Source organism: Achromobacter sp. Root170, from assembly GCF_001428165.1.
GTDB classification, from domain to species: domain Bacteria; phylum Pseudomonadota; class Gammaproteobacteria; order Burkholderiales; family Burkholderiaceae_B; genus Achromobacter; species Achromobacter mucicolens.
This window is the reverse complement of sequence record NZ_LMHN01000012.1, coordinates 854,745-901,846: the sequence shown is the minus strand read 5'-3', so window position 1 is coordinate 901,846 and position 47,102 is coordinate 854,745. Positions and strand designations below refer to the sequence as shown.

Genomic DNA, 47,102 nt, shown 5'->3' with positions numbered 1-47,102 from the left:
TGACCCGTCCTGCCATAGGTTGACACCTACGGCACGGTATCCGTAGCAGGCTACGGACTGAACACCCGGTGAACTTCATCGGGTGTTTTGCATTGTAGGGACAGGTGCGGACGCTCGGTGTTGTAGATTTCGACGGACTGCTTGACCATGAGCCGGGCTTGGGCCAGATCGGCGGGCTTGTGGAGCAATAGCTCTCCCTTCAGGATGCCGTTGACCCGCTCAGCCAAGGCATTCTGGTAGCAGTCGTAGCCGTCAGTCATCGAGCAACGGATGCCGTGCCGCGCGTGCAGGCGCTGGTAGTACGTTGAGCAGTACTGGATGCCTCGATCCGAGTGGTGCACCAGCGGTTGGCTCGAGCGCCGCGAGCGCAACGCCATCTCCAGTGCGCGGCGCACCCCTTCGGTCTGCAGATTCTCTGCCACGTGGTAGCCCACGATCTTGCGCGAGTAGGCGTCGGTCACCAGGCTTAAGTAGGTGCACCGTTGGGCGGTCGGCAGGTAGGTGATATCGGCTACCCAGACCTGCTCGGGCCCCGTCGGCACCACTTGGCCTTCGCCTTCCTTGAGCAGGTTCGGGTGGCGTCGGAAGCGGTGATGGCTGTCGGTGGTCTTGTGATACGCCCGGCGTGGCCGCACCAGCATCCGGGCGCTGCGCAGAATGTCGAACAGCGCATCGCGCCCGGCCTTGATCCCCGCCTCGCGCAGCGGCTGGCCCAGCACGTGATGCAGCTTGCGCGTACCCAACTTCGGTTGGCGTACCCGCAGCGCGGTGACCATGGATACCACTTGGTATGCCTGCTGCTGGCGCTCGTGCTCTTTATGCCTGCTCTTGTAATACGCCTGGCGGCTATGGCCCATGTAACGGCAAGCCCTTGCCACGCTCAACCCTTGGACGAGCTTTTGCGTGAGGACTTGCCCAAAGGCTTTTTTACGACACGCACCCCGTAATCCTTCTCCAACACGTTGACCACCGCCTCGAACAACTGTGCCTTCTCGCGGGCCTCCTTGAGCTGCACCTCCAGCTCCTTGATCCGCTGCTCGGGTGTGACCTCCTTGCCCTGACGATCCATATCCACTCCTCTGACCGTCGGCAGGCTCCAGCCGCTCCAGCCCGGGCGGCCATGTTTGCGCAGCCACACCAGCACTGTCGACCGGCCTTGGATTCCATAGCGGCGCTGAGCCTCTTTGTACGTCAGCTCGCCTTTTTCCACCTGCTCGACCACCGACAGTTTAAAAGCCAGACTGTAGTCCCGCTGGGTTCGCTTGATCCTTGATTCCAATTGACTCTCCTTTTTTCTCTCAAAAAGGTGTCAACCAATTCCAGGACGGGTCACTATCCATAAAAAAACCCCCACGTTTGTCGCGTGGGGGCTTTTTTTGCGCGGACGCTCAGTAGCCAGACTGTAGTCCCGCTGGGTTCGCTTGATCCTTGATTCCAATTGACTCTCCTTTTTTCTCTCAAAAAGGTGTCAACCAATTCCAGGACGGGTCACCCCCATGAAAAAAGCCCCTTGACGGGGCTTTTTGCTTTTTGCTTGATGGGCGGCGGGCCGGCACGGCCGGCCCGGCACCTTACTTCTTCTTGCGGTACGCGTCGTGGCAGGCCTTGCAGCTGGCGCCCACGTCGCCGAAAGCGGCGCGCAGCTTGTCCAGATCGCCTGCGTCGGCAGCCGCCGACAACTTCACGATGTTGTCCTGAAACGCCTGCTGCTTCTGCTTGAAGCCCGCGGCGTCGCTCCAGATTTCCGGACGGGCGTCGCCGCCTTCCGTACCCGGACCGAAGCCTGCCCAAGGCAATGCCGACAGCGTCTTCAGCACATCGACGTTGGCCTTGATCTGCGCGGCGTCGTAGGGCGCCTGGCCCTTGACCACCGGCGCCATGCGGCCAAAGTGCGAGCCGATCAGCGAGAGCGCCGACTGGCGGTACTTGACCGCATCTTCGGGCTTGGCGAATTGCGCGGAGGCGGACGTCGCCAGCAGCGGACCCACCGTCATACAGGCCAGCGCTGCGAGCGTGGACAACTTCTTCATTGCGATCTCCCGTAGGTACAACGTGAAAGCCGCGCGCATGACGCGCGCGGCACGGCGACTATACCGCCCGGGCCAGCTCGGCCGCCAGGCCGATGTAGGAGCGCGGGGTCATCGCCAGCAGGCGGGCCTTGGGCTCTTCAGGCAGCGCCAGGCCCTGGATGAATTCTCGCAGGGCCTCTTCGGTAATGCCCTTGCCGCGCGTCAAGGCCTTGAGCTGTTCGTAGGGCTGCGGCAGACCGTAGCGGCGCATGACGGTCTGCACCGGCTCGGCCAGCACTTCCCAGCACGCGTCGATATCGGCGTCGATGGCGGCCGTGTTGACTTCCAGCTTGCCCAGGCCGCGCATGCAGGCATCCCATGCCACCAGGCAGTAGCCCAGGCCCACGCCCAGGTTGCGCAGGACGGTGGAATCGGTCAGGTCGCGCTGCCAACGGGAGATGGGCAGCTTGTCGGCCAGATGGCGCAGTACGGCGTTGGCCAGGCCCAGGTTGCCTTCGGAGTTTTCGAAGTCGATCGGGTTGACCTTGTGCGGCATGGTCGACGAACCGACCTCGCCTTCCTTCAGGCGCTGCTTGAAGTAGCCCAGCGCCACATAACCCCAGATGTCGCGATCCAGGTCCAGGATGATGATGTTGGCGCGGGTGATCGCATCGAACAGCGCGGACATCCAGTCATGCGGTTCGATCTGGATGGTGTGACGGTTCTGCGTCAGGCCCAGCCCGGACAGCACGCGCTTGCTGAATTCGGGCCAGTTGATTTCCGGATAGGCGGACAAGTGGGCGTTGTAGTTGCCCGTGGCGCCGTTCAGCTTGGCCAGGGGCTCGACGGCCTCCACGGCGGCGATGGCGCGGTTCAGGCGCGCGGCCACGTTGGCGAATTCCTTGCCCAGCGTGGTCGGGCTGGCGGGCTGGCCATGCGTGCGCGACAGCAGCGGCTGGTCGGCGTTGGCGATGGCCATTTCATTCAGCTTGGCGGCCACTTCGCGCAGGCGCGGCACCACGACCTGGTCGCGGGCGCGCGACAGCATCAGCGCGTGCGAGGTGTTGTTGATGTCTTCGGACGTGCACGCGAAGTGGATGAACTCGGCCGCGCGGGCCAGTTCGGCGTCATCGGCGACCTTTTCCTTCAACCAGTATTCAACGGCCTTCACGTCGTGGTTCGTGACGCGCTCGATCTCCTTGATGCGGCCGGCGTCGGCTTCGGAGAAATTGGCGACCAGCTGGGCCAGACGCGTGCGGGCGCCCTCGGAGAAGGCCGGCAGCTCGGGCAGGCCGGCGTCCGACAGCGCGATCAGCCAGGCGACCTCGACTTCGACGCGGTGCGCCATGAAACCGGCTTCGGACAGCAGACCGCGCAGCGCGTCGCCCCGGGAAGCGTAGCGGCCATCCAGTGGCGAAAGGGCATTAAGTTGGCTCAGCTGATCGGCGATTTGCATGGTCTGGTAGAGAAAAAACGACGGATGGGAAAACCCGGCGATTTTATCATCCGGGGCGGCCCGACATTGTGGCAAACTGACGAAGATTCCGCCCTGCGGACAATTCCGGCCGTCATACAGCCTGCTATACTTCGGCCGCTTTCCGACTCCGCTTGTGACTCCATGAAACTGATCGGCTCGCTTACCAGTCCCTACGTGCGCAAAGTGCGTATCGTCATGGCCGAGAAAAAGCTGGACTACCGGCTTGAACTCGAAAACGTCTGGTCCGCCGACACGCAGATCCAAACGTACAACCCGCTGGGCAAAGTTCCTTGCCTGGTCATGGAAGATGGCGGCGCCCTGTTCGACTCGCGCGTCATCGTCGAATACCTGGACACACTGTCTCCTGTCGCCCGGCTGATTCCGCAGCCCGGACGCGACCGCGCAGCCGTCAAGTGCTGGGAAGCCATCGCCGATGGCCTCCTGGACGCGTGCGTGACCATCGTCAAGGAAAACCAGCGCCCCGAAGCCCAGCGCAGCCCCGAATGGATCGAGCGCCAGTACGGCAAGATCCACGCCAGCCTGGACGCCATGAACAAAAGCCTGGGCGACAACGCGCATTGCATGGGCATCAACTACAGCCTTGCGGACATCGCCGTGGGCTGTGCCCTGGGGTATCTGGACCTGCGGTTCCCCTCGCTGGACTGGCGCACTGGCCAGCCCAACCTGGCCCGCCTGTACGACAAGCTGTCCCAACGCCAGTCGTTCATCGACACGGTGCCCAAGACGGCCTGACGCCCCAACAAAAACGCCCGGCATGGCCGGGCGCTCGCTTTTACCGGCCGCTTTCCGCGGCCGGTTTTCATTTCCGCGATCAAACCGTCCAGGTCTGCCAGGCCTTGAACAGCATGTAGGCCGCCAGCGCAAACAGCAGTGCCGCGAACACGCGCTTGAGCGTCTGCACCGGCAGGCGATGCGCCATGCGCGCCCCCAGCGGCGCGGTCAGGACACTGGTGCAGACCAGCGCCAGCAGCGCCGGCCAATAGATGAAGCCGAGCATCCCCGGATAGGTCTGGGCCTCGTTCAGGCCCGAGACGACATAGCCCACGCTGTTGGCCAGGGCAATCGGAAAGCCCAGCGCCGCCGACGTCGACACCGCGTTGTGCAGGGCCACGTTGCACCAGACCATGAACGGGACCGACAGGAACCCGCCCCCGGCGCCGACCAGGCCCGACAGAAAACCGATGCCCGCGCCGGCCGCGCTGGTGCCGACAACGCCCGGCATCTGCCGCGTGGGCTTGGGCTTCTTGTTGCGCAGCATGCTCCAGCCGGAATACCCCACGAACAGGGCGAAGAACAGCGACAGCCACAACGTGCTCAGCGCCGCGAACACCGCGCCGCCGGAGAGCAGACCGCCGACGATGATGCCCGGCGCCATCGCGGCGACTATCCGCCACTTGATGGTGCCTCGCTGCTGGTGGGCCCGGACGCTGGAGATGGACGTAAAGAGGATCGACGTCATGGACGTGGCGATCGCCGCATGCACGACCAGATCGGCCGGCATTTTCTGCCAGGTGAACAGCATCGTCAGGAACGGCACCAGCAGCATCCCGCCGCCAATGCCAAGCAGGCCCGCCGCAAAGCCCACCACGCCGCCCAGGACCAACAGGCAGATCACCATCGTCACATCCACAACCCTCTCCTCGCTTTTATTGTCATGAACAAGGCCCCACGGATATTGCACCCGGGGGCCTTGGTTACGTGCGGCAGGGCATTCCTAAAGAATGATCCCGCCGCCCAGGCAAACCTCGCCATCGTATAGCACGGCCGACTGGCCGGGCGTCACCGCCCACTGGGGGTCGGTAAATTCCAGAGAAAAAGTCTCTTGCGCCGCATCGGCCAGGCGGCACGCCGCATCGGCCTGCCGGTAACGCGTCTTGGCGCCGTAGACGCCCGCGGCCGGCGGGTGGCCCGCCACCCAGCTCGCGCCCTGCGCCTTCAGGTTGCCGGACAGCAGCCAGGGATGGTCGTGCCCCTGCACGACGTACAGCACGTTGCGCTCCAAATCCTTGCGGGCCACATACCAGGCCTCGGCCGTGCCGTCCTCCCGTTGCCGGCCCTTCACGCCGCCCACGCCCAGCCCCTTGCGCTGGCCCAGCGTGTAAAACGACAAGCCTTCGTGGCGGCCCACTTTCTGCCCTTCGGGCGTCAGGATGGGGCCCGGCTCAGTCGGCAGGTAGCGGTTCAAAAATTCCCGGAACGGGCGCTCGCCAATGAAGCAGATGCCGGTGGAATCCTTCTTGGCGGCATTGTGCAGGCCGATCTCGTGCGCGATGCGGCGCACTTCGGTCTTGTGAATCTCGCCCAGCGGAAACAGCGTGCGCGACAACTGCGCCTGGTTCAGCCGATGCAGGAAGTAGCTTTGGTCCTTGGAAGCGTCCAGCGCCTTGAGCAGCTGGAACTGCGTGCCGCCGCCCTCGGCAGGCACTTCGCGCACGCGCGCGTAGTGGCCGGTCGCGATGTGCTCGGCGCCCAGCGCCATGGCGTGGTCCAGGAATGCCTTGAACTTGATTTCGGCATTGCACAGCACGTCGGGATTGGGCGTGCGGCCCGCGGAGTACTCGCGCAGGAACTCCGCGAACACGCGGTCCTTGTATTCGGCGGCAAAGTTGACGAATTCGAATTCCACGCCGACCAGATCGGCCACGCTGGCGGCGTCCAGCAGATCCTGGCGGGTGGAGCAGTATTCGGAATCGTCGTCGTCTTCCCAGTTCTTCATGAACAGGCCGACGACCTCGTAGCCTTGCTGCTTGAGTAGCCACGCGGTGACCGAAGAATCGACCCCGCCGGACATGCCGACGACAACGCGGCCTTTCTTGGTGGATGTTTGACTCATGATGCGGCTATTTTAGATCGGACACGGCGTCTTCCCTCGGCTGGGGCTCGGCGGCGCGGGACACTTCCATCAGCCAGGCCCGGAAGGCCTGCAACGTGGGCAGATTGGCCTTTTGCTCGGGATAGCACAGGTAGTAGCCCATGCGCGCCCGGATCGGCAGCTGGATGGCGATAGCCAGCTTGCCGTCGCGCAGTTCGTCCTCGATCAGGCAGCGCGGGATCAGCGCCACGCCAAAGCCCGCGGCTGCTGCCTGCGACAACAACGCGTACTGGTCGAAACGCGCGCCTTCCAGGCTGCGGCGCGTGTCGCAGCCGGCCTGCTCGAACCAGTCGCGCCAGCCCTCCAGGGCCGACGTATGGTGCAGCAGCGGATAGGCCAGGAGCGCTTCGGGCGACGTGCACCCGCCCGGGATCAGGCGGGGACTGCAGACGGGAAGAATCTCGCGGCCGACGATGTAATCGGCCCCGCTGCCGGGCCACAGGCCCTCGCCGAAGCGCACGGCGGCGTCCAGCTCCGGCGTGGAGAAGTCGTAGCCCTGGCGGTGCGGCAGGAATTCCACATGGATGTCGGGACGCAAGCGCATGAAGGCGGTCAGGCGCGGAATCAGCCAGCGCGCGCCGAACGTGGGCATGCAGGTCAGGTTCAGTGTGCCGCCCCGCCCCTGATGCGCGATCAGTTCGACGGTGGCCGCTTCGATCTGGCCGAGACCGGCCTGGATCTTGGCCAGGTAACTGCGGCCCGCTTCGGTCAATACCAGGCCTTGCCTGATTCGCAGGAATAGTTCGACGCCAACGAACTCCTCCAGATGTTTCACCTGTTTACTCACCGCGCCCTGCGTCACGCACAATTCCTGCGCGGCGCGCGTGAAACTGCTGTGTCTGGCGGCGACTTCAAAGGCCTGAAGATCGGTTAAAGAGGGACAGAAACGCCTCATTTGCAGCCCCCACCCGTCGTGGGGCTCCCTTGCCCTCGAGGGCGTGACGTCGGCACAGGATGCACGGCGAATGTTACAAAAAAGTAACCGTGGCGAAGCTCTGCCGAGAAAGAGGTATGAAAAAAAGTCATAGCTTACGGAGAATCTTTCGTTTGCGCAAACCCGCGCGCCGGGAAAGAATCGTCGGGTTTGCGACTGCTTTCATGCAGCTGCTTTCCATTCATTAGTAGGGGAATTCATGCAACGCCGTAATGTAGTTCTGGGCCTGTGTGTCGCCGCCGCGACCCTGGCCACGCCGCTGACCTCGGGTATCGCGCACGCTGAAGACGCGTATCCCAGCAAGCCCATCCGCCTGATCGTTCCGTTCCCGCCCGGCGGCACCACCGACATCGTCGGCCGCCTGTTCGCCGACAAGCTCGGCAAGGAACTGGGCCAGACCGTCGTCGTGGAAAACCGCGGCGGCGCCGGCGGCTCGATCGGCAGCGCATTCGTCGCCAGCAGCGCGCCGGACGGCTATGTCCTGGGCATTGCCACCGTCAGCACGCACGGCATCAACCCGGCCATCTACCCGAACCTGCCGTTCGATGGCGAGAAGGACTTCACGCCCGTCTCGAACCTGGCCGCCGTGCCGAACATCATGACCATCAACCCGAAGGTCCAGGCCAAGAACATCGCCGAGTTCATCACGCTGGCCAAGAGCCAGCCGGGCAAGCTGACGTACGCGTCGGCCGGCAACGGCTCGGTCTCGCACATGATGGGCGAACTGTTCAAGATGGCGTCGGGCACCGACCTGATGCACGTGCCTTACCGTGGCGTTGGCCCCGCGCTGAACGACGCGCTGGCCGGCCAGGTCGACGTCATGTACGACAACCTGCCCTCCACCCTGCCGCACGTGCAGTCCGGCCGCCTGATCGCCATGGCTGTCGCCGCCCCGCAGCGCGTTGCCGCGCTGCCTGACGTGCCCACGTTCGCCGAAGCCGGCCTGCCCGCCGTGAACGACGCGTCGTGGTTCGGCCTGGTCGCCCCGGCCAAGCTGCCCGCCCCCGTGCTGGCCAAGCTGAACGCCGCTGTCCAGAAGGTCAGCGCCGAAGAGGACGTCAAGAGCCGCCTCGCTGCCCTGGGCGCTTCGCCCGCGGCCAACACCTCGGCCGAATTCGGCGCGCAGATCTCGGCTGAAATCGCCAAGAACAAGCGCATCGCCAAAGAAGCCAACGTGAAGATCGACTAACCGGTCTTCGGTCCTCGCGCGCCGCCGGCACGCGAGGACCTCCGATTCACGAACGCAGTACCCCCCTATGCGAATTACCCAACCCCTGTCCTACCGCCTCGACCTTCCGCAGCAATACCCCGATTCGGATATTTCGGCCCCCCTCGTGCTGGATTCCCCGCACAGCGGCACCGCCTACCCCCCCGATTTCGCTGCCGCGGTGGACTTTGGCGCATTGCGCACCGCCGAGGACACCTGGGTTGACGATCTGTGGGGCGACGCCATCGAGATGGGCGTGCCGATGATTGCCGCGGCCTTCCCGCGCGCCTACATCGACGCCAACCGCGCCCGCGACGAAATCGACGAACTGCTGCTGGACCAGGCCTGGCCTGACGCGCTGAATCCTTCGCCCAAGGTCAAGCTTGGCAAGGGCCTGATCTGGCGCATGCTCGATGACGGCACGCCGCTGTACGACCGCAAGCTGACGGTCGAGGAAGTGCGCCACCGCATCGACGCCTGCTGGGAGCCCTATCACGCCGCGCTTGGCCAGGTGCTGGACAACGCGCATCGCAAGTTCGGCAAGGTCTGGCACATCAACTGCCATTCCATGCCCAGCGTCGCCGGCGAATTCGCCACCGACCGCCCCGGCCTCGTCCACCCCGATTTCGTGCTGGGCGATCGCGACGGCAGCACCAGCGACCCCGCCTTCCGCGAATTCATCGCAGCCTGGCTGCGCGAGCGCGGCTACGACGTCACCGTGAACGATCCCTACAAGGGCGTGGAACTGGTGCGCGCGTTCGGCCGCCCGCAAGAAGGCCGCCATAGCCTGCAGATCGAAATCAACCGCAAGCTCTACATGGACGAAGTGTCGCTTCGTCCCACCGAAAACTATGGCCGCCTGAAGGCCGATCTGCGCGACCTCACCCGCGCGCTGATCAACTGGACGCGCGCGCAGACGGCTTGACGCCGGACGTCTGTTCGCCGGCGCCGGCCAGCGACGTGTTCATACCGGCCGGCGCATTCGGGTTGCAAGACCCCTGCCCCATGGTTCGCCATGGGGTTTTTTTTGCCCGCGCGAGATGCGGACAAACGGGGGAAGCGTCAGAGCGCACATTCCGTGTATAACTACGGCGAACCTTCTGAGGAGAGGCGTCGATGCACATCGGGATACCAAAAGAAACCCGAGACGGGGAAACCCGTGTCGCAGCAACACCGGAGACCGTCAAGAAGTACGTGGGCGGCAAGCACACCGTCGTCGTGGAGCGTGGTGCGGGCGCCGCGGCCCGCTATCCCGACGATGCCTACGTTGCCGCGGGCGCCACGCTAGGTTCCGCTCAGGATGCCCTGGGCGCCGATCTGGTCATGAAGGTTCGCGCGCCCTCCCCCGAAGAATTGCCGCACATGAAACCGGGCACGGTGGTCATCGGCATGCTCGATCCCTTCGACGCCGAAGGCCTGGCGCAACTGGCCGCTGCCGGCCTGACCGGCTTTGCACTGGAAGCCGCGCCGCGCATCACCCGCGCCCAGAGCCTGGACGTGCTGTCCTCGCAGGCCAACCTGGCCGGCTACAAGGCCGTGCTCCTCGCCGCCCATCACTACGGACGGCTGATTCCCATGATGATGACGGCCGCCGGCACGCTGAAGGCCGCGCGCGCGGTCATCCTGGGCACTGGCGTCGCAGGCCTGCAGGCCATCGCCACGGCCAAGCGGCTGGGCGCCGTGGTCGAGGCATCCGACGTGCGCCCCGCCGCCCGCGAACAGGTCGAATCGCTGGGCGCCAAGTTCATCGACGTGCCCTTCGAAACCGACGAAGAACGCGAGATCGCACAGGGCAAGGGCGGCTACGCGCGCCCCATGCCCCCGGCCTGGATGGCCCGCCAGGCGGCGCTGGTGTCCGAACGCTGCAAGCAGGCCGACATCGTGATCACCACGGCGCTGATTCCCGGCCGGCCCGCCCCCATGCTGGTTTCTGCGGAAACGGTGGCGGCCATGAAGCCCGGCTCGGTGCTGGTGGACCTTGCCGTCGAACGCGGCGGCAACTGCCCGCTTTCGGAGAAAGGCCGCATCGTCGAAAAGCACGATGTCACGATCATCGGGCTGACCAACCTGCCCGGCCTGGTCGCCACCGACGCCTCGGCGCTCTATGCGCGCAACATCCTGGATTTCCTGAAGCTCATCATCAATGCGGACGGCGCGCTGGCGATCCAGCGCGACGATGAAATCGTGGCGGCCTGCCTGGTGTGCGAAGGCGGCAATGTGACGCGGAGGACGTAACCATGGAAGCGATCAATCCCACCCTGATGAACCTCATCATCTTCGTGCTGGCCATCTACGTCGGCTACCACGTCGTCTGGAACGTCACCCCCGCCCTGCATACGCCGCTCATGGCGGTCACCAATGCCATTTCCGCCATCATCATCGTCGGCGCGATGCTGGCCGCCGCGCTGACCGAAGGCGGACTGGCGCGCGGCATGGGCGTCTTTGCCGTGGCGCTGGCCGCCGTGAACGTCTTTGGCGGATTTCTCGTGACGCGGCGCATGCTTGAGATGTTCAAGAAAAAGGACCGCAAGCCGGGCAAGGAGGAAGCGAAATGATCTCGCTGAACCTCGTCACGCTGCTTTACCTGATTGCCTCGGTCTGCTTCATCCAGGCGCTCAAGGGTCTGTCCCATCCCACCACCTCCCGCCTGGGCAACGCCTTCGGCATGGCCGGCATGGCGATTGCCGTGGTGACCACCGCGGCGCTCATCGTGGGCCTGGCGCGCAGCGGCACAGCCACGATCGGGCTGGGCTGGGTCGTGCTGGGGCTGCTGGTCGGCGGCTCCATCGGCACGCTGATGGCCAAGCGCGTCGAGATGACCAAGATGCCCGAACTGGTCGCCTTCATGCACAGCATGATCGGCCTGGCGGCGGTGGCGATCGCGGTGGCCGTCGTGGCCGAGCCGCACGCCTTCGGCATCGCGCCGCCCGGCATGGCCATCCCCACCGGTAACCGCTTTGAACTGTTCATCGGCACGTTCGTGGGCGCCATCACGTTCTCAGGCTCCGTCATCGCCTTCGGCAAGCTGTCCGGCAAGTACAAGTTCCGGCTGTTCCAGGGCGCGCCGGTGGTGTTCGCCGGCCAGCACATGCTGAACCTGGCGCTGGCGCTGGCGATGCTGGGCTGCGGCGTCTGGTTCATGCTCACGCAGGAATGGACGCCGTTCATCATCATGACGCTCATCGCCTTCGTGCTGGGCGTGCTGATCATCATCCCGATCGGCGGGGCGGACATGCCCGTGGTGGTGTCGATGCTGAACAGCTATTCCGGCTGGGCGGCGGCGGGCATCGGCTTCTCGCTGAACAACCCCATGCTGATCATCGCCGGATCGCTGGTGGGCTCGTCGGGCGCCATCCTGTCCTACATCATGTGCAAGGCGATGAACCGCTCGTTCTTCAACGTGATCCTGGGCGGCTTCGGCGGCCAGGCGGGCGGCGCCGCGGCCGCTGGCGACACGCCGCAACGCAGCGTCAAGTCGGGCAGCCCGGATGACGCGGCGTTCCTGATGACCAACGCCGAAAGCGTGACCATCGTGCCGGGCTACGGCCTGGCCGTGGCGCGCGCGCAGCACGCGCTCAAGGAGCTTGCCGAAAAGCTCACCGAGCGCGGCGTGACCGTCAAGTACGCGATCCACCCGGTTGCGGGCCGCATGCCCGGCCACATGAACGTGCTGCTGGCCGAGGCCGAAGTGCCGTACGACCAGGTCTTCGAAATGGAAGACATCAACAGCGAGTTCGGCCAGACCGACGTGGTGCTGGTGCTGGGCGCGAACGACGTCGTCAATCCCGCGGCGAAGAACGATCCAAAGTCGCCCATCGCCGGCATGCCCATCCTGGAGGCCTACAAGGCGCGCACGGTCATCGTGAACAAGCGCTCCATGGCCTCGGGCTATGCCGGCCTGGACAACGAGCTCTTCTACATGGACCGCACGATGATGGTCTTTGGAGACGCCAAGAAGGTGCTCGAGGACATGGTCAAGGCCGTCGAATAGGCGGCGCGCCAACCGCCGCGCGGGCCTAGCCCTGCGCGGCGCGGCGCAACTGCTCGTCCACCACCTCGACCCAATGCCGCACCGGCGTGTCGGTGCCGCTTTGCAGATGGCCGATGCAGCCGATGTTGGCCGACAGGATCACATCGGGACTTGCCGCCGCAATGGCGCCCAGCTTGCGGTCTCGCAGCTCAAGCGCGATGTCCGGATTCAATACCGAATACGCGCCGGCCGACCCGCAGCACAGGTGCTTGTCGGCAAACGGCTGCAGTTCAAAACCCAGGTCGGCCAGCAACTGCTCGGACAACGGCCGCAAGCCCTGCCAGTGCTGCAAGGTGCATGGCGGATGAAAGGCCGCCCGCATGCCCGCCGGCAGCCGCGCGCGCAGCAGCCCGACATGCGGCGCAACGATTTCGGCCACGTCCTTGACCAGCGCCACGATGTCCGCGGCCTTTTGCGCATAGGCCGCATCGTGCCGCAGATGGTGCGCGTATTCCTTGACCATGGCGCCGCAGCCCGACGCGTTCATCACGATGGCCTCGACCTTGCCGTCCTGCACCAGCGGCCACCACGCGTCGACGTTGGCGCGCATCTGCGCCACGGCTTCGTCCTGCGCATCCAGATGGAAACTGACCGCGCCGCAGCAGCCGGCGCCCGGCGCAATGCGCGCGCCGATGCCGACGGCATCCAGCACGCGGATGGTGGCGGCGTCGATGGTGGGCATCATGGCCGGCTGCACGCAGCCGGCCAGCATCAGCACCTGCCGTGCGTGCTGCCCCACCTGGGGCAGCGGGCCTGCGTCGCGGCGTTCCGGCACCTTGCGCCGGAGCGCCTGCGGCAGCAGCCCGCGCAGGCTCTGGCCCAGCCGCATGGCGGGCGCGAACATCGGCGACAGCATCGCCTTGCGCAGCAAGGTGCGCCGGGTTCTATCGCCCCATGACCGCTCCACGCGCTCGTCCACGATCTTGCGGCCAATATCGACAAGATGGCCGTATTCGACCCCCGACGGGCAGGTGGTCTCGCAGTTGCGGCAGGTCAGGCAGCGGTCCAGATGCTGCTGCGTGGACTGCGTCGGTTCCTTGCCTTCAAGGACCTGCTTGATGAGATAGATGCGGCCGCGCGGGCTGTCCAGCTCGTCGCCCAGGACCTGGTAGGTCGGACAGGTTGCCGTGCAGAATCCGCAATGCACGCAGCGGCGCAGGATGGCGTCCGCCTCGTTGCCCAGATCGGTGCCGCTCGCCCAGGATGCCAGATTGGTTTGCATGATGTCCTACAGCTCCAGGACCAGGCGGCCGGGGTTGAACAGGCCGGCGGGATCAAGTTCCTGCTTCAGCCGGCGGGTGATCGCGCCAATGCCCGGCGCAAGCGGGTGAAACACGCCATCGGCCGGCGGCGCGGTGTCCGCAGGCCGGAACAGCGTGGCATGGCCGCCATGCTGGGCTACCACGTCGCGCAGTTGGGCCGCATCGTGCGGGCCGCTCAGCCATCGCTGCCCGCCGCCCCACTCGATCAGCGTCGGCCCCAGTTCGAGGTCGGCCGTGGTGGGCGGCAAGGCAAGACGCCACAAGGGCTGCCCGGGCGAAAAGAATGCGTGGGTCTGCTCACGCAGCGACTGCCACCACGCCGCCGCGGCCTCGGGCGCCATCAGGTCGCCGCCGATCAGCCCTCGGGCGCTGGCGAGCGCGGGCGGCGCGCCCGACAGGCGCACCATCGTCATGCCGTCGGCCCCACCGCTTTCGCTTGTCCAGCTCGATGCGGAGATCGGCAACGGCTTGCCGCGCCAGAAGGCAAAGTTCGCCAGCGCCTGCGCCTGCGTGGCGGGCAGCGTCAGCGTCATCTCTTCCATCGGCTTGGGCACAACCTTGAGCGACACCTCCAGGATGGCGCCAAAGATGCCATGCGAGCCGGCCAGGAGGCGCGACACGTCATAACCCGCCACGTTCTTCATGACCTCGCCGCCGAAGGACAGGATGCGCCCTTCCGAATCCAGCAGTTGCGCCCCCAACACAAAATCCTTCAAGGCGCCGGCGCTCATGCGGCGCGGCCCGGACAGGCCGGCGGCCACGCAGCCGCCCACGGTCGCGGTGGGCGCGAAGTGCGGCGGCTCGAAGGCCAGCATCTGGCCGTGCTCGGCAAGCGCGGCTTCCAGTTCGGCCAGCGGCGTGCCGGCGCGCACGGTCACCACGAGTTCGGACGGGTGATAGCTGACGATGCCGCGGTAAGGCGCCATGTCCAGCAGGCAATGGCCATCCTGCGGCCTGACCGGACGATAGTTGCCGTAGAACCGCTTGCTGCCGCCGCCCATCACGAACAGGGGTTTGTGACCGGCACGCGCCGTCATGACCTGGTCGCACAATTCCGACAGGACAAAATCCATAAGGGATACGTCCTAGAAACGGGCGAGATCGGGGAAGCGCAATTCTCCCGCATGGACGTGCATCTTGCCGTATTCGGCGCAGCGAGCCAGCGTGGGGATGACCTTTTCAGGATTGAGCAGGCACGGCGGATCGAAGGCCCGCTTGACTGCCATAAACGCGTCGAGTTCTTCGCGAGAGAATTGCACGCACATTTGATTTATTTTCTCCATTCCCACACCGTGCTCTCCAGTCACGGTTCCTCCCACCTGCACGCACAGCTCAAGAATGGCCGCACCGAATTTTTCGGCGCGTTCCACCTCGTCCGGCTTATTCGAATCGAACAGGATCAGCGGATGCAGATTGCCGTCCCCGGCATGAAAGACGTTGGCGCATCGCAGGCCGAATTCGTCTTCCATCTGTTCGATGGCGCCCAGCACGCGCGCCAGATGACGACGCGGAATCGTGCCGTCCATGCAGTAGTAATCGGGCGACACGCGCCCGGCGGCGGGAAACGCGTTCTTGCGTCCCGCCCAGAATTTCAACCGTTCGGCCTCGGACGCCGACACCTGGCAGCGCGTGGCGCCGGCCTGCCGGAACACCGCCTCCATCCGCGCGATCTCGTGCGCCACCTCTTCGGGCGTGCCGTCCGATTCGCATAGCAGGATGGCCTGCGCGTCCATGTCGTAGCCCGCGCGGACAAACGGTTCCACCATGTGCGTCGCGCGGCGGTCCATCATTTCCAGGCCAGCGGGAATCATGCCCGCCGCGATCACCTGCGTGACCGCATTGCCCGCGGCCTCGACGCTGGAAAAACTGGCCATGACCACCTGCTGGCACGCCGGCTTGGGGATGAGCTTGACGGTCACCTCGGTGACCACGCCCAGCATGCCCTCGGATCCGATGAACACCGACAACAGGTCCAGCCCCGGCGCATCGGGCGCGTGCGATCCCAGCTCGACTACGTCGCCGTCTATCGTGACCACGCGCACGCGCAGCACGTTGTGCACCGTGAGGCCGTACTTCAGGCAATGCACGCCGCCGGAGTTTTCCGCCACGTTGCCGCCGATGGAGCACGCAATCTGGCTGGACGGATCCGGCGCGTAGTACAGCCCGTAGGGCGACACCGCTTCGGAGATGGCAAGGTTGCGCACGCCGGGTTCGACGATGGCGGTCGCGCTGGCCAGGTCGATATGCTTGATGCGGTTGAACTTGGACAACCCGAGCAGCACGCCCCGGCTGTGCGGCATGGCGCCGCCCGACAAACCGGTTCCGGCGCCCCGCGCCACGATCGGCGCATTCAGACGCTTGCACACGCGCATGATGGCCTGCACCTGCGCTTCGGTTTCGGGCAGGGCAACCACCGCGGGTATGGAGCGGTAAAGGGATAGGCCGTCGCACTCGTAAGGACGGGTGTCCTCTTCGCGATACAGCACACAGTGCGCGGGCAGCACGGCCGACAACGCCTCGATGAGCTGTTGCTGCGAATAAGGCGCCTGCACTTGTGCCAGGCCAGTTTCGACCAGTGAATTCATGAGCGCAACAATAGCGCGAGTGCCCCGGTTAATCAGGCCGGGATTTACCCGCACCTGACGTATTTACGGGGCTTTGCGGCCGATTCATACGTAACCGACCGTAAACCGGACAGGCGCCTGTCGCTTAAATGCCGCAGGCGTGGGCCCAAGCGAGGCGGCGCCTGCCGCCCCGCTCGCCGTTTACCAGGAAACGATCTTGCCCGGATTCAGGATGTTGTTCGGGTCGAAGGCGTGCTTGAGGCTGCGCATCAGGTCGAGCGCGTCGTCGCCATGCTCTTCGGCCATGAACTGCATCTTGTGCAGGCCCACGCCGTGTTCGCCCGTGCAAGTGCCGTCGGCAGCGATGGCCCGACGCACGAGGTTGTGGTTGATGGCTTCCGATTCCTGCCACTCCTGCGGGCTATCGGCATCCAGCAGCATCAGCACGTGGAAGTTGCCGTCGCCCACGTGGCCGACGATCGTGTACGGAAAGCTTGCGCGATCCAGTTCCTCGACGGTGTCGCGCACGCAATCGGCCAGGCGCGAGATCGGCACGCAGACGTCGGTGGTGCTGGCGCGGCAGCCGGGACGCAATTGCAGGCCCGCGAAGTACGCGTTGTGGCGCGCGGTCCAGAGACGGCTGCGGTCTTCGGGACGCTCGGCCCATTCGAAGTCCATGCCGCCGTGCTCGGCCGTGATGGCCTGCACGGTTTCGGCCTGCTCTTGCACGCCGGCCGGACTGCCATGGAATTCAAACACCAGCAGCGGCGTCTCGCGCAGGGTCAGCTTGCTGTGCAGGTTGACGGCGCGAACGCTCGCGGCGTCCATGAACTCGACACGCGCGATCGGCACGCCCATCTGGATGATTTCGATCACGCTTTGCACCGCGGCGTCCAGCGTCGGGAAATTGCAGACCGCGGCGGACACGGCTTCGGGTTGCGGATACAGGCGCACCGTGACTTCCGTGATGATGCCCAGCGTGCCTTCGCTGCCCACGAAAATGCGCGTGAGATCGTAGCCTGCCGACGACTTGCGGGCGCGGCCCGCCGTACGGATGATTCGGCCGTCCGCGGTGACGACGGTCAGCGACATGACGTTCTCGCGCATCGTGCCGTAGCGCACGGCGTTGGTGCCCGAGGCGCGGGTAGCAGCCATGCCGCCCAGGCTGGCGTCTGCGCCCGGATCGATCGGGAAGAACAAGCCCGTGCTGCGGATTTCTTCGTTGAGCTGCTTGCGCAGCACGCCGGCCTGCACCGTGGCGGTCAGGTCTTCGGCGTTGATGGCCAGGACCTTGTTCATCTGCGACAGGTCCAGGCTGATGCCGCCCTGGATGGCAAGAATGTGGCCTTCCAGCGAAGACCCGGCGCCGTACGGAATCAGGGGAACGCGATGCTCGTTGCACACCTTGGCGACGAACGCCACGTCTTCGGTGGACTGCGCAAACACCACGGCGTCAGGCAGCATGGCCGGATAAGGCGATTCGTCGCGGCCGTGATGCTCGCGAACGGCGGCCGATTCCGACAGGCGGTCGCCAAAGTGCGCGCGCAGCGCATCCAGGCAGGCGGCCGGCACCGCGCGGCGCAACGATTCGGCGTGCAAGGGAGCGTTCATGATCTCGTGGTTTCCCGGGTTCGATAATCCGAATATTCTACGCCGCCCCGCGTGCTGCGCCGCACACCCCGCCAGGCGCGGGGCGCGCGGCGCGCATCCCCTTCATTTGCCGGAGGTCAGCGCGACGCGGCGGCGTTCACGCACGGCCTGCGCCAGGCGCTCCAGCACGGCCACCGAGGCGTCCCAGTCGATGCAGCCGTCGGTGATGCTTTGGCCATACACCAGGGGCTGGCCCGGCACCATGTCCTGGCGGCCGCCCAAGAGGTGGCTTTCGACCATGACACCGACCAGGCGGGCATCGCCGGCTTCCATCTGGCGCGCGACGTCTTCGACGACGAGCGGCTGATTCTCGGGGTTCTTGCTGCTGTTGGCGTGGCTGGCATCGACCATGATGCGCTGCGCGAGACCAGCCTTGGACACGTCCTGGCAGGCGGCGTCAACGCTGGCGGCGTCGTAGTTCGGGGTCTTGCCGCCACGCAGGATCACGTGGCAGTCCTCGTTGCCGGCGGTGGACACGATGGCCGAATGGCCGCCCTTGGTCACCGACAGGAAATGGTGCGGCTGCGAGGCCGCCTTGATGGCATCGACGGCGATCTTCACGTTGCCGTCCGTGCCGTTCTTGAATCCCACCGGACACGACAGGCCGGACGCCAGCTCGCGATGCACCTGGCTCTCTGTCGTGCGCGCGCCGATCGCCCCCCAGGAGACCAGATCCGCGATGTACTGCGGCGTAATCATGTCCAGGAACTCGCATCCCGCCGGCAGCCCCATGCTGTTGATGTCCAGCAGCAATTGACGGGCCACGCGCACCCCCTTGTTGATGTCGAAGCTGCCATCGAGGTCGGGATCGTTGATAAGCCCCTTCCAGCCCACCGTCGTGCGCGGCTTCTCGAAATAGACGCGCATCACGATTTCCAGGTCCGCGCTCAGGCGGTCGCGCACGGGCTTCAGGCGCTTGGCGTATTCGATGGCGGCACGCGTGTCGTGAATCGAGCACGGACCGATCACGACGATCATGCGGTCGTCCATGCCGTGCAGGATGCGGTGCATGCCTTGCCGCGCGGCGAAGACGGTCTCGGACGCCTCCTTGGTGCAGGCGAACTCGCGCATCACGTGCGAGGGCGGATTCAGTTCCTTGATTTCTCGAATACGAAGGTCATCGGTGTTGTGCGACACGGTACTGCTCCTGGGTTGCCCGCCATGGCGGCATAAAAAAAGCCGCCAGATTCGCTGGCGGCTTTTTTGGGGGGATTCTTTCCAAACTTCAGATTGAGCGCGTCCCTTCCTCCGCCAGCGGCTTCAGAAAACCAAAAAAATAAAAATAAAAGGCGGGGGACGCGAATTTCATGGGGAATGACTCTAGCACAGTTTTTTGAGAGCGTCACGCCAGATTTTTTTGGCGTGACGCCCCCATTTAACGCATCAAGCCGTGCCGCCGACCGTCAGGCCTTCCATGCGGACCGTCGGCATGCCCACCCCGACCGGCACGCTCTGGCCGTCCTTGCCGCAGGTGCCGACGCCGGAATCCAGCTGCAGATCGTTGCCGATCATGGTCACGCGGTTCATGGCGTCGGGGCCGTTGCCGATGAGGGTTGCGCCCTTGACCGGGTAGGTCACCTTGCCGTCCTCGATCATGTAGGCCTCGGACGCCGAGAACACGAACTTGCCGTTGGTGATGTCGACCTGGCCGCCGCCGAAATTGACGGCATACAGGCCCCGCTTGACCGAGGCCACGATTTCGTCGGCAGGCTTGTCGCCGGCCAGCATGTACGTGTTGGTCATGCGCGGCATGGGCAGGTGCGCGAACGACTCGCGGCGGCCGTTGCCGGTTGCGGCGGTTTTCATCAGGCGGGCATTGAGCGTGTCCTGCATGTAGCCGCGCAGGATGCCGTCTTCGATCAGCACATTGCGCTGGGTGGCATTGCCCTCGTCGTCGATGTTGAGCGATCCGCGGCGATCCGGAATGGTGCCGTCGTCGACCACGGTGACGCCCTTGGACGCCACGCGCTCGCCGATGCGTCCGGAAAACACGCTGGACCCCTTGCGGTTGAAGTCGCCTTCCAGGCCGTGACCGACGGCTTCGTGCAGCAGGATGCCCGGCCAGCCCGACCCCAGGACCACCGTCATTTCGCCGGCCGGCGCCGGACGCGCTTCCAGGTTGACCAGCGCCTCATGCACCGCGCGCTCGACATAGCCCTGCAGCATCTCGTCGGTGAAGTAAGCCAGACCCAGGCGGCCGCCGCCGCCGGCGTGGCCCATTTCACGGCGGCCATTGCGTTCGGCAATCACGGTCAGCGACAGGCGCACCAGCGGGCGCACGTCGGCGGCCAGTCGGCCATCGCTGCCCGCAACCAGCACCACGTCATATTCCGCGCCCAGGCCCGCCATGACCTGGATCACATGAGGATCGCGCGCCCGCGCCATGCGTTCGACGCGTTCGAGCAGCGCGACCTTTTCGGGCGCGCTGAGGCTGGCGACGGGATCGATGTCTGCATAGAGGCTGCGGCCAATCTCGGCCTCGACCTGGGCGGCGACCTTGACCTTGCCTGCGCCGCGGCGGGCAATGCCGCGCACGGCATGCGCCGACGACAGCAGCGCCTCGGGCGACAGCGAATCCGAATACGCGAACGCGGTCTTTTCACCGCTGACCGCGCGCACGCCCACGCCTTGGCTGATCGAGAAACTGCCCGTCTTCACGATCCCTTCTTCCAGGCTCCAGCCTTCACTGCGCGTGTACTGGAAGTACAGGTCGGCGTAATCGACCTTGTGGGTGAAGATTTCACCCAGTGCCCGCGCCATGTCCGCTTCGGTCAGACCCCAGGGGTCGAGCAGAAGGGATTTGGCGGTGGCCAGGGAAGCAATGGCGGGATCGATGATTTTCATAGGCTCAGTTCAGGAACGGCACCGTGGCCGTGCATGCGCGTCGTGGCGCTCAAGACCGTATCGTACCGCCGACACGGGCCCGGCGTCCCGGCAAACGCCAAAAGTCGCGGCTTACCGCAGCGGCAATTGCGGGACAAAATGGTCTCGCATTATCTTGCCGCCATAGATGGAGACGGCATACTCGGTATCAAGTTAAGTACCCAATTACCTATCAAGTTAAGCAATTGTGCTCAGACCGAATCGCAAGACTGGCACTTTTCGTGTTGTCGTATGACCTGACGGCTAAATGAAAACTCGGGGACGGAACACCATGGCGCCCGGGTATATCACCGCAGGTGGGATGCAACGCCATAATGTATGGCACCTGCTTTCGCGACGATTTTCCGCCTGAAGAAAATTGCGGGCATTTGACGCGCATTGCACGCGCAATCGTCCAGGATGATCGGGCATGCAAGCCGGCCGATCGCACGCCAGGCGCGGCTTTGCAAGGTTGTCCGACAATTGGCGGCCCGTATCGCCCGCCCGTAAACCAAGCAAGCGCATGTTTCAGTTTGTCCCAAATTTAAGATTTTCCTTCCTAACTGATGGAAATTGCGGCCAGCCGCAAAGCGGAGAGCCGGTGGCGCTTTTGATACAAAGTAATTAGTCCGACAATTGAGATACCACCTCGTAAATTCTGTATTATGCGAGGCACAACAATTAAACATAACTTCGCCGGCGATTAAAGCAGTTCCATAATCAGGAATAAACATGGCCCGAGAAACCTACGCAGCTCTGCAAGCAAAGATCGAAAAGGAAATCAACAAGCTCCAGAAGAAGGCGGAAATCCTTCAGACGAAGCGCCGCAAGCCGGTCATCACCTCCATCATCACGTCGATGCGCGAGTACGACATTACGCCTGACGAGATCATCGCCGCCTACGGCGCAGGCAAGCCCGCGCGCGCCGCCACGAGTGGCCGCCGCAAGGCCAGCGGCCCCGCCCGCGCAGCCGGCGCCGCCAAGCGCGCCGTGGCACCCAAGTACCGCCATCCGCAAACCGGAGAAACCTGGAGCGGCCGCGGCAAGGCGCCGCGCTGGCTCGCCGCTGAAGAAGCCGGCGGCGCCACCCGCGAGAGTTTTCTTATCAAGGAATAAAACCTATTCTTCAGTAAGAAAAAAAGCGGCGCACCATGATGGTGCGCCGCTTTTTTTATTTTAAGCAGGGGCCGCGAGGCGCCTGCTTTCGTCAACGTGCGGGGAATTGAATCTCGCGCTCAGCGCCATTATTGCCTGGGAAATTGTCGAATATGGCACGCACCAGATAGGGCATGGTGCGAATCAAATCGTCACGCTCGCTCAATATGAACGCCGTCGAGCGGTAAACTTCCGCGCCGCCGTTCTGGGTATCACGAATGAAGAGCGAGAGGGAATTGCGCTGGACGACCATGGGCACGTCCACCCAGTCAGGCCCCCAGAATCCCGCGCCCATGCCCCATGGTCCGGGCCCATAGAAGCCGCCGTAGCCGCCGTAGAAATACGGGTCGTACGGACGGCGCACCATCACTTGCGTCTGGCTCGTGCCATAGCGGAACGACACCTCGAACCGACCCTTCACGCCAGGGCGCGCCTCGACCAGTCCCGTGGCCCCGATCCCCGCGCGCACCATATCCTGAAATGACTGATATTCCAGATTATTGATTTGGGATGGGTCGGCTGGAACAAACTGGTAGGTCTGGCCCTCGACACCGGTTGGCCATTGCTGAAACGACGTCACGCGGGCGGAGACGGTGGGCGCGGCGCAGCCCGTCAGCATCATGGCTGCCAGCACCGAAAAAATACCGGCCCATCGGCCCAGACTGCTGATCCAAGACATCCTGGACATTTGAGACTCCTGTTCGCGCGACGGCGCCATCATAACGAGCTTTGACATAAGCGCTTGCCAAAAGTTTTCAGGCTAGCCCGTACGCCCAAGGTACCGCTCAACCGCCAGCCACTACAATAGCCTTCTTGTTCATACAGGACTGCAAATCCCCATGCGCACCGACACGCCCGTTACCGTATACCGCAAGGATTACCAGCCCTACCCCTACGAAATTCCTGAAGTCGCCCTCGCCTTCGATCTCGCGCCCGACGCGACCGAAGTGCGTTGCACGATGCACGTGCAGCGCAGGCAAGACGCCAGCGCTGACGCCGCCCTGATCCTGGATGGAGAAGAGCTGGAACTCGTGTCGGTAGGCGTGAATGGCGAGCCGCTGCCCGCGGCCAGCTACCAGTTGACCGAACACACGCTAACGCTGCGCGGCCTGCCTGCCGATGCGACCGTTGAAATCGTCAGCCGCTGCAAGCCTTCCGCCAATTCCACGCTGATGGGCCTGTATGTGTCAGGCGGAAATTTCTTCACGCAATGCGAGGCCGAGGGCTTCCGGCGCATTACCTGGTTTGCCGATCGTCCCGACGTCATGTCGCGCTACCGCGTGACGCTGCGTGCGCAGCCCGAGTATCCCGTGCTGCTGTCCAACGGCAACCTGATCGCCTCGCGCCAATTGCCCGACGGCCGCAATGAAGTCGAGTGGGAAGATCCGTTCCCCAAGCCCTGCTACTTGTTCGCCCTGGTCGCGGGCAACCTGACGCATCGCGAAACCACGGTCAAGACGGTCAGCGGCCGGGACGTGCTGCTGCAGGTCTACAGCGACCCCGGCTCCGAAACCAAAACCGAATGGGCACTGGATTCCCTGGTGCGTTCCTTGCGCTGGGACGAGAGCCGCTTTGGTCTCGAACTGGATCTGGACCGCTTCATGATCGTGGCCGTCCATGACTTCAATATGGGAGCCATGGAAAACAAAGGCCTGAATATCTTCAATGCGGCCTACGTGCTGGCCGACGCCGAAACTGCCACCGACGCCAACTACGAAGGCATCGAGTCGGTCATCGGGCATGAATACTTCCACAATTGGACCGGCAACCGCGTCACCTGCCGCGACTGGTTCCAGCTGAGCCTGAAGGAAGGTCTCACGGTCTTTCGCGATCAGGAATTCAGCGCCGACATGATGGCCCGCGACATGGACGCGGCCGCCGCGGCCAGCGCCCGCGCCGTCAAGCGCATCGACGACGTCGTGGCGTTGCGCGCCGCGCAGTTCCCGGAAGACGCCGGCCCCATGGCACATCCGATCCGCCCCGAGAGCTATCAGGAGATCGGCAACTTCTACACGGCCACCGTGTACGAGAAAGGCGCCGAGGTCATCCGCATGCAGCACACGCTGCTGGGCGAGGCCGGTTTCCGCGAAGGCATGGACGAATACTTCCGCCGCCACGACGGCCAGGCCGTCACGTGCGACGACTTCGTCGCCGCCATGGAATCCGTCTACGTCAAGCAGCACCCGGGACGCGACCTGTCCGTGTTCCGCCGCTGGTACCGGCAGGCCGGCACGCCGCGCGTCACGGTCAGGCTCGACCACGACGCGGCCACCCGCCGCTGCACGGTGACGCTTACCCAGGCCTGCCCGCCGGTCGGCGTCGAAAAGAAGGCCGGCCCCGACTACGTGAAGGCGCCCTTCCACATTCCGTTTGCGATCGGCTTGCTGGACCGTGAGGGCAACGCGCTGCCGCTGCGTCAGGACGGCGCGGTCGTGGACACCGCCCTGCTGGAACTGACCACGCAAAGCCAGCAATGGGTATTCGAAGATATCGCCGACCGCCCCGTGCCATCGCTGCTGCGCGACTTCTCGGCGCCGGTCATCGTGGACTACGACTGGTCCAACGAGGAATTGGCGCTGCTGTCCGCGCACGATGGCAATCCGTTCGCACGCTGGGAAGCAGGCCAGGAACTGGCCACCCGCCAGATTCTTGCATTGGCCGACGCCAGCCAGGCGGGCCGCCCGCTGCAGGCCGACGCCGCCTTCCTTGAAGCCTGGCGCGCGTTGCTGACCGATCCCGCCCTGGACGCCGCGTACCGTGCGCGCGCATTGGCGCTGCCTTCGGAAAAGACGCTGGCCGAGCGCATGCAGCGGGTCGATCCGCCTGCCCTGGCCGTGGCGCGCGATTTCCTTCGCGCCGAACTCGGCCGTCAGCTCCATGCCGAATTCCGCCGCGCCTTCGACCAGAACCAGACGCCGGGCGAATATAGCCCCGCGCCAATTCCCGCCGGCATGCGCGCATTGAAGAACCTGGCGCTCAGCCACCTGATGGCCGCTGGCGAACCCGAAGCCCAGCGCCTTGCCGAAGCGCAGTACGCCACCGCCGGCAACATGACCGACAGCATGGCCGCGCTGGCCGCCTTGATCAACTTCGGGCAAGGCGACTACCCGAAAGAGGCGCTGGCCGCTTTCTACACCAAATGGAGCGCCAATCCGCTGGTGGTGGACAAGTGGTTCGCGCTGCAGGCCACCGCCCGCTCGACCACGGTGCAGACCGCCCGTGAGCTGATGAAGCATCCGGCATTCACGCTGCGCAACCCGAACCGCGCGCGCGCGCTGATCTTCCAGTTCTGCCTCAACAATGCCCGCGGCATGCACCAGCCGGACGGCTCGGGCTACACGTTCTGGGCGGAGCAGGTGCTGGCATTGGACGCGCTCAATCCGGAGATCGCCGCGCGGCTGGCGCGTGCGCTCGACAACTGGTCTCGCTTCGTCCCGGCGCTGCGCGCCCCCATGCAGGCCGCGCTTGAAAAGGTGCGCCAGCACGACGGCCTGTCGCGCAACGTCCAGGAAATCGTATCCAAGGCTTTAGAATTCGCTGCATAGGGAGATCCTTTTGAAACGTAAAACACTCACTCAATACCTGGTGGAGCAGCAACGCTCCGCCCAAGCCCTGGCGCCGGAAGTGCGCCTGCTCATCGAAGTCGTGGCGCGCGCCTGCAAGGCCATCAGCCACGCGGTCAGCAAGGGCGCGCTGGGCGGCGTTCTGGGCAGCCTGGAAAGCGAGAATGTCCAGGGCGAAGTCCAGAAGAAGCTCGACGTGCTGTCCAACGAGATCCTGCTGGAAGCCAATGAATGGGGCGGCCATCTGGCGGCCATGGCGTCGGAAGAGATGGAAACCATCCATCTGATCCCGAACCGCTACCCCAAGGGCGAATACCTGCTGCTGTTCGATCCGCTCGATGGCTCGTCGAACATCGACGTGAACGTCTCCATCGGCACCATCTTCTCGGTGCTGCACGCGCCGCACGACGTGTCGGGCGCGCCCGTCTGCGAAGCCGACTTCCTGCAACCGGGCAACAAGCAGGTGGTGGCCGGTTACGCGGTGTACGGCCCGCAGACGATGCTCGTGCTGACCATCGGCAACGGCGTCGTGGGTTTCACGCTGGATCGCGAAATGGGCTCGTGGGTGCTCACGCACGAGAACATCCGCGTGCCGGAAGACACCAAGGAATTCGCCATCAACATGTCGAACAAGCGCCACTGGGCTGCCCCGGTCAAGCGCTACATCGACGACTGCCTGGCCGGCTCGACCGGCCCGCTCGGCAAGGACTTCAACATGCGCTGGATCGCCTCGATGGTGGCCGACGTGCATCGCATCCTGACCCGCGGCGGCATCTTCATGTACCCGTGGGATGCGCGCGAGCCGGGCAAGGCCGGCAAGCTGCGCCTGATGTACGAAGCCAATCCCATGAGCTTCCTGATCGAACAGGCCGGTGGCGCGGCCATCAACGGCGTCGAGCGCATCATGGACATCCAGCCCGACACGCTGCACCAGCGCGTCAGCGTCATCCTGGGCTCGAAGAACGAAGTCGAACGCGTGGGCCGCTATCACGCCGAAGACGCGGGCAAGTAAGACACCCGCCGCGCTTTCGGCGCGCCAATGCAAAAGCCCCCGGCCGTCATGGCCGGGGGCTTTTTTTCAAGGGTACAGGCAAGCAGGGGTTGCGTTACTTGACCTCTTCGATGGACTTCACGTCGTCCTTGTTGATCTGCATTTTCTTGCCGTTCTGTTCGTACTCATACATGCCCGACTTCTTGTCGTAATCGGGCTCGTCGGGCGCTACGGTCGAAGATCCGTCGCGTTGGTGAATAACCGAGGGCGACGAGCATCCGGCCAGCACACCAACGCCGGTCATCACCAGGGCCAACGTCATGGTCTTCAGCTTCATGGTTGTGTTCTCCGAGTGTTGAATAGGTGATTTCACTCTATCCGAATCGCTCCCCGAAATCGTGTCGGGTTGTCGGCAAAATGCATAAGAACGTAATCGTCCCCGACCCCAATAATGAAAAACCCCTCGCAGGACTTGCCTGGGAGGGGTTGCAACCGTACACAAGCCGCAATCGTGCTTACACCTTGGCGTGTGTCTCGATGAAACGGCGTACGGCGGCCTCGCTGCAGTCCATGACTTCGACGCGTTGCGGCAGCGATTCCAGGTCAGCAAGGTTGCCCGGCGGCGTGGCCGGACGGCCAAGCGCTTCCTCGATAGTCTCGGAGAACTTGGCCGGCAGCGCGGTTTCCAGCACGAGCATGGGAACGCCCGGCTCGACGAATTCGCGCGCGACCTTCACGCCGTCGGCGGTATGCGGGTCGACCAGCACGCCGGTGGTGTCGTAGACGGACCGGATCGTGGCCAGGCGATCCGTATGCGAGCTGGCGCCCGACACGAAGCCATAACGCGACTCGAACTGGTCCTTCATGTCGGACAGGTCGAATGCGCCATCGCGCGCCATCGTCGTCCACAATTCCTTCACGCGGTCGGTATCGCGGCCCGTCAAGTCGAACACGAAGCGCTCGAAGTTCGACGCGCGCGAAATGTCCATCGAGGGGCTGGACGTGGCATACGTCTGCGCGGCCGCGCGCGGACGGTACACGCCCGTGCGGAAGAACTCCTCCAGCACGTTGTTCTCGTTCGTTGCAAGCACGAGGCGGCGGATGGGCAGGCCCATGCTGCGGGCAATGTGGCCCGACAGGATGTTGCCGAAATTGCCCGACGGCACGGCGAACGACACTTCTTGTCCCGCGCGCTCGGTGGCGCGCAGCCAGCCATGGAAGTAGTAGACAACCTGGGCGGCGATACGGGCCCAGTTGATCGAATTGACGGCGCCTAGACGGTACTTCGTCTTGAAGGCCAGATCGCCGGCCAGCGCCTTGACGATGTCCTGGGCTTCGTCGAAGACCCCGCGCACGGCGATGTTGTGGATATTCTCGTCTTGCAGCGAGTACATCTGCGCGCGCTGGAAGGCGCTCATGCGGCCGTGGGGCGACAGCATGAACACCGCCACGCCCTTCTTGCCGCGCAGCGCGTATTCAGCGGCCGAGCCCGTGTCGCCGGAGGTGGCGCCCACGATGTTCAGCGTCGTGCCACGCTTGGAGAGCACGTACTCAAAGACCTGGCCCAGGAACTGCATGGCCATGTCCTTGAAAGCCAGCGTCGGACCTTCGGACAGGCCCAGCAGCGACAGCCCGCCATCTAGCGGACGCAGCGGAACGATGTCCTCGCTGTTGAAGATCTGCGGCGTGTAGGCGGCACGGGTCAGACGGCGCAGGTCGTCCGAAGGGATGTCCGTGGCAAACAACGACAGCACTTCGAAGGCCAGATCGGCATACGACAGGCCGCGCCACGATTCCAGCGTCTCCGCGGAAACCTGCGGCAGCGTCTGCGGCACCGCCAGCCCGCCGTCGGGCGCCAGGCCTTCGAGCAGGATGTCGGAGAATTCGAGCGGGGCCATGCCGCCGCGCGTAGAGATGTATTTCATGTCAATTGCTCCACGATGCACCGGGCGCCCCCGATCACGTCAGGTTCTCCACGCGCAGGCGCGTCACCTTGGACCGCACGAACGGCAGCGACTCGATGCGCTCGATGGCCTGATTGACGTTGCCTTCGACGGCTTCGTGCGTGAGGAAGATGATGTCGGCGCCGCCGATGTGCGACGGCTGCTGGATCATCGAACCGATGGAAATGCCGCGGTCGGCCAGGATGCGGGCGATGTCCGCCAGCACGCCGGGCTGATCGTCCACGCGCAGACGCAGGTAGTACGACGTGCTGACCTGTTCGATCGGCAGGATCGGGGTGTCCGACATGGCGTCCGGCTGAAAGGCCAGGTGCGGCACGCGGTTGCCCGGATCGGCGGTGTGCAGGCGCGTCACGTCGACCAGGTCGGCCACGACGGCCGAGGCGGTGGGCTCTTCGCCCGCGCCCTGCCCGTAGTACAGCGTCGGGCCGACGGCGTCGCCCTTGACCAGCACCGCGTTCATCGCGCCTTCGACATTGGCCAGCAGGCGCTCGGACGGCACCAGCGCCGGATGCACACGCAGCTCGATGCCGTCGGGGCGGCGCTTGGTGATGCCCAGCAGCTTGATGCGATAGCCCAGGCGCTCGGCGTGTTCGATGTCTTCGGCGGCCAGTTGCGAAATGCCTTCGATGTGGGCGCGGTCGAATTGCACCGGCACCCCGAATGCCAGCGAGGCCAGCAGCGTCAGCTTGTGGGCCGCGTCCACGCCTTCCACGTCGAACGTGGGGTCGGCTTCGGCGTAGCCCAGGCGCTGCGCTTCCGCCAGCACGTCGGCAAACGGCAGCCCGCGCGAGCGCATTTCGGACAGGATGAAATTGGTGGTGCCGTTGATGATGCCGGCCACCCACTGGATGCGGTTGGCGGTCAGGCCTTCGCGGATCGCCTTGATGATGGGGATGCCGCCCGCGACGGCGGCCTCGAAGTTCACCATCACGCCGCGTTCGGACGCGGCGGCGAAGATCTCGTTGCCATGCTTGGCCAGCAAGGCCTTGTTGGCCGTGACCACATGCTTGCCGTTGGCGATGGCTTCGAGCACCAGCTCGCGCGCCAGCGTGTCGCCGCCGATCAGTTCCACGACGATGTCGATGTCGGGATCGCGCACCAGCGCGTGCACATCGGTGTCGACCAGGATGGAGTCGCCCACGCGGGCGCGCGCCTTTTCCACGTCGCGCACGGCGGCGCGGGTGACTTCAATGCGGCGGCCAGCGCGGCGGGCGATTTCCTCGGCGTTGCGGGACAGCACGGTCCACGTGCCGCCGCCAACCACGCCAAGACCAAGCAGACCCACCTTCATGGGTTTCATCGCGCCGCCCTCTGCGGGCGGGCGTTGAGGGGAATTCATTTCACTTCTCCATAATCCTGTGCATGAAGCTGTTGCCACCCGATCGCGATGCCGCGGATCCGGCTCCGCCGGTCCGCAGGCATGCCCCCTCAGAGGGGGAAGCGCGCAGCGCTGCGGGGGTGGGCGTCCATCACTTCAGCAATCCGTCCTTGCGGAACATATCTTTGATGCCGCGCACCGCTTGACGCGTGCGCTGCTCGTTTTCGATAAGTGCGAAGCGCACGTATTCGTCGCCATACTCGCCGAAGCCGATCCCGGGGGACACGGCCACTTTCGCATCCGACAGGACACGCTTGGCAAATTCCAAAGAGCCCATCGCCCGGTAGGGTTCGGGGATCTGCGCCCAGATGTACATGGACGCCTTGGGAATCTCCACATTCCAACCTGCTTCATGCAGGCCGCGCACGAGCACGTCGCGGCGGCTCTGGTATTGCGCCACGATTTCGCTCACGCAGTCCTGCGGGCCGTCCAGCGCGGCGATGGACGCCACCTGGATCGGCGTAAACGTGCCGTAGTCGTGATAGCTCTTGATGCGAGCCAGCGCGTTGACCAGCTCGCGGTTGCCGACCATGTAGCCGATGCGCCAGCCGGCCATGTTGTAGCTCTTGCTCATCGTGAAGAACTCGACGGCGACGTCGCGCGCGCCGGGCACCTGCATGATGGACGGCGCCACATAACCGTCGAACGTGATGTCGGCATACGCCAGGTCATGCACGACGAGAATGTCGTGTTCCTTGGCAAGCGCCACCACGCGCTCGAAGAACGACAGGTCCACGCACTGCGCGGTCGGGTTGCTGGGAAAGCCCAGCACCATCATCTTGGGTTTCGGGATGGATTCGCGCACGGCGCGTTCCAGTTCCTCGAAGAAGTCGACGCCCGGCGTCATGCGCACGGAACGGATGTTGGCGCCCGCGATGACGGCGCCGTAGATGTGGATCGGGTAGCTGGGATTGGGCACCAGCACGGTGTCGCCGCGGTCCAGCGTGGCCAGCATCAGGTGCGCCAGGCCTTCCTTGGAGCCGATGGTGACGATGGCCTCGGAGTCCGGATCGAACTCGACCGCATAGCGGCGCTGGTACCAGTCGCAGATCGCCTTGCGCAGGCGCGGGATGCCCTTGGACACCGAATAGCCGTGGGTGGTGGGACGCGTGGTCGCCTCCACCATCTTGTCGACGATGTGCTTGGGCGTCGCCCCATCCGGATTGCCCATCGACATGTCGATGATGTCTTCGCCACGCCGACGCGCCGCCATCTTGAGCTCGCCGGTAATGTTGAAAACGTACGGGGGCAAACGCTCGATGCGAGAGAACTTCCTCATGATGGGAATCCTTAGGGGCGAAAAGGCAAAAAGACCAGGGCGCGGTCGCGCGAAGGGGAAAGGGGCTCTGAGCCGCGCCAGTTCACGATTGCAGCGCAGCAAAACCCTGTAATCTAGCGCAACGACGCCTTGGCGGCAAATGGGGCAAAAAAGCCCCTTTTTCCCCGTGGATACGTTGCAACATGCGGCGTGTCCGATGCGCTATTATCAAGCACGTAAAGCCGGAGTTTTTATTGAAGCTGCATACCGATCCTGCGACGGCCGCTCTAAACACTGTCACCGCCTACGGCGATGGCTACATCGAGGTCAACCAGGTACGTTTTTCCTCTTCGGTCGCTTTCGGCCCCGAAGGCGAAGTGACCATCTGGCCTGTTGAGTCGACGGCCGACATTACCTCCTCCCTCTTGCTCCAGGCAGCCGGATTGTCCGAGCCCGCCCGCAATCCCCTGGATTTTCTGGATGCCCCGGAAGCCGCGCCCAGCCGCCCGGCCAACGCCCCCGAAGTCCTGCTGGTGGGCACCGGCGGCAAGCAACAGTTCCTGCGTCCCGACGTGCTGCGTCCCCTTTTGGCGATCGGCATCGGCGTTGAAACCATGGACACCCACGCTGCCTCGCGCACCTACAACATCCTGATGGCTGAAGGCCGGCGCGTGGTCGTCGCCCTCATCCCTCCCCACGGAGCCACGAATTAATGACGCCGAGCATAGGCAAACCCGCCCCGTTGTTCACCGCCGAAAGCACGATCGGCCCCATCAGCCTCGAGCAATGCCAGGGGCGGGCCGTGATCCTGTATTTCTATCCCAAGGACAACACGCCCGGCTGCACCACCGAAAGCCAGGATTTCCGCGATCTGCACGCCGGCTTCCTGTCGGCCAGCGCAATCGTGATCGGCATCTCGCGCGACTCGCTGAAGTCGCACGAGAATTTCAAGGCCAAGTACGAGCTTCCTTTCCCTCTCATCTCCGACGCCGACGAAACCGTCTGCAATCTGTTCGGCGTCATCAAGCAGAAGAACATGTATGGAAAGCAGGTGCGCGGCATCGAACGCAGCACCTTCTTGATCGACGCCTATGGCGTGCTGGTGCAGGAGTGGCGCGGGGTGAAGGTCCCGGGCCACGCCAAGGAAGTCCTGCAAGCCGCCAAAAGCATCGGTTAGCCGCACAGGAAACCCGTCAGGCGCTATAGCCGGCCCAAACAGGAGAGTGACGCATATGCCGCTTCCGAAGTTGCCTACCCGCCCCGCAGCCATCCTGACCTTCCCCTCGGGCGAATCCGCCCGGGCGCAGGCCCGCACCACCAAGACTGCCGCTGCGCGGTCCAACACCCAGGCAGCCCTCGCCGAAGACGAGGACGAACTGCTGGTACAGCCAGAACTTGAAGGCCTGGCGGCGCCGGCACGCAAGGCCCACACGCCGTCGCCCGCTCACCAGGCGCCGCCCCCCGCAGCGCCGGCCGCTCGCGCCCCGGCGCGCCAGCAGGCCAAGGCCGCGCCCGCCCCCGCCAAGCGCGGCAAGGCGCGCGCCCAGAATGAACCTCGCAAGCTGTTCGTGCTGGACACGAACGTGCTGCTGCATGATCCCAGTTCGCTCTTCCGCTTCGAAGAGCACGACATCTTCCTGCCGATGATGACGCTGGAAGAACTGGACCACCAGAAAAAGGGCATGTCGGAAGTCGCGCGCAACGCGCGCCAGGTCAGCCGGTCGCTCGATTCGCTGGTGCAGGACGCCACGCACCTGGACGAAGGCCTTGAGCTGGCCAAGCTGGGCAACAAGGATGCCACGGGCCGCCTGATGTTCCAGACCACGGCCATCCACAGCACCCTGCCCTCGGACTTGCCGATGGGCAAGGCCGACAACCAGATCCTGGGTGTGGTGCGCGCCCTGCAGGAAAAATACCCGCAGCGCGAGGTCGTGCTGGTGTCCAAGGACATCAACATGCGCCTGAAGGCGCGCGCGCTGGGCATGGCCGCCGAAGACTACTTCAACGACCATGTCCTCGAAGACTCCGACCTGATGTACTCGGGCGTGATGCAGTTGCCCGAAGACTTCTGGAACAAGCACGGCAAGGACGTCGAATCCTGGCAACAGGGCGGCACCACCTTCTACCGCATCCACGGCCCGCTGTGCTCGCAATTCGTGGTCAATCAGTTCGTCTACTTCGAAGGCCAGATGCCGCTGTACGCGCAAGTGCGCGAAGTCAGCGGCAAGATGGCGGTGCTGGCCACGCTGCGCGACTATACCCACGGCAAGAACAATGTCTGGGGCATCACGGCGCGCAATCGCGAGCAGAATTTCGCCATGAACCTGCTGATGAACCCGGAATGCGATTTCGTGTCGCTGCTGGGCCAGGCCGGCACGGGCAAGACGCTGCTGGCGCTGGCGGCGGGCATCACGCAGGTGCTGGAGACCAAGCGCTACACCGAGATCATCATGACGCGCGTCACGGTGCCCGTCGGTGAAGACATTGGTTTCCTGCCCGGCACCGAAGAGGAAAAGATGCTGCCCTGGATGGGCGCGCTTGAAGACAACCTCGACGTGCTGAACATGGGCGAAGGCGAAGGCAACGGGGACTGGGGCCGCGCGGCCACCATGGACCTCATCCGCTCGCGCATCAAGGTCAAATCCCTGAACTTCATGCGTGGCCGCACCTTCCTGAACAAGTACCTCATCATCGACGAGGCGCAAAACCTGACGCCCAAGCAGATGAAGACGCTGGTGACCCGTGCTGGCCCTGGCACCAAGGTGATCTGCCTGGGCAACATCGCGCAGATCGACACGCCCTACCTGACGGAAGGCAGTTCGGGCCTGACCTTTGTGGTCGACCGCTTCAAGGGCTGGCCGCACTCGGGCCACGTCACGCTGCAGCGTGGCGAGCGCTCCCGCCTGGCCGACTACGCGGGCGACGTGCTCTAGGCTTGTTCTCGCACCGGCAAACAAAAAGCCCCTTGATCGCTCAAGGGGCTTTTTTTCACTACCGCGCGCCGATTATTTGTCGGCTGCGTTGGTGATGGCATTGCCTGCCCGGGACATGTCCTTACCCATGCCGGCGACGGTATTGCAACCGGCCAGCACGAAACCGAACACGACAAAGGCAGTCAGCACAATCTTGCCGCGCATGCTGTGACTCCAAAATGAAAAAATGAAAGCGCCTGCGCTCAGGCGATCTGCACGCGCAGTTCGCCCAGGCCTTCGACGCCGCCAGTGATCACGTCACCTTGGCGCACGGCGCCCACGCCCTCGGGCGTGCCGGTGAAGATGATGTCGCCGGGCTGCAGTTCAAACAGGCCCGACAGATACGAAATGCCTTCCGGAATATTCCACAGCATCTGCGAAATGTCGCTGGATTGCTTGCGCTCGCCGTTGACGTCCAGCCAGATGGCGCCCTTGTCGAGCGTGCCGACCACGCTGCGCGGATGGATGGGGCCCAGCGGCGCCGACTGATCGAAGGCCTTGCCGATTTCCCAGGGGCGGCCCTGCTTCTTCATTTCGCCTTGCAGGTCGCGGCGGGTCATGTCCAGACCCAGCGCATAGCCCCACACGCATTCGTTGGCCTGGTCGACGGGAATGTCGCGGCCGCCCTTGCCCAGCACCACAACCAGCTCCATCTCGTAGTGCAGATTGGAAGTCTTGGGCGGATAAGGCATCTTGCCGGTTTCGCCGTCGGCCACGAACAGCACCGCGTCAGCGGGCTTGCAGAAGAAGAACGGATCTTCACGGCCCGTAAAACCCATTTCCTTGGCATGTTCGGCGTAATTGCGGCCGACGCAATAGACGCGGCGCACGGGGAACAGCGCGGCGCTGCCGGCAACGGGGACCGCGACGGGCGGCTGGGGAGGCAAAACGTAGTCCATGAGCTATCAACCTATGACAAATACGTGACCGGAATATCCGGGAAAAATGTTACCCCGACGCCGCGCGCGCTTGGCATGCCCTGTGCCCCCGCGATGGGGCGTTGTTGTTGTTGGGCGGCCGGGCGTTTGAAAAAGCACTCGCGAGTGTAGCCCTTTCTACGGCCAATGCGAGGACCGCACGGAACGGGCGCCTGCAAGACAACGGCGCGGCGGCGACAGGCCACGGGCCGTCGCGGCCGCGCCGCCGGTAGGCGCCGGCCGGCAAGATGCCGGCTGGCGTGTAGCCCGATCAGCCCTTGGTGTAACGCTCGGCGCTGCGCACGATTTCTTCGTGAGCGGCGTCCACGCCCTTCCAGCCCTTGACCTTGACCCACTTGCCCTTTTCCAGGTCCTTGTAGTGCTCGAAGAAATGCTGGATGCGGGAGATGTCTTCCGCGGGCAGATCCTCGTAGGACTTGATGTTGCGGTACGGGGGGTACAGCTTTTCGATCGGCACGGCCAGCAGCTTGGCGTCGCCGCCCGACTCGTCGTCCATTTCCAGCACGCCGATGGCGCGGCAGCGCACGACGGCGCCGATCTGGATGGGGAACGGGGTCAGGACCAGGACGTCGGCGGGGTCGCCGTCTTCGGACAGGGTCTGGGGGATGTAGCCGTAGTTGCACGGATAGTGCATGGCCGTCAGCATGAAGCGGTCAACGAAGATTGCACCGGAATCCTTGTCGACCTCGTACTTCACCGGGTCGGCGTTCATGGGGATTTCGATGATGACGTTGAAGTCTTCCGGCAGCTTCTTGCCAGGGGAGACGCGATCAAGACTCATGGTTCAACCTTGTTTGTCTGAAAGGATATTCAAATCGAGCCGTCGTCCTTGAACGGCGGCTTGGTGGTGGGCACGGGCGCCGCGGGCGGCGCAGGCTTGGGGGCCGGCGCGGCAGGGGCCGGCGCATACGTGGGCACGGGCTCGTCGAACGCCGCAGCAGGAATGGGCGCGCTGTCGAAGTATTCGTCGATGTCGGACGTTCCGCGAGCCAGCGGCGCGTCTTCGGGCGCCAGGGCGCGGTCTTGCTGCGCCTTGCTGGCGCGGGCATCCGGATCCAGTACGTAGTCCGACGCCGATGCGGCAGCCGGCGGCAAGGCCGGGTAATCGCCACGGGTGTCCGCATCGCTGTCCGTGTCCGACAGGCCGACGGCATAGCCGCCTTCGGCATCCACGCGATACGGGTCCGAGCCGGTGTCCGCGGCGGGAAGCGCCGCATCCGAGGCCAGCACCGGCAACGCCATGCTGGCGGCCGTGGCCAGGCGCCAGTGGCGCACGGCATCGACCGGCCGGTCCAGACGATCGTACAGACTGCCCAACAGCGCGTGCGTCTGCGCATCGCTGCGGCGGGCCAGGCTGCGCAAGAGGTAGCGTTCGGCCTGCCCCCAGAGCTGGCCATTCAGGCACAGCATGCCCAGGGCGGTCAGAAGGTCGGGATCGGTCGGGCGTTGATGCAGCCAGGTCTCGGCCTTGGCCAGGCGCCGCGACACCTGGTCGGCTTCGCAGCGGGCGTAGGCCGCCACCAGGGCGGGATTGAACTTGACCGCGATGGCCGATTCCAGGACGCGCGCCGCTTCGTTGGGCTCGCCGGCGGCTTCGAATGCCGCGGCACCCGCCAGGGCGATTTCCGGGAGCAGGCGCTCTTCGGCCTTGAGGTCTTTCCAGATGGGACGCCAGGCATCGTTGGCCGCGGCGGCACGCAAGCGCGCGGCGCCCGCGGCATCGATCAGGACGTCGGCTTCGGGTCGGCCCAGCGCATTGCGGCGCGACAGTCCGCGCGCCAGCGTGAAAACCTGTTCCTGATGATTCAGAGCCGTGTGCGCCCGCAGCAGCAGGCGCATGGTGTGCAAATGACGGGCGCCGCCGTCGGCCAGCGGGCCCAGCACGGTCAGTGCGCGTTCAGCGCGGCCCTGATCGAGCAGCATGTCGGCCGAGACGGTGGCGGTGGCTTCAATGAGGCCGGGCTCGGTGCCGGCCTGCTCTTGCGCGTTGGCCAGCAGACGGTCGCGCCGGTCGAATTCGCCCAGGCCATGCGCGGCACGTGCAGCCGACAGGGCTGCCAGCACGCGCCGCGTGCGGACCTTGGTCTGGTCCAGAAGCTTGGTCAGGTCTTTTTCGGCGTGGGCGTAGCGGCCTTCAAGCAGGCCGATCCAGCCGCGTTCGAGCAATTCGTGGTCGCGCGCCTGCGCGCGCTTGCCGCGCCAGGCCCGGACGCGATCGGGAATGGCGAGCAGCCAGGCCAGAAGCCGCAGGCCCACGTACAGGATGATGAAGGTGGCGACGATGAGCAGGACGGCAAGCGTCAGCGACATCTCGATGCGCCACGGCCACACCAGAAGCAGCACGTTGCCCGCGTGCGAGCGCAGGACCACCGCCAGGGCGACGGCGACGACGGCGAGCAGCAGGGTCCAGAACCAGGTACGCATGGGTTCAGTCCTGGTCGCTGGTCTTGAAGCCGGCGGCGCGCAGGGCCGCCACGGCGTTCAGGCTGTCCGCCACATCCGGCATGCGCACGGCGATGTCGGTCTGGGCCAGTTCGCGCGCAAGCGTCTGCGCGGCGACGGTGTCAGGCGAGCGGCCATCGAAGTACTTGGAAAGCGTGGTGCCGACATTGTCGAGCTCGCTCTTCCAGACCGAGGGCTGGCGCATCAGCATCGCGAGCTGCGCGGTCAACAGGCGCTGGCGCAGCGTGCCGCGCACCTGATCGGCCTGTTCGGGCGACAACAGCAGCGCGGCCGGTTCGTCCACGCGCTGGATGGTGATGAGACCGCCAAGTTCGTGAGCCAGCGCGGAGCCCGCGCGGCCAGGCCACGAGGCCACTTCGGCGCGCCAGCGCTGCCACCAGGGCGCATCGGCGGGCAGGCCGGCCTGCGGATCGATCGTGGGGGCCGGCGCGGGTGGTTGGGCTTGACCGACCGGCGACACGCCCGGCGACACGGTGTCCGGCACCAGCAGCGGCGCCTTGCCGATCAGCGCGACCAGGCGTTCGATACGGCCCGATTGCGCGGGGATGTCGACGGTGGACACGGCACGCAGGCGGTCCAGGTCGCCATTGATGGATTGCTGCAGGCTGGAGAACCGCGGGCGGTCGGCACGCGCCAGGCGCGATTGCGCGGTTTCCAGGGCGACGATGGCGTTGGAGACGTTGCCGGCCAGGCGCAATTGCTGATTGGCGATGGTCAGCAGGCGTTCGACGTCATTGGCCAACAGTTCGTCGCTGGCGCTGTCGTTGAAGTTCTGCCAAGCCTGTTGCAAGGCGTTGTATTGGCTTTGCGTTTCGCGCAGCGTGTCTTCGAGTTCGGCGACGCGGCCGGTCTGCGCCTGCGCGAGGGCAAGCGCTTCGCGGGTGTCCTTGCGGGCTTGCGCCACATCGGCGCTGAGCGTATCCAGGCGCGTTGCCACTTCGCGGCCCGCGGAGACGAACTGGGTGCGTTGCTTCCACAACGCATATCCCAGGCCCACGGCCAACAGGATGACGATTATCAGCGCGGTGGCCAAAGGACCACTGCCGCGCTTGGCCGGACGGGCCTTGACGGAGTCGGCCGGGGCCGATGCGGACGCGCTTGCGTCCGGGGCGGCCGGATGAACGGCCGAATCGGTAGCGGGAGTCTTATCTGTCATGACGCGATTGTATTCGGTGTCAGTCCGAACCAACGAATCAAGCAGCAACAAAAGCCTGGAAAATCGACTCGTCGTTGGGCACGCAGATTTTTACCATCGCCGGCTCGGACGCGCCAATGCGAGGCTGCGGCAGGCGGCCAACCAGCGAGGGGTGCGTGGCGACGAAGCGGCAGCGCTGCCACCACCCGGTCAGACCCGCGGCGCTGAGCTGACCATAAATGGCGTCGACGCCTTCTCCGCTGGTGACCAGCCAGGTGGCGGTGACGCCTGCATCGGCCCATCGCCTGAGGGTGGCAAGCTGTTCCGCGGTCCAGCCAGCCGGTTGCCGACGGTAGGCCGCGTGGCGCGTCACGTGCGCACCATGCGCTTCGAGCGTATCGCCGAGCCAGTCCCGCCCCTGCGTGCCCCGCACCACCAGTACGCGCGCGGGCAACTGAGGCTGGGCAGCAAGCACGCGCCAAAGCGCCTCGGAATCATGGCTGGGGGCCGACTCGTCCGGATGCAGAACTGTTGTATTCACGCCAAAACGGCCGGTCTCGCGCAGCGCCTGGGCACTGGCGGGCCCGACCGTGGCGACCGCGACGCCCGCAGGCCAGTCCGCGGCGCCATCGGCGCGCGCGAGCTGATCCAGGTATTGGCGCGCGGCATTGCCGCTGACGAACACGACGAGGTCGTAGGCCGACGGCCGGGGCAGGTCTTCGGCAGCGACAGACAGGGGGTGGATTTCAAGTGCGGGCAGGATGCACGGTTGCCAACCGGCGCCCTGCAGGCGGCCGGCCAGCGCTTCATTGCGCCCTGCGGGCCGCGTCAGGATGGCGATGCGCGGCCCGTCGGCGGCTGCAAACGCCGGGTCCATCAGTCGGACCCGGGGTTTTGCAGCAGTTCGCGAAGAATCGTCTCTGCACCCGCCTCCAGGAGTTCGGAGGCGGCGGCTTCGCCGATGGCTTCGGCTTCGGTCATGGGACCGCTGTGCGTGGCATGAACGACACGGGTGCCGTCGGGCGAGGCCACCAGCGCGCGCAGCGACAGCGTGTCGCCGGCAAGCTGGGCAAAGGCGGCCAGGGGCACCTGGCAGGAGCCGCCCAGCTTGCGCGACACCGCGCGCTCGGCGAGCACGCAAGCGGTCGTGTCTGCACTGACCAGCGGAGCCAGCCACGCGCGCATGTCGTCGCGGTCGTCACGGATTTCGATGCCGAGGGCGCCCTGCCCGGCCGCCGGCAGGCTGTCGGCGGGGTCGAGCAGGCTGCGGATGCGCTCGCCCATGCCAAGACGGTCCAGGCCGGCGGCGGCCAGGACGATGGCGTCGTAGTCGCCCTTGTCGAGCTTGGAGAGGCGCGTATCCAGATTGCCGCGCAGGGGCTTGACCACCAGGGCGGGAAACCGGGAACGGATCTGGGACTCGCGGCGCAGGCTGGACGTGCCGACCACGGCGCCCGCGGGCAGGTCGGCCAGCGAGGCATAACGGTTGGACACGAAGGCATCGCGCGGATCCGCGCGATCGAGGACGGCGCAAAGCTCAAACGGCGCCTGCAGATCCACCGGCACGTCCTTGAGGGAGTGGACGGCGAGATCGGCACGGCCGTCGAGCAGCGCGTTTTCGAGTTCCTTGACGAACAGACCCTTGCCGCCCACCTTGGACAGCGTGCGGTCGAGGATCTGGTCGCCTCGGGTTGTCAGGGTAAGAAGTTCAACTGCGCACGCTGGGTACAGCGTGCGCAGCCGATCGCGCACATGCTCGGCTTGCCACAGGGCAAGCCGGCTGGCGCGGGTCGCAATGACCAGACGTTGCGGTAGAGACACGTGACGCCATCAAACGAAGTTGGAGACGATGATCGTCGCGACTACCCCGAGGATGGCCAGCACGAACAGACCCTGAAGAAGGCTCAGGCCCGATTCGGATTGCTGGGGATCGGTGGATCTACGCAGACTCATGTGCTGATTCCTTGGAAGCGTTCTTGCGGCTTGCAAGCCACCGTCCAAGGACAACAACGAGCAAGGCGCCAATGATTTCAGCGGCGATTTTAACCGTAGTCGGCTGAACGCCAAATTGACGCTCGACAATAACGTCGGTGACCAGCATGCCGCCAGCGATCCAGCCCAGCAGGCCCGCGCCGAAGGTGACGACCAGCGGATAGCGGTCGATGAGCTTGAGCACCAGCGTGCTGCCCCAGATGATGATCGGCACACTGACGACCAGGCCGAAGATGACCAGGCCCAGCTGATGGTCGGCATGCGCATTTTGCGCGGCGCCGGCGATGGCGATCACGTTGTCCAGGCTCATCACGAAGTCAGCAATGATGATGGTCTTGATCGCGGCGACGATGGATGTGCCGCCCTTGATGTCGCCATGCGCATCGTCTTCGGGAACCAGAAGCTTGACGCCGATCCAGACGAGCAGCAGCGCGCCCACGACCTTCAGGAACGGGATGTTCAGAAGCTGCATTGCGAAGGCGATCAGCACGACGCGCAGAATGATTGCCCCTGCGGTGCCCCACAAAATGCCTTGCATCCGTTGCTTGGGCGCCAGGTTGCGACACGCCAGCGCGATCACGACAGCGTTGTCGCCGCCGAGCAGGATGTCGATAAGGATGATCTGAAATACCGCTGCCCAACTCAGCGTCTGAAAAAACTCAAGCACTTTGAACCCCCGAAGGCATTTATGAAAAGAATGGCCGGTCCCGGCCCGGCCGCCCTGCCGCGCGCCTTCGCGCGGCAGGTTTATTTAGAAAAACATATTATTGTAGTTCAGCTTTCAGTCAGCTTTCCGACGCGCAAGCAAAACTTTACCAATCAGCAGCACCAGCACCGCGCCCAGCGCGCCCGACATCAGTGCGAAGCTGTGCTGAGTAACGCCCAATGCGGCATCTATACGCGCCACCGGCTCTTGCAACGCCGGGTCGCCCACCAGCAGCTCGCCTGCGATGAAACCCAGCAGCGCCGCCCCAACCCAGACGATGAGCGGGAAGCGTTCGATGACCTTCAAGAGCAGCGTGCTGCCAAAGATGACCAGCGGAATACTGATGGCCAGGCCGAGCACCAGCAACGTCGTGTCGCCCATCGCAGCGGCGGCGACGGCCACCACGTTGTCCAGGCTCATGACCAGGTCGGCGATCATGATGGTGCGGATGGCGGTCAACAGGTTGCCATGCGACTTGCCGGCACCGTCTTCTTCGCCTTCGGGCAGCAGCAAGGTGACGCCGATGTAGACCAGGAGCAGCGCGCCGATCAGCTTGAGCCACGGCAGCAACAACAGCTTGGCCGCGACGAGCGTCAGTACGATACGCATGATGATCGCAGCGGCGGAACCGACCACGATCGCTTTTTTCTGTTGTGCCGGAGGCAACGAGCGCGCTGCCAGCGCAATAACCACGGCGTTGTCGCCCGATAGCAGAATGTTGACCCAAATGATCTGGAGCAACGCGATCCAGAATGCCGCTGAACTGAGTTCCATGCCTCTCTTTCCTAGGTGTGATCCCCCTAGGACAAAACCAAATTAATGGATGAATTGAACGCAAAAACGTACTGACCGTCTTGGTGCGAGCCCGACGGCATTCTTGCTGGTACGCGCAAAATTTCTTTCATTATAGTTTCGTTCAGCTTTCCGTATGATTGACCCGGCCGCTTCCTGGACGCGGGATTTCCCTAAGAAAGCCTCAAAAACCCGGAGCAAAAAAAAGCCCGCCGAAGCGGGCTTTTTATCGCGCGTTGCTGAAACTTACAGCACCGACTTGAGCAGCTTGCCCATTTCGGAGGGGTTGCGCGTGGTGCGGATGCCGCAGGCTTCCATGACTTCCAGCTTGGCATCGGCCGTGTCGGCGCCGCCGGAGATCAGCGCGCCGGCGTGGCCCATGCGCTTTCCGGGAGGGGCGGTGACGCCAGCGATGAAGCCGACGACCGGCTTCTTCATGTTGTCCTTGGCCCACTGCGCGGCGTTGACTTCGTCCGGGCCGCCGATTTCGCCGATCATGATGACGGCGTCGGTGTCGGGATCGTCATTGAACAGCTTGAGCACGTCGACGTGCTTCAGGCCGTTGATGGGGTCGCCACCGATACCGACAGCGCTGGATTGGCCCAGGCCCAGTTCGGTGACTTGCGCCACGGCTTCGTACGTCAGGGTGCCCGAGCGGCTGACGATGCCGATGCGGCCCTTGCGGTGGATGTGACCGGGCATGATGCCGATCTTGATTTCGTCCGGGGTGATCAGGCCGGGGCAGTTCGGGCCCAGCAGCAGCGTCTTGCTGCCCTTGGCCTTCATGCGGTTCTTGACTTCGAGCATGTCGCGGACCGGGATCCCTTCGGTAATGCAGATCACCAGATCCAGTTCGGCTTCGACGGCTTCCCAGATGGCGGCAGCGGCGCCGGCGGGCGGCACGTAGATGACCGAGACGGTGGCGCCGGTGTCGGCCTTGGCGTCCTTGACCGACGCGAAGATCGGCACGCCTTCGAAGTCCTCGCCCGCCTTCTTGGGGTTCACGCCGGCCACGAAGGCGGCCTTGCCATTGGCGTACTCACGGCACATGCGGGTGTGGAACTGGCCCGTCTTGCCCGTGATGCCCTGGGTGATGACCTTGGTGTCCTTGTTGATCAGAATCGACATTGTGAATCCTTGATTTTTGCTTTACTTGACGGCGGCTACGACGCGGGTGGCAGCTTCGGCCATCGTGTCGGCGCTGATGATCGGCAGGCCGGAGTCGGCCAGCATCTTCTTGCCGAGTTCTTCGTTGGTGCCCTTCATGCGCACGACCAGCGGCACGTTCAGGTTGACGGCCTTGCAAGCGGTGATGACGCCTTCGGCGATCACGTCGCAGCGCATGATGCCGCCGAAGATGTTGACCAGGATGGCCTTGACGCTCTTGTTGGCCAGCATGATCTTGAAGGCTTCCGTGACCTTCTCGGCCGTGGCGCCGCCGCCGACGTCCAGGAAGTTGGCCGGCTCGCCGCCGAACAGCTTGATGGTGTCCATCGTGGCCATGGCCAGACCGGCGCCGTTCACCAGGCAGCCGATGTTGCCGTCGAGCTGGATGTAGGCGAGGTCGAACTTGCTGGCTTCGATTTCAGCGGGATCTTCTTCGTCCAGGTCGCGGTAGGCGACGATTTCCGGATGACGGAACAGGGCGTTGGAGTCGAAGTTGAACTTGGCGTCCAGGGCGATGATGTTGCCCTTGCTGTCGCGGTTCAGGGGGTTGATTTCGACCAGGGAGGCGTCGGTGTCCATGTAGCACTTGTAGAGCTTCTGGAACACGTCAACGGCCTGGGCGGTCGAGTCGGCGGGCAGACCGATCGCGTTGGCGATCTTGGTGGCTTGCTCGGCGGAAAGGCCAACCAGCGGGTCGATGTATTCGGTGATGATCTTTTCGGGCGTGGAGTGAGCCACTTCCTCGATGTCCATGCCGCCTTCGCTGGAAGCGATGAAAGCGACATTCTGCGTGGCGCGGTCGGTGACCAGCGAAACGTAGTATTCCTTCTGGATGTCGGCGCCGTCTTCGATGTACAGGCGGCGGACCTTCTGGCCTTCGGGGCCGGTCTGATGCGTGATCAGCTGCATGCCCAGGATTTCGGATGCCAGCTTGCGGACGTCGTCCAGCGAGCGGGCCAGCTTGACGCCGCCGCCCTTGCCGCGGCCACCCGCGTGGATTTGTGCCTTGACGACCCAAACCGGTCCACCCAGCTTTTCAGCGGCAGCCACGGCCTCGTCGACGGAAAGAGCGGGGATCCCGCGCGGCACGGGGACGCCAAATTGCTTCAGCAGTTCCTTGCCTTGATACTCGTGGATTTTCATGTGTTACCTGTCAGGACGTATGAGAAAAAGAAGGTGAATCGGAGGACGACTCGGCCGATGCCTCAGCGCTACCCCCGGTGTACCACTCGGGATAATGCTCAGCCACCACAGGGCCGCCAGTGCTGAGCGCATGGCAGCCGTCCAGTTGGAATGGACGCCGGTTCGGGTTGGGTTCCTGCCGCCGGCGGTTGGCCATGGTCTGGACCGCCGCGGTGGGAAGCACCTGCGACAGTTCGGTCATGTGCGTACAGCCCTCCACATGCCCGAACCGCTCTTTGACCTGGCGGCGGAACCCCTTGAGCAGGTTCATGCCGATCAGGTCAGTGTACGCCGGCTCGATGGCCTTGCAATGCTCGCCATAAGGCGCCGCATCATAGACGGCCTGAGCCGCCACGATCGAGAATTCCTCGTCGATGGTGATGCGCAGGTGCATATGGTGGATGGGCTGCCCGGCCTTGAACATCTCGCCGTCGCGCTTCGGAAAATCGTACGCTTTCACGTCGATCAGCTCGGCTTCCAGGTCCCAGTTGCCGTCATCGCGCGCGTACGACTGCACACGTATGGAACGCGTATGCAGCGGTTGGCGAGGACAATCCGGCGGTGGCAAGGGCATGCGAGGGGGCCTGCGGGGCAAAGATGGCCTGCGCGTATGGTGCGCGGCAACAAAACCTTCAAAGTATAGCGCAGGCGGCATTCGCGCAATCGTATTAATTGGGCGGCGGATGCCCCGCTGTCCGGTCCGCTGACCGCGCCGCCGTGACTTCCCTCCTTCCACGCGCCCCCTGCCGGTTTCGCCGCGCGGCTCGGCGTGGGACTGGAAATGGCGTCTGCAGCAGGCAAAAACCCGGCGCGCGCGGGGCGCGCGGCCGGGTTGGAAATGCAGGAGGCCCGGCGCGCGTGCGCCGGGACGCCACCGGCCGTCAGGCCGCCTCGCGCAGCGCGCGCGCCGCCTGGACCATGCCGATCAGCGCGGCCTCTGTTTCCGGCCAGGCGCGCGTCTTCAGGCCGCAATCGGGATTGACCCACAGGCGTTCCTTGGGCAGGCGGGCGGCGGCCTTGTTCATCAGGTCAACCATCCAGCCGACCTCGGGCACGTTGGGCGAGTGGATGTCGTACACGCCCGGGCCGATGTCGTTCGGGTACCGGAAGTCCTCAAACGCCTTGAGCAGCTCCATATTGGAACGCGACGTTTCGATCGTGATCACATCGGCGTCCATGGCGGCAATCGATTCGATGATGTCGTTGAATTCCGAATAGCACATATGCGTGTGGATCTGCGTCTCCTCGCGCACGCCGGCGGTCGACAGGCGGAAGCAGTCCACGGCCCAGTCCAGGTATGCCTGCCAATCGGCGCGGCGCAGCGGCAGGCCTTCGCGGATGGCCGGCTCATCGATCTGGATGACGTTGATCCCAGCCGCTTCCAGGTCCACGACTTCGTCGCGCAGCGCCAGCGCCAGCTGGCGGCAGGTGGCTTCGCGCGGCTGGTCGTCACGCACGAACGACCACTGCAGAATGGTGACCGGACCGGTCAGCATGCCTTTGACCGGCTTGTCGGTCAGCGACTGGGCGTAGGACGACCAGCCTACCGTCATGGGCGCGGGACGGGCCACGTCGCCGAAAATGATCGGCGGCTTCACGCAGCGCGATCCATAGCTTTGCACCCAGCCGTTTTTCGTGAAGGCAAAGCCGGCCAGCAGCTCCCCGAAGTACTCGACCATGTCGTTGCGCTCGGGCTCGCCGTGCACCAGGACGTCCAGGCCCACCTTTTCCTGGAAGCGGATCACTTCTTCGATCTCCTTGCGGATGGCGGCTTCGTACGCGGAATCCGTCAGGGCGCCCGCCTTCCAGTCGCGGCGCAGCGTGCGGATTTCGGCCGTCTGCGGGAACGAGCCGATCGTGGTGGTGGGATAGGCGGGCAGCCCCAGCTGCTCCTGCTGGCGCGCGATGCGGCCTGCAAACGGCGCCCGGTCGCGCGACATGCCCTTTGCTGCGGCCATGCGCTCGGCCACGGCCGGGTTGTGGATGCGCACCGAGGCGCGGCGCGCGGCCAGCGCCGCGCGCTGGCTTGCCAGCCCCTGCTGCACCGTGGGGTCCGTGGCGCTGCTCAGCGCGCGGCCCAGCAGGCTCAGCTCGTCGAGCTTCTGGGCGGCAAAGGACAGCCAGCTCTTGAGTTCGGCGTCCAGTTCGGTTTCGTTTTCCAGGTCGACGGGCACGTGCAGCAGCGAGCACGACGGCGCCAACCACAGTCGGTCGCCAAGCTGGCGCGCAAGCGGGGCCAACGTCGCAATGGCGGCATCAAGATCGGTGCGCCAGATGTTGCGGCCGTTGATGATGCCGGCGGACAAGACCTGCCCGTCGTTCAGGCCCGCCACCACGTCGGCCAATTGTTCGGGAGCACGCACCAGGTCCACGTGCAGGCCGGCCACCGGCAGGGCCTGCGCCGTCGAGAGGTTGTCCTTCAGACCGTCGAAGTAGGTGGCGACCAGCACTTTGACCGCGCTGGCGGACAACGTGGCATAAGCCTGCTTGAAGGCATCGCGCCAGGCTTGCGGCAGGTCGAGCGCCAGGATGGGCTCATCGATCTGCACCCACTCGAC

43 protein-coding genes (1 of these 43 only partly in view) are annotated in these 47,102 nt (G+C 64.7%); 12 read left to right on the top strand and 31 right to left on the bottom strand.

Features of this window, described 5'->3' with window-relative positions; genetic code table 11:
• Positions 1–50: 50 nt before the first annotated feature.
• From ASD87_RS14340 to purB, 3 genes are all read right to left on the bottom strand, one after another.
• Positions 51–1,279, bottom strand: a protein-coding gene (locus tag ASD87_RS14340; protein ID WP_156403420.1) for an IS3 family transposase whose coding sequence is annotated in 2 segments (ribosomal slippage) — positions 51–929 and positions 932–1,279 — 1,227 coding nt in all. Because the reading frame shifts where the segments join, the coding sequence is not laid out codon by codon here.
• A gap of 292 nt (positions 1,280–1,571) precedes the next feature.
• Positions 1,572–2,030 carry a cytochrome c gene (locus ASD87_RS14330; protein ID WP_056322645.1) on the bottom strand — a complete coding sequence of 153 codons (459 nt, stop codon included), beginning with the start codon at positions 2,028–2,030 and terminating at the stop codon, positions 1,572–1,574.
• Positions 2,031–2,088: 58 nt separating this feature from the next.
• On the bottom strand, positions 2,089–3,465 hold the full coding sequence (purB, locus tag ASD87_RS14325; protein WP_056322641.1) for an adenylosuccinate lyase: 1,377 nt from the start codon (positions 3,463–3,465) through the stop codon (positions 2,089–2,091).
• Positions 3,466–3,627: 162 nt separating this feature from the next.
• Between purB and ASD87_RS14320 the strand changes: the two genes are divergently transcribed.
• Positions 3,628–4,239 (top strand): glutathione S-transferase, encoded by a 612-nt coding sequence (locus ASD87_RS14320; RefSeq protein WP_056322638.1) that lies wholly within the window; start codon positions 3,628–3,630, stop codon positions 4,237–4,239.
• Positions 4,240–4,318: 79 nt separating this feature from the next.
• On the opposite strand, the gene ASD87_RS14315 is transcribed toward ASD87_RS14320, so the two are convergent.
• From ASD87_RS14315 to ASD87_RS14305, 3 genes are all read right to left on the bottom strand, one after another.
• Complete coding sequence (locus tag ASD87_RS14315) at positions 4,319–5,137, bottom strand: sulfite exporter TauE/SafE family protein (protein ID WP_056322636.1); 819 nt, start codon at positions 5,135–5,137, stop codon at positions 4,319–4,321.
• Between the two features lie 84 nt (positions 5,138–5,221).
• Positions 5,222–6,340, bottom strand: coding sequence for a tRNA 2-thiouridine(34) synthase MnmA (gene mnmA, locus ASD87_RS14310; RefSeq protein ID WP_056322633.1), 1,119 nt, complete (start codon positions 6,338–6,340; stop codon positions 5,222–5,224).
• 7 nt (positions 6,341–6,347) lie between these two features.
• Positions 6,348–7,274, bottom strand: coding sequence for a LysR substrate-binding domain-containing protein (locus ASD87_RS14305; protein WP_056322630.1), 927 nt, complete (start codon positions 7,272–7,274; stop codon positions 6,348–6,350).
• Positions 7,275–7,512: 238 nt separating this feature from the next.
• Between ASD87_RS14305 and ASD87_RS14300 the strand changes: the two genes are divergently transcribed.
• From ASD87_RS14300 to ASD87_RS14280, 5 genes are all read left to right on the top strand, one after another.
• Positions 7,513–8,502: a tripartite tricarboxylate transporter substrate binding protein gene (locus ASD87_RS14300; RefSeq protein WP_056322627.1), complete on the top strand. Its 990-nt coding sequence runs from the start codon at positions 7,513–7,515 to the stop codon at positions 8,500–8,502.
• A gap of 67 nt (positions 8,503–8,569) precedes the next feature.
• A complete protein-coding gene (locus tag ASD87_RS14295) occupies positions 8,570–9,445 on the top strand; it encodes an N-formylglutamate amidohydrolase (protein WP_056322624.1) in 876 nt (291 codons plus the stop codon).
• A gap of 191 nt (positions 9,446–9,636) precedes the next feature.
• On the top strand, positions 9,637–10,755 hold the full coding sequence (locus tag ASD87_RS14290; RefSeq protein WP_056322621.1) for a Re/Si-specific NAD(P)(+) transhydrogenase subunit alpha: 1,119 nt from the start codon (positions 9,637–9,639) through the stop codon (positions 10,753–10,755).
• 2 nt (positions 10,756–10,757) lie between these two features.
• A complete protein-coding gene (locus tag ASD87_RS14285; RefSeq protein WP_006224972.1) occupies positions 10,758–11,075 on the top strand; it encodes an NAD(P) transhydrogenase subunit alpha in 318 nt (105 codons plus the stop codon).
• On the top strand, positions 11,072–12,511 hold the full coding sequence (locus ASD87_RS14280) for an NAD(P)(+) transhydrogenase (Re/Si-specific) subunit beta (protein WP_056322618.1): 1,440 nt from the start codon (positions 11,072–11,074) through the stop codon (positions 12,509–12,511). Before ASD87_RS14285 ends, ASD87_RS14280 begins: the two co-directional genes overlap by 4 nt.
• A gap of 25 nt (positions 12,512–12,536) precedes the next feature.
• On the opposite strand, the gene glcF is transcribed toward ASD87_RS14280, so the two are convergent.
• The 6 genes from glcF to tldD form a co-directional block, all read right to left on the bottom strand.
• Positions 12,537–13,772, bottom strand: coding sequence for a glycolate oxidase subunit GlcF (glcF, locus tag ASD87_RS14275; protein WP_056322616.1), 1,236 nt, complete (start codon positions 13,770–13,772; stop codon positions 12,537–12,539).
• 6 nt (positions 13,773–13,778) lie between these two features.
• On the bottom strand, positions 13,779–14,885 hold the full coding sequence (glcE, locus tag ASD87_RS14270; RefSeq protein WP_056322611.1) for a glycolate oxidase subunit GlcE: 1,107 nt from the start codon (positions 14,883–14,885) through the stop codon (positions 13,779–13,781).
• Positions 14,886–14,897: 12 nt separating this feature from the next.
• Entirely contained in the window at positions 14,898–16,397 is a 1,500-nt protein-coding gene (locus tag ASD87_RS14265; protein ID WP_056322610.1) for an FAD-linked oxidase C-terminal domain-containing protein, read from the bottom strand.
• Between the two features lie 180 nt (positions 16,398–16,577).
• Entirely contained in the window at positions 16,578–17,987 is a 1,410-nt protein-coding gene (locus tag ASD87_RS14260) for an FAD-binding oxidoreductase (protein ID WP_056322607.1), read from the bottom strand.
• Positions 17,988–18,089: 102 nt separating this feature from the next.
• Complete coding sequence (aroG, locus tag ASD87_RS14255) at positions 18,090–19,163, bottom strand: 3-deoxy-7-phosphoheptulonate synthase AroG (protein ID WP_056322603.1); 1,074 nt, start codon at positions 19,161–19,163, stop codon at positions 18,090–18,092.
• Between the two features lie 246 nt (positions 19,164–19,409).
• Positions 19,410–20,870, bottom strand: coding sequence for a metalloprotease TldD (gene tldD, locus ASD87_RS14250; protein ID WP_056322600.1), 1,461 nt, complete (start codon positions 20,868–20,870; stop codon positions 19,410–19,412).
• 750 nt (positions 20,871–21,620) lie between these two features.
• Between tldD and ASD87_RS14245 the strand changes: the two genes are divergently transcribed.
• Complete coding sequence (locus tag ASD87_RS14245) at positions 21,621–22,004, top strand: H-NS family nucleoid-associated regulatory protein (protein WP_056322597.1); 384 nt, start codon at positions 21,621–21,623, stop codon at positions 22,002–22,004.
• A gap of 91 nt (positions 22,005–22,095) precedes the next feature.
• Here the strand turns inward: ASD87_RS14245 and ASD87_RS14240 are convergent, their stop codons facing one another.
• A complete protein-coding gene (locus ASD87_RS14240; protein ID WP_056322773.1) occupies positions 22,096–22,731 on the bottom strand; it encodes a DUF4136 domain-containing protein in 636 nt (211 codons plus the stop codon).
• Positions 22,732–22,882: 151 nt separating this feature from the next.
• Here ASD87_RS14240 and pepN point away from each other — a divergent pair, with 151 nt between their 5' ends.
• Both pepN and ASD87_RS14230 read left to right on the top strand, forming a co-directional pair.
• Positions 22,883–25,588, top strand: a complete 2,706-nt coding sequence (pepN, locus tag ASD87_RS14235; protein WP_056322595.1) for an aminopeptidase N — start codon at positions 22,883–22,885, stop codon at positions 25,586–25,588.
• A 10-nt stretch (positions 25,589–25,598) separates the two neighbouring features.
• Positions 25,599–26,618 carry a class 1 fructose-bisphosphatase gene (locus ASD87_RS14230; protein WP_056322592.1) on the top strand — a complete coding sequence of 340 codons (1,020 nt, stop codon included), beginning with the start codon at positions 25,599–25,601 and terminating at the stop codon, positions 26,616–26,618.
• A 94-nt stretch (positions 26,619–26,712) separates the two neighbouring features.
• Here the strand turns inward: ASD87_RS14230 and ASD87_RS14225 are convergent, their stop codons facing one another.
• The 4 genes from ASD87_RS14225 to alaC all read right to left on the bottom strand — a co-directional run bounded on the left by ASD87_RS14225 (position 26,713) and on the right by alaC (position 31,218).
• Positions 26,713–26,934 carry a YgdI/YgdR family lipoprotein gene (locus tag ASD87_RS14225; RefSeq protein ID WP_056322589.1) on the bottom strand — a complete coding sequence of 74 codons (222 nt, stop codon included), beginning with the start codon at positions 26,932–26,934 and terminating at the stop codon, positions 26,713–26,715.
• Positions 26,935–27,112: 178 nt separating this feature from the next.
• Positions 27,113–28,522 carry a threonine synthase gene (thrC, locus tag ASD87_RS14220; protein ID WP_056322585.1) on the bottom strand — a complete coding sequence of 470 codons (1,410 nt, stop codon included), beginning with the start codon at positions 28,520–28,522 and terminating at the stop codon, positions 27,113–27,115.
• A 34-nt stretch (positions 28,523–28,556) separates the two neighbouring features.
• Positions 28,557–29,861, bottom strand: coding sequence for a homoserine dehydrogenase (locus ASD87_RS14215; RefSeq protein ID WP_056322581.1), 1,305 nt, complete (start codon positions 29,859–29,861; stop codon positions 28,557–28,559).
• A gap of 169 nt (positions 29,862–30,030) precedes the next feature.
• Positions 30,031–31,218, bottom strand: a complete 1,188-nt coding sequence (gene alaC, locus ASD87_RS14210) for an alanine transaminase (protein WP_056322579.1) — start codon at positions 31,216–31,218, stop codon at positions 30,031–30,033.
• A gap of 233 nt (positions 31,219–31,451) precedes the next feature.
• Here alaC and ASD87_RS14205 point away from each other — a divergent pair, with 233 nt between their 5' ends.
• From ASD87_RS14205 to ASD87_RS14195, 3 genes are read left to right on the top strand one after another with little or no spacing between them, the layout of a single operon-like run.
• A complete protein-coding gene (locus ASD87_RS14205; protein ID WP_056322576.1) occupies positions 31,452–31,910 on the top strand; it encodes an Mth938-like domain-containing protein in 459 nt (152 codons plus the stop codon).
• Positions 31,910–32,374 carry a peroxiredoxin gene (locus ASD87_RS14200; RefSeq protein ID WP_056322573.1) on the top strand — a complete coding sequence of 155 codons (465 nt, stop codon included), beginning with the start codon at positions 31,910–31,912 and terminating at the stop codon, positions 32,372–32,374. The genes ASD87_RS14205 and ASD87_RS14200 overlap by 1 nt, the downstream gene beginning before the upstream one ends.
• A 55-nt stretch (positions 32,375–32,429) precedes the next feature.
• Entirely contained in the window at positions 32,430–34,130 is a 1,701-nt protein-coding gene (locus ASD87_RS14195; protein WP_056322570.1) for a PhoH family protein, read from the top strand.
• A 72-nt stretch (positions 34,131–34,202) separates the two neighbouring features.
• Here the strand turns inward: ASD87_RS14195 and ASD87_RS14190 are convergent, their stop codons facing one another.
• From ASD87_RS14190 to metE, 14 genes are all read right to left on the bottom strand, one after another.
• A complete protein-coding gene (locus ASD87_RS14190; protein ID WP_008164311.1) occupies positions 34,203–34,334 on the bottom strand; it encodes an entericidin A/B family lipoprotein in 132 nt (43 codons plus the stop codon).
• Between the two features lie 38 nt (positions 34,335–34,372).
• Positions 34,373–35,068, bottom strand: a complete 696-nt coding sequence (locus ASD87_RS14185; RefSeq protein WP_056322568.1) for a fumarylacetoacetate hydrolase family protein — start codon at positions 35,066–35,068, stop codon at positions 34,373–34,375.
• Positions 35,069–35,357: 289 nt separating this feature from the next.
• Positions 35,358–35,888, bottom strand: a complete 531-nt coding sequence (gene ppa, locus ASD87_RS14180; protein ID WP_056322566.1) for an inorganic diphosphatase — start codon at positions 35,886–35,888, stop codon at positions 35,358–35,360.
• 29 nt (positions 35,889–35,917) lie between these two features.
• Positions 35,918–37,531, bottom strand: a complete 1,614-nt coding sequence (locus ASD87_RS14175; protein ID WP_056322563.1) for a heme biosynthesis HemY N-terminal domain-containing protein — start codon at positions 37,529–37,531, stop codon at positions 35,918–35,920.
• A gap of 4 nt (positions 37,532–37,535) precedes the next feature.
• Positions 37,536–38,726: a uroporphyrinogen-III C-methyltransferase gene (locus tag ASD87_RS14170; protein WP_056322772.1), complete on the bottom strand. Its 1,191-nt coding sequence runs from the start codon at positions 38,724–38,726 to the stop codon at positions 37,536–37,538.
• Positions 38,727–38,763: 37 nt separating this feature from the next.
• Positions 38,764–39,582, bottom strand: a complete 819-nt coding sequence (locus tag ASD87_RS14165; RefSeq protein ID WP_056322561.1) for a uroporphyrinogen-III synthase — start codon at positions 39,580–39,582, stop codon at positions 38,764–38,766.
• A complete protein-coding gene (gene hemC / locus ASD87_RS14160; protein WP_056322558.1) occupies positions 39,582–40,526 on the bottom strand; it encodes a hydroxymethylbilane synthase in 945 nt (314 codons plus the stop codon). The genes ASD87_RS14165 and hemC overlap by 1 nt, the downstream gene beginning before the upstream one ends.
• A gap of 9 nt (positions 40,527–40,535) precedes the next feature.
• Positions 40,536–40,658: a hypothetical protein gene (locus ASD87_RS27500; RefSeq protein WP_255357201.1), complete on the bottom strand. Its 123-nt coding sequence runs from the start codon at positions 40,656–40,658 to the stop codon at positions 40,536–40,538.
• Positions 40,645–41,364 (bottom strand): TerC family protein, encoded by a 720-nt coding sequence (locus tag ASD87_RS14155; RefSeq protein ID WP_056322555.1) that lies wholly within the window; start codon positions 41,362–41,364, stop codon positions 40,645–40,647. Before ASD87_RS14155 ends, ASD87_RS27500 begins: the two co-directional genes overlap by 14 nt.
• Positions 41,365–41,478: 114 nt before the next feature.
• On the bottom strand, positions 41,479–42,177 hold the full coding sequence (locus ASD87_RS14150; RefSeq protein ID WP_056322553.1) for a TerC family protein: 699 nt from the start codon (positions 42,175–42,177) through the stop codon (positions 41,479–41,481).
• Positions 42,178–42,441: 264 nt separating this feature from the next.
• Positions 42,442–43,323 carry a succinate--CoA ligase subunit alpha gene (sucD, locus tag ASD87_RS14145; protein WP_056322550.1) on the bottom strand — a complete coding sequence of 294 codons (882 nt, stop codon included), beginning with the start codon at positions 43,321–43,323 and terminating at the stop codon, positions 42,442–42,444.
• Positions 43,324–43,344: 21 nt separating this feature from the next.
• Positions 43,345–44,505 carry an ADP-forming succinate--CoA ligase subunit beta gene (gene sucC, locus ASD87_RS14140; protein ID WP_056322547.1) on the bottom strand — a complete coding sequence of 387 codons (1,161 nt, stop codon included), beginning with the start codon at positions 44,503–44,505 and terminating at the stop codon, positions 43,345–43,347.
• Positions 44,506–44,515: 10 nt separating this feature from the next.
• Positions 44,516–45,118, bottom strand: a complete 603-nt coding sequence (locus tag ASD87_RS14135) for a DUF2889 domain-containing protein (RefSeq protein WP_056322544.1) — start codon at positions 45,116–45,118, stop codon at positions 44,516–44,518.
• Between the two features lie 307 nt (positions 45,119–45,425).
• Positions 45,426–47,102: the 3' portion of a 5-methyltetrahydropteroyltriglutamate--homocysteine S-methyltransferase gene (gene metE / locus ASD87_RS14130; RefSeq protein WP_056322769.1), read on the bottom strand. The gene runs 621 nt beyond the window's last position; only the last 1,677 of its 2,298 coding nucleotides appear in the window; the start codon falls outside the window, past its right edge; the stop codon is at positions 45,426–45,428.

Bases quoted from the DNA above. Each gene is read 5' to 3' on its own strand.
- ASD87_RS14195 (WP_056322570.1), top strand. From the start codon at position 32,430: ATGCCGCTTCCGAAGTTGCCTACCCGCCCCGCAGCCATCCTGACCTTC.
- ASD87_RS14240 (WP_056322773.1), bottom strand. From the start codon at position 22,731: ATGTCCAGGATGTCTTGGATCAGCAGTCTGGGCCGATGGGCCGGTATT.
- glcF (WP_056322616.1), bottom strand. From the start codon at position 13,772: ATGCAAACCAATCTGGCATCCTGGGCGAGCGGCACCGATCTGGGCAAC.
- pepN (WP_056322595.1), top strand. From the start codon at position 22,883: ATGCGCACCGACACGCCCGTTACCGTATACCGCAAGGATTACCAGCCC.
- mnmA (WP_056322633.1), bottom strand. From the start codon at position 6,340: ATGAGTCAAACATCCACCAAGAAAGGCCGCGTTGTCGTCGGCATGTCC.
- tldD (WP_056322600.1), bottom strand. From the start codon at position 20,870: ATGAAAATCATCGATCCCGCCATTGCTTCCCTGGCCACCGCCAAATCC.
- ASD87_RS14280 (WP_056322618.1), top strand. From the start codon at position 11,072: ATGATCTCGCTGAACCTCGTCACGCTGCTTTACCTGATTGCCTCGGTC.
- ASD87_RS14175 (WP_056322563.1), bottom strand. From the start codon at position 37,531: ATGCGTACCTGGTTCTGGACCCTGCTGCTCGCCGTCGTCGCCGTCGCC.
- ASD87_RS14225 (WP_056322589.1), bottom strand. From the start codon at position 26,934: ATGAAGCTGAAGACCATGACGTTGGCCCTGGTGATGACCGGCGTTGGT.
- ASD87_RS14260 (WP_056322607.1), bottom strand. From the start codon at position 17,987: ATGAACGCTCCCTTGCACGCCGAATCGTTGCGCCGCGCGGTGCCGGCC.
- ASD87_RS14320 (WP_056322638.1), top strand. From the start codon at position 3,628: ATGAAACTGATCGGCTCGCTTACCAGTCCCTACGTGCGCAAAGTGCGT.
- ASD87_RS14215 (WP_056322581.1), bottom strand. From the start codon at position 29,861: ATGAAACCCATGAAGGTGGGTCTGCTTGGTCTTGGCGTGGTTGGCGGC.
- ASD87_RS14305 (WP_056322630.1), bottom strand. From the start codon at position 7,274: ATGAGGCGTTTCTGTCCCTCTTTAACCGATCTTCAGGCCTTTGAAGTC.
- ASD87_RS14330 (WP_056322645.1), bottom strand. From the start codon at position 2,030: ATGAAGAAGTTGTCCACGCTCGCAGCGCTGGCCTGTATGACGGTGGGT.
- ASD87_RS14290 (WP_056322621.1), top strand. From the start codon at position 9,637: ATGCACATCGGGATACCAAAAGAAACCCGAGACGGGGAAACCCGTGTC.
- sucC (WP_056322547.1), bottom strand. From the start codon at position 44,505: ATGAAAATCCACGAGTATCAAGGCAAGGAACTGCTGAAGCAATTTGGC.
- purB (WP_056322641.1), bottom strand. From the start codon at position 3,465: ATGCAAATCGCCGATCAGCTGAGCCAACTTAATGCCCTTTCGCCACTG.
- ASD87_RS14300 (WP_056322627.1), top strand. From the start codon at position 7,513: ATGCAACGCCGTAATGTAGTTCTGGGCCTGTGTGTCGCCGCCGCGACC.
- ppa (WP_056322566.1), bottom strand. From the start codon at position 35,888: ATGAGTCTTGATCGCGTCTCCCCTGGCAAGAAGCTGCCGGAAGACTTC.
- ASD87_RS14185 (WP_056322568.1), bottom strand. From the start codon at position 35,068: ATGGACTACGTTTTGCCTCCCCAGCCGCCCGTCGCGGTCCCCGTTGCC.
- alaC (WP_056322579.1), bottom strand. From the start codon at position 31,218: ATGAGGAAGTTCTCTCGCATCGAGCGTTTGCCCCCGTACGTTTTCAAC.
- ASD87_RS14245 (WP_056322597.1), top strand. From the start codon at position 21,621: ATGGCCCGAGAAACCTACGCAGCTCTGCAAGCAAAGATCGAAAAGGAA.
- ASD87_RS14190 (WP_008164311.1), bottom strand. From the start codon at position 34,334: ATGCGCGGCAAGATTGTGCTGACTGCCTTTGTCGTGTTCGGTTTCGTG.
- ASD87_RS14295 (WP_056322624.1), top strand. From the start codon at position 8,570: ATGCGAATTACCCAACCCCTGTCCTACCGCCTCGACCTTCCGCAGCAA.
- ASD87_RS14150 (WP_056322553.1), bottom strand. From the start codon at position 42,177: ATGGAACTCAGTTCAGCGGCATTCTGGATCGCGTTGCTCCAGATCATT.
- ASD87_RS27500 (WP_255357201.1), bottom strand. From the start codon at position 40,658: ATGAGTCTGCGTAGATCCACCGATCCCCAGCAATCCGAATCGGGCCTG.
- glcE (WP_056322611.1), bottom strand. From the start codon at position 14,885: ATGGATTTTGTCCTGTCGGAATTGTGCGACCAGGTCATGACGGCGCGT.
- ASD87_RS14265 (WP_056322610.1), bottom strand. From the start codon at position 16,397: ATGAATTCACTGGTCGAAACTGGCCTGGCACAAGTGCAGGCGCCTTAT.
- ASD87_RS14170 (WP_056322772.1), bottom strand. From the start codon at position 38,726: ATGACAGATAAGACTCCCGCTACCGATTCGGCCGTTCATCCGGCCGCC.
- ASD87_RS14200 (WP_056322573.1), top strand. From the start codon at position 31,910: ATGACGCCGAGCATAGGCAAACCCGCCCCGTTGTTCACCGCCGAAAGC.
- ASD87_RS14285 (WP_006224972.1), top strand. From the start codon at position 10,758: ATGGAAGCGATCAATCCCACCCTGATGAACCTCATCATCTTCGTGCTG.
- ASD87_RS14135 (WP_056322544.1), bottom strand. From the start codon at position 45,118: ATGCCCTTGCCACCGCCGGATTGTCCTCGCCAACCGCTGCATACGCGT.
- thrC (WP_056322585.1), bottom strand. From the start codon at position 28,522: ATGAAATACATCTCTACGCGCGGCGGCATGGCCCCGCTCGAATTCTCC.
- sucD (WP_056322550.1), bottom strand. From the start codon at position 43,323: ATGTCGATTCTGATCAACAAGGACACCAAGGTCATCACCCAGGGCATC.
- ASD87_RS14165 (WP_056322561.1), bottom strand. From the start codon at position 39,582: ATGGACCCGGCGTTTGCAGCCGCCGACGGGCCGCGCATCGCCATCCTG.